The organism is Gorillibacterium sp. sgz306347, assembly GCF_059735245.1.
This window is the reverse complement of sequence record NZ_JCAPET010000004.1, coordinates 100,418-158,088: the sequence shown is the minus strand read 5'-3', so window position 1 is coordinate 158,088 and position 57,671 is coordinate 100,418. Positions and strand designations below refer to the sequence as shown.

General features: G+C 57.4%; 44 protein-coding genes and 2 pseudogenes (2 of these 46 running past the window's edge). 39 read left to right on the top strand and 7 right to left on the bottom strand.

The window, feature by feature from the left end; genetic code table 11:
* From AC6I6H_RS04340 to AC6I6H_RS04250, 19 genes are all read left to right on the top strand, one after another.
* A protein-coding gene (locus AC6I6H_RS04340; protein ID WP_497951834.1) for a M56 family metallopeptidase crosses the window boundary here: on the top strand, nucleotides 1-48 show its end. 2,013 nt of this gene lie to the left of the window's left edge; the window shows 48 of its 2,061 coding nt (coding positions 2,014-2,061); the start codon falls outside the window, past its left edge; its stop codon occupies nucleotides 46-48.
* A 63-nt stretch (nucleotides 49-111) separates the two neighbouring features.
* Nucleotides 112-582 carry a 2-thiouracil desulfurase family protein gene (locus AC6I6H_RS04335; protein WP_497951828.1) on the top strand — a complete coding sequence of 157 codons (471 nt, stop codon included), beginning with the start codon at nucleotides 112-114 and terminating at the stop codon, nucleotides 580-582.
* A gap of 118 nt (nucleotides 583-700) precedes the next feature.
* Complete coding sequence (locus tag AC6I6H_RS04330) at nucleotides 701-1,168, top strand: pyridoxamine 5'-phosphate oxidase family protein (RefSeq protein WP_497951822.1); 468 nt, start codon at nucleotides 701-703, stop codon at nucleotides 1,166-1,168.
* A gap of 622 nt (nucleotides 1,169-1,790) precedes the next feature.
* Nucleotides 1,791-2,288: a hypothetical protein gene (locus tag AC6I6H_RS04325; RefSeq protein ID WP_497951817.1), complete on the top strand. Its 498-nt coding sequence runs from the start codon at nucleotides 1,791-1,793 to the stop codon at nucleotides 2,286-2,288.
* 108 nt (nucleotides 2,289-2,396) lie between these two features.
* On the top strand, nucleotides 2,397-3,161 hold the full coding sequence (locus tag AC6I6H_RS04320; protein ID WP_497951812.1) for an NUDIX domain-containing protein: 765 nt from the start codon (nucleotides 2,397-2,399) through the stop codon (nucleotides 3,159-3,161).
* Between the two features lie 52 nt (nucleotides 3,162-3,213).
* Nucleotides 3,214-3,903: a nicotinamide riboside transporter PnuC gene (gene pnuC, locus AC6I6H_RS04315; RefSeq protein WP_497951807.1), complete on the top strand. Its 690-nt coding sequence runs from the start codon at nucleotides 3,214-3,216 to the stop codon at nucleotides 3,901-3,903.
* Nucleotides 3,900-4,916 carry an AAA family ATPase gene (locus AC6I6H_RS04310; protein ID WP_497951803.1) on the top strand — a complete coding sequence of 339 codons (1,017 nt, stop codon included), beginning with the start codon at nucleotides 3,900-3,902 and terminating at the stop codon, nucleotides 4,914-4,916. The genes pnuC and AC6I6H_RS04310 overlap by 4 nt, the downstream gene beginning before the upstream one ends.
* 102 nt (nucleotides 4,917-5,018) lie before the next feature.
* Complete coding sequence (locus AC6I6H_RS04305) at nucleotides 5,019-6,251, top strand: MFS transporter (protein WP_497951799.1); 1,233 nt, start codon at nucleotides 5,019-5,021, stop codon at nucleotides 6,249-6,251.
* A 137-nt stretch (nucleotides 6,252-6,388) separates the two neighbouring features.
* On the top strand, nucleotides 6,389-6,718 hold the full coding sequence (locus tag AC6I6H_RS04300) for a (2Fe-2S) ferredoxin domain-containing protein (protein WP_497951795.1): 330 nt from the start codon (nucleotides 6,389-6,391) through the stop codon (nucleotides 6,716-6,718).
* Between the two features lie 314 nt (nucleotides 6,719-7,032).
* The gene (gene rpsN, locus AC6I6H_RS04295) at nucleotides 7,033-7,302 is read left to right on the top strand and encodes a 30S ribosomal protein S14 (protein WP_497951791.1); all 270 of its coding nucleotides are present in this window, start codon (nucleotides 7,033-7,035) and stop codon (nucleotides 7,300-7,302) included.
* Nucleotides 7,303-7,391: 89 nt separating this feature from the next.
* Entirely contained in the window at nucleotides 7,392-7,541 is a 150-nt protein-coding gene (rpmG, locus tag AC6I6H_RS04290) for a 50S ribosomal protein L33 (RefSeq protein ID WP_497951788.1), read from the top strand.
* Nucleotides 7,542-7,787: 246 nt separating this feature from the next.
* Nucleotides 7,788-8,285, top strand: a complete 498-nt coding sequence (locus AC6I6H_RS04285; RefSeq protein WP_497951785.1) for an SRPBCC family protein — start codon at nucleotides 7,788-7,790, stop codon at nucleotides 8,283-8,285.
* A 271-nt stretch (nucleotides 8,286-8,556) separates the two neighbouring features.
* Nucleotides 8,557-9,282, top strand: a complete 726-nt coding sequence (locus AC6I6H_RS04280) for a hypothetical protein (RefSeq protein ID WP_497951781.1) — start codon at nucleotides 8,557-8,559, stop codon at nucleotides 9,280-9,282.
* A 255-nt stretch (nucleotides 9,283-9,537) separates the two neighbouring features.
* Complete coding sequence (locus tag AC6I6H_RS04275) at nucleotides 9,538-15,051, top strand: glycerophosphodiester phosphodiesterase family protein (RefSeq protein WP_497951778.1); 5,514 nt, start codon at nucleotides 9,538-9,540, stop codon at nucleotides 15,049-15,051.
* Nucleotides 15,052-15,232: 181 nt separating this feature from the next.
* Nucleotides 15,233-15,796, top strand: a complete 564-nt coding sequence (locus AC6I6H_RS04270; RefSeq protein WP_497951773.1) for a glycerol-3-phosphate responsive antiterminator — start codon at nucleotides 15,233-15,235, stop codon at nucleotides 15,794-15,796.
* 210 nt (nucleotides 15,797-16,006) lie between these two features.
* Entirely contained in the window at nucleotides 16,007-16,843 is an 837-nt protein-coding gene (locus AC6I6H_RS04265) for an HAD-IIA family hydrolase (protein ID WP_497951872.1), read from the top strand.
* Between the two features lie 229 nt (nucleotides 16,844-17,072).
* On the top strand, nucleotides 17,073-18,413 hold the full coding sequence (locus tag AC6I6H_RS04260; protein ID WP_497951770.1) for an ABC transporter substrate-binding protein: 1,341 nt from the start codon (nucleotides 17,073-17,075) through the stop codon (nucleotides 18,411-18,413).
* A gap of 93 nt (nucleotides 18,414-18,506) precedes the next feature.
* Complete coding sequence (locus tag AC6I6H_RS04255) at nucleotides 18,507-19,394, top strand: carbohydrate ABC transporter permease (protein ID WP_497951870.1); 888 nt, start codon at nucleotides 18,507-18,509, stop codon at nucleotides 19,392-19,394.
* A 21-nt stretch (nucleotides 19,395-19,415) separates the two neighbouring features.
* The gene (locus AC6I6H_RS04250; RefSeq protein ID WP_497951765.1) at nucleotides 19,416-20,228 is read left to right on the top strand and encodes a carbohydrate ABC transporter permease; all 813 of its coding nucleotides are present in this window, start codon (nucleotides 19,416-19,418) and stop codon (nucleotides 20,226-20,228) included.
* Nucleotides 20,229-20,414: 186 nt separating this feature from the next.
* On the opposite strand, the gene AC6I6H_RS04245 is transcribed toward AC6I6H_RS04250, so the two are convergent.
* Complete coding sequence (locus AC6I6H_RS04245; protein WP_497951759.1) at nucleotides 20,415-22,997, bottom strand: S-layer homology domain-containing protein; 2,583 nt, start codon at nucleotides 22,995-22,997, stop codon at nucleotides 20,415-20,417.
* A gap of 310 nt (nucleotides 22,998-23,307) precedes the next feature.
* On the opposite strand from AC6I6H_RS04245, the gene AC6I6H_RS04240 reads away from it, so the two are divergent.
* The gene (locus tag AC6I6H_RS04240) at nucleotides 23,308-28,155 is read left to right on the top strand and encodes a choice-of-anchor I family protein (protein WP_497951753.1); all 4,848 of its coding nucleotides are present in this window, start codon (nucleotides 23,308-23,310) and stop codon (nucleotides 28,153-28,155) included.
* A 959-nt stretch (nucleotides 28,156-29,114) separates the two neighbouring features.
* On the top strand, nucleotides 29,115-30,188 hold the full coding sequence (locus tag AC6I6H_RS04235) for a DUF3048 domain-containing protein (RefSeq protein WP_497951748.1): 1,074 nt from the start codon (nucleotides 29,115-29,117) through the stop codon (nucleotides 30,186-30,188).
* Nucleotides 30,189-30,538: 350 nt separating this feature from the next.
* On the opposite strand, the gene AC6I6H_RS04230 is transcribed toward AC6I6H_RS04235, so the two are convergent.
* A complete protein-coding gene (locus AC6I6H_RS04230) occupies nucleotides 30,539-31,096 on the bottom strand; it encodes a VanZ family protein (RefSeq protein ID WP_497951744.1) in 558 nt (185 codons plus the stop codon).
* Nucleotides 31,097-31,351: 255 nt separating this feature from the next.
* Between AC6I6H_RS04230 and AC6I6H_RS04225 the strand changes: the two genes are divergently transcribed.
* The gene (locus tag AC6I6H_RS04225) at nucleotides 31,352-32,215 is read left to right on the top strand and encodes a GyrI-like domain-containing protein (RefSeq protein ID WP_497951742.1); all 864 of its coding nucleotides are present in this window, start codon (nucleotides 31,352-31,354) and stop codon (nucleotides 32,213-32,215) included.
* Between the two features lie 15 nt (nucleotides 32,216-32,230).
* On the opposite strand, the gene AC6I6H_RS04220 is transcribed toward AC6I6H_RS04225, so the two are convergent.
* Nucleotides 32,231-32,512 carry a GNAT family N-acetyltransferase gene (locus tag AC6I6H_RS04220; protein WP_497951738.1) on the bottom strand — a complete coding sequence of 94 codons (282 nt, stop codon included), beginning with the start codon at nucleotides 32,510-32,512 and terminating at the stop codon, nucleotides 32,231-32,233.
* A gap of 409 nt (nucleotides 32,513-32,921) precedes the next feature.
* Between AC6I6H_RS04220 and AC6I6H_RS04215 the strand changes: the two genes are divergently transcribed.
* The 7 genes and pseudogenes from AC6I6H_RS04215 (at nucleotide 32,922) to AC6I6H_RS04185 (ending at nucleotide 37,929) form a co-directional block, all read left to right on the top strand.
* Nucleotides 32,922-33,551 (top strand): tetratricopeptide repeat protein, encoded by a 630-nt coding sequence (locus AC6I6H_RS04215; protein WP_497951734.1) that lies wholly within the window; start codon nucleotides 32,922-32,924, stop codon nucleotides 33,549-33,551.
* Between the two features lie 24 nt (nucleotides 33,552-33,575).
* On the top strand, nucleotides 33,576-34,439 hold the full coding sequence (locus AC6I6H_RS04210; RefSeq protein ID WP_497951730.1) for a tetratricopeptide repeat protein: 864 nt from the start codon (nucleotides 33,576-33,578) through the stop codon (nucleotides 34,437-34,439).
* A gap of 25 nt (nucleotides 34,440-34,464) precedes the next feature.
* Nucleotides 34,465-35,751: an ATP-binding protein gene (locus AC6I6H_RS04205; protein WP_497951728.1), complete on the top strand. Its 1,287-nt coding sequence runs from the start codon at nucleotides 34,465-34,467 to the stop codon at nucleotides 35,749-35,751.
* Between the two features lie 222 nt (nucleotides 35,752-35,973).
* Nucleotides 35,974-36,171: pseudogene (locus AC6I6H_RS04200) on the top strand (proline--tRNA ligase); the annotation flags it as partial.
* A 221-nt stretch (nucleotides 36,172-36,392) separates the two neighbouring features.
* Nucleotides 36,393-37,094 (top strand): hypothetical protein, encoded by a 702-nt coding sequence (locus AC6I6H_RS04195; RefSeq protein ID WP_497951725.1) that lies wholly within the window; start codon nucleotides 36,393-36,395, stop codon nucleotides 37,092-37,094.
* A 9-nt stretch (nucleotides 37,095-37,103) separates the two neighbouring features.
* Nucleotides 37,104-37,655, top strand: a complete 552-nt coding sequence (locus AC6I6H_RS04190) for an RNA polymerase sigma factor (protein WP_497951721.1) — start codon at nucleotides 37,104-37,106, stop codon at nucleotides 37,653-37,655.
* Nucleotides 37,645-37,929 (top strand): hypothetical protein, encoded by a 285-nt coding sequence (locus tag AC6I6H_RS04185; RefSeq protein ID WP_497951716.1) that lies wholly within the window; start codon nucleotides 37,645-37,647, stop codon nucleotides 37,927-37,929. The genes AC6I6H_RS04190 and AC6I6H_RS04185 overlap by 11 nt, the downstream gene beginning before the upstream one ends.
* 86 nt (nucleotides 37,930-38,015) lie before the next feature.
* Here AC6I6H_RS04185 and AC6I6H_RS04180 read toward each other — a convergent pair whose 3' ends face one another.
* Nucleotides 38,016-40,358 carry a transglutaminase domain-containing protein gene (locus AC6I6H_RS04180; protein WP_497951710.1) on the bottom strand — a complete coding sequence of 781 codons (2,343 nt, stop codon included), beginning with the start codon at nucleotides 40,356-40,358 and terminating at the stop codon, nucleotides 38,016-38,018.
* A gap of 704 nt (nucleotides 40,359-41,062) precedes the next feature.
* Between AC6I6H_RS04180 and AC6I6H_RS04175 the strand changes: the two genes are divergently transcribed.
* The 7 genes and pseudogenes from AC6I6H_RS04175 to thrC all read left to right on the top strand — a co-directional run bounded on the left by AC6I6H_RS04175 (nucleotide 41,063) and on the right by thrC (nucleotide 47,772).
* The gene (locus AC6I6H_RS04175) at nucleotides 41,063-42,166 is read left to right on the top strand and encodes a suppressor of fused domain protein (RefSeq protein WP_497951706.1); all 1,104 of its coding nucleotides are present in this window, start codon (nucleotides 41,063-41,065) and stop codon (nucleotides 42,164-42,166) included.
* Nucleotides 42,167-42,368: 202 nt separating this feature from the next.
* Entirely contained in the window at nucleotides 42,369-42,944 is a 576-nt protein-coding gene (locus AC6I6H_RS04170; protein WP_497951702.1) for a PadR family transcriptional regulator, read from the top strand.
* A complete protein-coding gene (locus AC6I6H_RS04165; RefSeq protein ID WP_497951698.1) occupies nucleotides 42,941-43,723 on the top strand; it encodes an alpha/beta fold hydrolase in 783 nt (260 codons plus the stop codon). The genes AC6I6H_RS04170 and AC6I6H_RS04165 overlap by 4 nt, the downstream gene beginning before the upstream one ends.
* Nucleotides 43,724-43,831: 108 nt before the next feature.
* Complete coding sequence (locus tag AC6I6H_RS04160; protein WP_497951693.1) at nucleotides 43,832-44,659, top strand: MerR family transcriptional regulator; 828 nt, start codon at nucleotides 43,832-43,834, stop codon at nucleotides 44,657-44,659.
* A gap of 127 nt (nucleotides 44,660-44,786) precedes the next feature.
* Nucleotides 44,787-45,542, top strand: a pseudogene (locus AC6I6H_RS04155) (exodeoxyribonuclease III); the annotation flags it as partial.
* Nucleotides 45,528-46,214, top strand: a complete 687-nt coding sequence (locus tag AC6I6H_RS04150) for a GNAT family N-acetyltransferase (RefSeq protein WP_497951867.1) — start codon at nucleotides 45,528-45,530, stop codon at nucleotides 46,212-46,214. The pseudogene AC6I6H_RS04155 and the gene AC6I6H_RS04150, both read left to right, overlap by 15 nt.
* 148 nt (nucleotides 46,215-46,362) lie before the next feature.
* Nucleotides 46,363-47,772, top strand: coding sequence for a threonine synthase (gene thrC / locus AC6I6H_RS04145; protein ID WP_497951691.1), 1,410 nt, complete (start codon nucleotides 46,363-46,365; stop codon nucleotides 47,770-47,772).
* Between the two features lie 1,117 nt (nucleotides 47,773-48,889).
* Here thrC and AC6I6H_RS04140 read toward each other — a convergent pair.
* The gene (locus AC6I6H_RS04140; protein WP_497951688.1) at nucleotides 48,890-50,629 is read right to left on the bottom strand and encodes an ABC transporter ATP-binding protein; all 1,740 of its coding nucleotides are present in this window, start codon (nucleotides 50,627-50,629) and stop codon (nucleotides 48,890-48,892) included.
* A complete protein-coding gene (locus AC6I6H_RS04135; RefSeq protein WP_497951684.1) occupies nucleotides 50,626-52,449 on the bottom strand; it encodes an ABC transporter ATP-binding protein in 1,824 nt (607 codons plus the stop codon). The genes AC6I6H_RS04140 and AC6I6H_RS04135 overlap by 4 nt, the downstream gene beginning before the upstream one ends.
* Before the next feature lie 155 nt (nucleotides 52,450-52,604).
* Between AC6I6H_RS04135 and AC6I6H_RS04130 the strand changes: the two genes are divergently transcribed.
* The 3 genes from AC6I6H_RS04130 (at nucleotide 52,605) to AC6I6H_RS04120 (ending at nucleotide 56,924) form a co-directional block, all read left to right on the top strand.
* Complete coding sequence (locus AC6I6H_RS04130) at nucleotides 52,605-53,465, top strand: LysR family transcriptional regulator (protein ID WP_497951681.1); 861 nt, start codon at nucleotides 52,605-52,607, stop codon at nucleotides 53,463-53,465.
* Between the two features lie 93 nt (nucleotides 53,466-53,558).
* Entirely contained in the window at nucleotides 53,559-54,875 is a 1,317-nt protein-coding gene (locus AC6I6H_RS04125) for a radical SAM protein (RefSeq protein ID WP_497951677.1), read from the top strand.
* 363 nt (nucleotides 54,876-55,238) lie between these two features.
* Nucleotides 55,239-56,924 carry an ATP-binding cassette domain-containing protein gene (locus AC6I6H_RS04120; RefSeq protein WP_497951671.1) on the top strand — a complete coding sequence of 562 codons (1,686 nt, stop codon included), beginning with the start codon at nucleotides 55,239-55,241 and terminating at the stop codon, nucleotides 56,922-56,924.
* A gap of 99 nt (nucleotides 56,925-57,023) precedes the next feature.
* Here the strand turns inward: AC6I6H_RS04120 and AC6I6H_RS04115 are convergent, their stop codons facing one another.
* On the bottom strand, nucleotides 57,024-57,671 hold the 3' portion of the coding sequence (locus tag AC6I6H_RS04115; RefSeq protein WP_497951668.1) for an AraC family transcriptional regulator. It continues 273 nt past the right edge of the window; only the last 648 of its 921 coding nucleotides appear in the window; its start codon lies beyond the right edge, outside the window — the gene reads right to left on this strand; its stop codon occupies nucleotides 57,024-57,026.

Sequence of the window (57,671 nt, the reverse complement as noted above, 5' to 3'; positions counted from 1 at the left end):
TTCGGTGTTTCCCCCGAAACCTTTTTGGTCGAGATCAGCAAAAGGTAAGGAAACGAGTGAAGCCGACCGGGAAAGACTGGCCGGGAGGTAAGGGATGAGGAGGCGCTGCGCATGATTTTGGTAAGCTCCTGTCTGGCGGGACTGGAATGCCGGTATGACGCCAGGCATAACCGGGTTCCGGCGCTACAGGAGATGGTCGAAGCCGGGGAGGCCGCGATGCTTTGCCCCGAGGTGCTGGCCGGTCTCCCGACGCCGCGTGAGCCCGCCGAAATTGTCGGCGGTACGGGGGAAGATGTGCTGGCGGGCAGAGCCCGCGTGATCGACAAATCGGGCAAAGATGTGACAGAGGCTTTTGTCGAGGGCGCGCGCCGGGCGCTGGAAACGGTGCGGGGGATGAACGGAACGGCCGTCGTGCTGAAGGAAAACAGCCCCTCCTGCGGCAGTGCCATGATTTACGACGGCACCTTCACCGGGCGGAAAATCCCGGGTGAAGGGGTGACGGCGGCTCTTTTTCGCCGCGAAGGCATCCGGGTGATGTCGGAAAAGGACTTTTTCGGTCAACTGCGCAGCCTGTGCGATTGAACAGGCGGGGCATCGGGTGGCCGTCGGAAAAGCCGGACCGGCTTCCCGGGCCGTTCCGCCAACAGCCGGTGCGCGCTGTTTCTGACTGGCTAAAAGAAACCGCAAAGGAGAGGAAGCCATGTTTCGGGAAATGCGCCGAAAAGACAGGCAGCTGCCGCCGGAGGAAAGCCGGCAACTTCTCGCCGACGGCGAGTACGGTTACTTATCCACGTACGGTACGGACGGATATCCTTACATAACGCCGGTCAACTACGTTCTCGACGGAGACCGGCTGTATTTTCATTCCGCGCCCGAGGGGCATAAGCTGGACAATATTGAAGCCTGCGCCAAGGTTTCGTTCTGCGTCACAAGCGGCGTCGAGCTTCAGCCGGAATCGTTCAGCACCAACTACCGCAGCGTGATCGTCTTCGGGATCGCTTCCGAGGCGTCGGGGGAGGACAAGCAGAAGGCGCTGCTTGCGTTCATCTCCAAATTTTCTCCCGCCTTCCGGGAGAAAGGCGAGCAGTACGTCCGCCGCGCCGGGCATGCCGCCAAGGTAATGAAAATCCGGATCGAGCATATGACGGGAAAAGCGCGGATGCAGTAAACGGGCTGTCCGGGCCGTAAAGAACAGAGGACAAATCAAAAGGGCATGGACCGATTGGCGGTCCATCTCTCAGGCTGTCGAGAAAGGCACGGCAGTCATTTATTGTGCAAAAGGGCAGCGGGCGCGAATTTCCCATTAACCGGAGGGTTTCTTGCTTGCAGCGTGAAAGACAGGAAGTACAAAAAAGCAACTAATCTGAGCATTTCCGACTATTATCGACCGATTAGATGCAAAAAAGCAATTATTTCTCCGTTTTTCTTCGAATACCGTTTGTTTAGTCGGGTTTAAGTGCGTGTAGGGAATTATTTCGCGATCGGAGCAGGACACCATCGAAAATAAGTGTCGCTGTGCACCTATTTGCCTTTTTTCCTGGCTTCGTTGGCATGGCCCGCCATAAGCAGAGAGAAAGGAAGGGAGAACGAGGCAAACAGGCAGGCGCTGACGGTAGCCGGACAGAACAGGAAGAAGATGGCGGCCCGACAGGATCGCTGAGATAGACGGAGTAAGTAACCCCTGTGCGGAGCCGGTGTTTGCGGGCGAGTAACAATCCGGGGCCGACGCCGTCATCCTTTCCTCGCGCTATGGCAGGAGCAAGCTAATCGCGGCCAAGCTGAAAGCCTCCATGTTGTTTACGAGCGGCGTTTACCTGCTTGCGGTTCTATCCTACAGCCTGATCATGCTTGCGGTGGTCGGCTTCCGCGGGGGGCAAACGAGCTTGCAGATCCTGAGCTTGCTTTCCCCTTATCCGCTGACGATTTTGCAGGTGTACCTGGTTAGCGTTTTGCTCGGGTACCTGGCCTGTATCATGATAACGGCCATCTCTTTGTTCCTTTCGTCCCGGTTGAAATCTTCTTTTCTGGTCATCGTCTGTGCCAGCGCGCTCTTGTTTGCGCCGCTATTCCTTCCGACAAGCAAGGGCAGCCGGCTTTTCAACAACCTGGTTCATTTGCTCCCCGGCCATTTGCTGGACGGCTACTCCGCCCTCTCGCGTTACGAGCTGTATCGCCCCTTCGGTTTGCCCGTGCCGGAGCCGCTGATGATGACGGCCGTGATGCTGGTGGCAACGCTGGCCGCCCTGCCTCTCGCTTACCGCAGCTTTAAAAACCATCAGGTGCTCTGATTTGGCGGCCGCGCTTTCCGCAGAAGGCGCGGCCGTTTTTTTACAGCGGTATCTTGACAAACGCCACCCATAATATCATAATGACATTATAAATGAGGGGGGTCGCACATGAGCGCAAAAGAAGGCTATTCCGCCGCCAATTACCGCACGCCGGACGGCGCGCCGGCCGATATCGTGGTGTTCACCATTACATCGGAGCCGCGGCCGACCGCAAACAAATCCCTGCCCAAGCGGGAACTGTGCGTGCTGCTTATCCGCCGCAAAGGCTGGCCCTTCGAAGGCGCCTGGGCGCTGCCGGGCGGTTTCTCCAAAGAGACGGAATCGATGTATGAAACGGCGCGGCGGGAGCTTCAGGAGGAAACCGGGCTGGACGGAATCCGCATGGACTATCTGAATGTATACAGCGCTCCCGGACGCGATCCGCGGGGCTGGATCATTTCGCATGCCTTTTGCTCGCTCGTCAACGAGAAATACCTGCAAAACCGCAAAGCGGCGACGGACGCCTCGGACGTGGGTTTGTTCCCCGTGGAGGAAGCGCTGACCTGCATGGAGCTTGCGTTCGACCACAAAGAGATCATTGCGGACGCCTTGGCTTCGATCCGGGAGCGGATGCTGAGCACAACCATTGCCAAGGAATTTTTGCCGGAGGAATTTACTCTGGGACAGCTTCGCCAGGTGATCCGCACGGTGGTGCCTGACTTTGAGGAAGACAATTTCATTCGCAAAATGAAAAAGACGCAGCGCCGGCAGGACATCCTGGAGGAGGTGCGCGACGGGAAAGGCGAGCTGAAGCTCTCCGACGAGTTTTCCCAACGCGCCGCCCAGCTGTACCGGTTTACCGGCCATGAGCCGAAGCTGTCGATTTACGGCTGATTCTTTTTTTAAAGCTTGATAATGTCGATATGATAGTGTAGGAGGGATTCACTTGAACGCCAAAACAGTCACATCCATCGGCGCGGTCCTTGCGTTTTGCGCTGTCGCCTATTTCACCTCCAGCACCTGGCTGGAGATTGTCGCTTCGGCCACGGGTCTGATCAGCGTCTGGCTGGCTGCGAAGGAAAGCATCTGGACTTATCTGATCGGCTTTGTGAATATCGCCGCCTTTGCCTGGATTTTTTACGAAGTCCGGCTGTATGCGGATCTGACGCTGCAAATCGTCTTTTTCGCGCTCAGCGTGTACGGCTTGGCTGTCTGGCTGACCAAACGGGAGGGTCGGAAGGTCCGGCCCACTTCAAGGCTTGGAAAGCCTGGCTGGCTTGGGATGCTGGCGGCTGTCCCTCTCTTCTCGCTTGCTTGGGGGTATGGCCTCGGCGTCTACACCGATGCTTCTATTCCCTACCTGGACGCTTTTGTAGCCACGCTCAGTATGGCCGCCCAGTTTCTTCTCTCCCGCAAGGTTATGGAGAACTGGTATCTTTGGATAACGGTTGACGTTCTTTCCGTCGGCATGTACTGGTACAAGGATCTGCATATGATGTCGCTGACCTACTTTGTCTTCCTGCTCATCTGTCTGTCGGGCTGGTGGAACTGGCGCAAAAATCTGCAGGCGGCGGAGCGAGCGCCGCAGGGCCCGGCGCTCCGTACGGCTGAGGCGGAAGGGAGGGGCCGCGTATGACGGCAAAAGGAACCGTCGGGCTGACGCTCGGCAAATTCGCCCCGTTTCATAAGGGCCACGAGCTGATGATTCGGCAGGCGCTGACCGAGACGGAGCATGTGATCGCGGTTATTTACGACTGCCCGGCTACAACCCCGATTCCCTTGTCGGTCCGCGCGGGCTGGATTCGCGCCCTGTACCCGGAGGTGGAAGTGATCGAAGCGTGGGACGGTCCGGAGGAGATGGGCGACACGCCGGAAATCAAACGGGTACAGGAAAAGTACATCCTGGGGCTCCTTGGCGGACGCCGGGTCACGCATTTTTACTCCAGCGAGTTTTACGGGGAGCACATGAGTGCCGCGCTTGGGGCGGTCAACCGCCAGGTCGATCCGAAACGGGCGCTGGTGCCGGTTTCCGGCACGGCGGTGCGCGCCGAGCCGTGGAAGCACCGGGCCTTTGTCGACCCGCTCGTGTATCGCGATCTGGTCGTGAAGGCGGTTTTCCTCGGCGCCCCGTCTACCGGAAAATCGACCATAGCAGAAGCTTTGGCCAAGGCATACGGCACCGCGGCCATGCCGGAGTACGGGCGGGAATATTGGGAAGCCCATCAGATCGACCGCAGGCTGACCCTGGAGGAGCTGGTCGAAATCGCCGAAGGGCATCTGGAACGGGAGGACGCCCTCACCCTGGAAGCAAGCGGGGTGCTGTTTGTGGATACCAATGCGATTACGACGTACATGTTTTCCCGGTCCTATCACGGGAAAGCCCACCCCCGGCTGGGGGAATTGGCCCGCCGGGCGGAGACCCGCTACGATCTTGTGTTTGTTTGCGGGGACGACATCCCGTACGACGATACGTGGGACCGGTCGGGCGAAGCGAACCGGACCGTATTCCAAAAGCAGATTCTGGCCGATTTGCGCGAGCGCCGCGTGCCGTTTATTCCTTTAACGGGAACGCTTGCGGAGCGGATGGAGAAAGTGCAGGCGATTCTTTCGCGGTACCGGAAATTCGGAAGTCCCGGCGAATTGCTCTAACGTTCAGGCGGGCGGATAAGCATAGCGGGATAGTATGGTTTTTGCCGGAACAAGGCAAGCTAACGGCATCGGTTTCTGCAAGCTTCAGGAAGGCGGTGTTCCATGGCAATTAAGAAGAAGCGCGACCTGGCGGCGCTGGCCTCCATTCCGCTCATCATGACGCTGGCGAACTCCATGCTCATCCCCGTGCTTCCGTTGATGGAAAAACGGCTCGGCATCAGCCCGGTGCAATCGAGTCTGATCATTACGGTATACGCCGCGGTTTCGATTGTCTGCATTCCGGTGGCGGGGTACCTCTCCGACCGGCTGGGCCGCAAAAAGATCATTTTGGTCGGCCTTGCGCTTGTCGCCGCAGGGGGGGTAGTTTCCGGGCTTTCCGCCTGGCTCCTCCGGCAATTCACCGCTTACGCGTGCATTCTGGCCGGCCGGTTCATTCAAGGCATCGGCGCGGCGGGGGCGTTTCCGATCGTGCTGCCGCTTGTCGGAGACATGTTTAAACGCGAAGAAGAGGTCAGCAGCGGGCTTGGCATGATTGAAACCTCCAACACGTTCGGCAAGGTGGTCAGTCCGATTCTCGGCTCCGCGCTTGCGGCGGCCCTCTGGTTTTTGCCGCTCGCCATCATCCCGGCCCTTGCGGCGGTTTCGATAATCGGGGTGGCTGCATGGGTAAAAGCGCCAAAGCAGGAAAAGAAAGACCGGTCCTTCAAGACGTTCATGAGCGGCATTCAGGAGATTCTCCGGGAAAAGGGCCGGTGGCTGTACGCCATCTTTGCGATCGGCGGCATCGTGATGTATGTAATGTTCGGGGTTTTGTATTACCTGTCGTCCGTGTTGGAAACGCGCTACCAAACCGACGGCATTCGCAAGGGGCTGCTGCTGGCCATCCCGCTCGGCGCGATCTGCCTGAGTTCTTTTCTGACGGGCAAGTTTGTGGGCGAGAACAAGATGAAGATGAAATGGTGCACGGTGACCGGAATGACGCTTTTAACCGCCGCCATGGGAGTAATAACGTTTGCGGGCCTGCGCGGCCTGACGGCCCTGCTAACCCTGACGTCCGCCGGCGGGGCGGGCATCGGCCTTGCGCTGCCCAGCCTGGACTCGCTGATTACAAGCGGCATCGGCAAAAAGCACCGGGGCACGATCACCTCCCTGTACAGCAGCATGCGGTTTATCGGCGTCGCCGCCGGTCCGCTGCTTACCTCGTTCATGCTGGGCCGGGAAAAGCTGCTGTTCGGCGTTTTTTCGGGCGTCGGACTCCTCTGCCTCGGGCTTGCCTGGCTGGCAATCTACCCGAAACGAATCCGGGCCAAGCAGCCCCGGCCGAAATTTACGTGACGGCGGCTGCCGCTCGAAACGGGCGTTCTTTCCGGATATCGGGTACAATAAAAAGGGTTCGCCATCTGGTGGCGGGCCCTTGTTTGCGTCGGATCTGGAAGGAAACCGGCGGAAAAGAACGGCGGGAGGGGACAGCGATGGGGAGCATAAAACTGGACCGGGTGGAGCGGCATATCCTGATCTGCAACGGCGGAAGCTGCCTCAAAAACCGGGGCGAAGAGGTGGCGAAGGCCATCCGTGAGGAAATCAAGGAGCAGGATGCAAAAGCAGAGCTTCACACCACGAGGACGCTGTGCAACGGACGCTGCAAGGACGCCTGCGTCGTGATTGTTTATCCGGACGGCGACTGGTACGGCGGCATGACGCCGAAAGCGGGGCGCAAGCTGGTTCGCCGCCTTGTCAAAGGCGAGGTTCTGGAGGACCGCTTGCTTTACCGGATTCCCGGAGGGAGAAGCAAAAAGCGGTAGAGCGGAGGCGCTGCGGCATAAGCGGGGGATCGGGGGCCGTACGGACCGGTGAGCAGAAGGTTTCCGGCATAAGCGGGAAATCTGGCCCTGTGGCGACCGGTGCGCAGAAGGTTTCCGGCAGGCGCCGGAAGGAGCGCCTGCTTGTGATTATAGAGCGTTCCGGCATTGGCGGGGCGTTTCGAAAAAGCTTTTTGGCGAAGGGGGTTCTGTTCTTCTGCCGGAAGGCTTTTTGCCGTTTTTATCCCGGTTGACAGAAGCGCGGAAGCAGCGTATTCTTATCAAATAGTAAAAATTACGATATAGGAGGTTTGGAAATGGCCAAAAAATCAAAAGTGGTCCGGCAGCGGCAGCGAGAGGAAATGGTGCGGAAATACGCGGAGATTCGCCGGGAACTGAAGGAAAAGGGCGATTACGAGGCGCTCGGCAGGCTGCCCCGCGATTCGTCTCCGACCCGGCTCGTCAACCGCTGCCAAATGACCGGAAGGCCGAGGGGATACTTGCGGAAATTTCAAGTATCCCGCATCAAATTCCGGGAACTGGCGCACAAAGGGCAAATTCCCGGCGTGAAAAAAGCGAGCTGGTAAACAGCGGCGCCCTGCCTGCGTCGTGAAAATATAGAGCTGCCTAAACGGATCGGCACATTGATTCCTTCTCATAGAAAGGAGGTCCGGCTATGCGCGTAATCGTAACCTTGGCCTGCACCGAGTGCGGGGACCGGAATTACACCACGACCAAGAACAAACGAAATCATCCGGAACGGATGGAGCTCCGCAAATACTGCCCGCGGCTCAAAAAGCACACCCTGCACCGCGAAACCCGCTGATCCTTCCGTTTGGGCAGAGAAGTGCGGGACGGAATAAGAGAATTACGTGGGCCTGTTAAAGCCACCCGGCATGCCGTTCACTCCTCGATCCGCTTCACGTTCGGACTTCCCTTTTTCTTGGTCAAATAGGCTCTGTCATAACCGTTAAATAAAAAGGGCGCCTTTTTGGCCAAATAAGCTCTTCTGCAATCGTTAGCCCCCTCCGGAACGGGTATAGATAGCTATCAAACCCGGAGGAGCTGACGAATGAGACGGTACCGATTTGAAACGGTGTGGCTGTTTGAAGCGGAGCCGGAGCGTCTGTGGGAGCTGCTGGGCCAGGTGGAGCGGCTGGACGGCTGGAAGGGCGTTACGCTGGTCAAAATCAAAGAATGCCGGCCGGACGGAGCCGGGGACGAATATGATGCGATTTTTCGCACCAAGCTGTTTTACCGGCTGCGCTTTACCTCCCGGGTCGTCCGCAGGCAGAGGCCGTCGGTTATCGAATTTACCGCCTCAGGCGAACTGGAGGGCTCGGGCACATGCCGCCTGAGCCGGAAAGGAGCGCACACGCTGCTGACGTGCCGGTGGGAGGTGCGGACGAACAAGCGCTGGATGAACGCGCTCGCTCCGCTGCTGCGGCCTGCCTACGCGTGGAACCACAACCGGATGATGGCGGAAGGCGCGAAGGCGGTTTCCAGGATGCTGGGGGGAGAACGGCCGTCCGGAGCGCCGCAGAGCGGCCCGGCGCCTGCCCGGGAGTAAGTTGGCAAAGCTGGCGGCAAGAAAGGCCCCCCCGGAGAGGGGGAAAGTGGCCGACGCACGGAAGAAGGCGCAGGAATAACGCGAGAGGCAGGACGGCGGCGGGCAATCAATCCGAGGCATCCGGTTTTCCGAAGGAAGGGGCTGCGGGCCCTGTGCGCAAGGCTCCAACTTTTTCCGCCGCCGCGCCGTCTGTTTCATGGGGGCATTTGGCAGAGGAGTGAAAGTCTTCTGCTCCCGGTCCATCCATTTTTCGAGACAAGGAGCGAACCTCATGAAAAAAAGACGTCTGCTCGCCGCCGCAATCCTGATCGGCTTATCCCTAACCGCGGCAGATCCGGGAACTCCCGCGGCGCAAGCCGCCGCCGCCAAAGAGCATTTGACCCTTTCGGCTAACGTGACCTATTACGGTCAGGTGCAGGACGGCAAGCCGCACGGAAAAGGCACCATGAGCTGGTACGGCAAAAAAACCTACTCCGGCGATTGGACGAACGGCGTACGGAACGGGTTTGGCAAATACGTCAGCCGGGACACCCGGGGGGGCGAGACCGTCACCATCGTCTATACGGGAACCTGGAAGGATGACGCCAAAGCGGAAGGCGTGATGACCCAACAAACGGTGGCGGAGGACGGAACGCTGGTCGCGAACGCCATCCGGACCGGCATGTTTGCGGGCGACCGGCTGTCGGCGGGCTATACCGTGGTGCACGCGGTGTCCGATCCGCCGTTCCGTTTTTCCTACGTGGACCGGAGTACGTTCCTGGAGCTGTATGATACGAACGGCGGCTTGACCGAGCGGTGGAAAAAAGCCCAGATCCCGATTCTGGAGTACCGCAAAGGGAAGACGGCTATCCGGTATTCCTTTCTTGAATTCGACGGGACCGAAGGGCAGAAGCTCCGCAAAAAAACAGTGGAGCAGCTCGCGCGGGCACAGGCCGAGACGGCCTCGCATCTCCAAACGTTCGAGCGGCTCGCCAGGCAAGTCCCGCTGAACGAATAACCCGCCGGTTTACAAAACCTTCACCCTGCGATGACGGCCGGATAACAAAGCGCTGCTAGAGTTAGAGACAGCGTTTGACAACCGGGCATCAGGGTACGAGACTGGGAGAATACCCTTTTATTCAGCTTACGAGTCGCCAGCTTTGGCGATTGCTTGTAGGCGGAATAAAGGGTATTTTTTGTTTTTTTACAAGGTCTCGAGGTTCGCACCCGCTGCCGCCGTTGTCACTCGATCCTGAAAGGAGTGAAGAGACGAATGAAACGGTTTACCCGATTTTTGCCGGCATTCCTGCTGCTTGTCCTGTTGAGCGGCCTGCTGCCTCCCGGAGCTTTGCAGCCCAGGGCCCACGCAGCCGAGGACGGCCGGGCGGCCATGACGGGCGTCCGCACCGCGACGCCTCCCGTAATTGACGGCGAGCTGGAGGAAACATTCTGGAGCATTGACCGGCCGCTGAAAGCCGCCGGCGGAGCGGAAGCCGGGGAGCCCTCCGCTTTCGGCTTGCTCTGGGACGATACGTACCTGTATGTCGGCGTGAAGGTAACGGACACGACCCCGGTCGCGGGCGCGGGCGGGTACTGGTTTGACCAGGACAGCGTCAACCTGTTCTTCGACCCGACGCTCCATCAATCCGCGCCGTTCCGCGCCGGGGACATGCAGGCGGGCTTCGTGTTCCGTCCCGATTCGGCCACGCCGGAATTTCATTTCGGTGCGGCGCTTAACAACCACACCGGCAAGGACGAGACGGCGATTCTCCGGGCAATCGCCAAAACCGGCGACGGATGGGCGCTGGAAGCGGCCATTCCGTGGGAAGCGCTCGGCTTCGACCCGAGGCTGGCGAAGGAGTTCGGGCTGGAGGTCGGCGTGACCGACCGGTACGGCGCGGGGACGTCCGAGCAGCGTACCGCTTACTGGAGCGCCTATAACAGCTCGTCCTTCTGGAACGATACGACAGGCTACGGCAAAGTAACGTTAAGCGGCGAGAATCCCGTGAGCGGCGCAGTGAATCCCGTGCTTTTCGAGGAGGATTTTGAAGCCGCCGCGCCCGGCAGCCTGCCGTACGGATGGCTGTCCGACGTGAACGCGGGAAGCGAAGCGTTTACCGTAACGGAAAATACATACGGCAACCGTGCGCTGACCTTTACCGGAAAAGCCGCCGGCAAGCAGGGCCGGGTGACGGCGCCCGTCCAGTGGGACGATTACATCGTGGAGGCGGACCTGACGTTTCACGAGGTGCTGAACGCCGCGCGCTGGGCTTCCCTGATGTTCCATGTCCCTTCCGAGGGCAAAGCGCCGTACAACCAGATGGCGATTCGTCAGAACGGAACCTATGAAGCGGCTTACCGCAAGCCGGACGGTTCCTGGCTGGTGCCGGTAACCGGGACCTGGGGGAAAACTCTAGAGCTGAATAAGCCTTATACATTAAGAGCTCGTGTAGTCGGAACCAACATCAAAGAGTACATCAAAGGACCGGATGACGGCGGATTCACGCTGCTAGCGGATGCGGAGCTTCCGGCCGGGGCGTTCCTGCCGCGCGGCAAGGTCGGCTTCCAGGCCGATCAAAGCACCGTCTCCTTCGATAACCTGAAGGTTACGCGCGTTACGGCGGATCGCCTGGACCTTTCCGCTCCGGCGTCTGTGCAGGCCCTGAGCGGCCCGGTCAGCGTGACCGCCAGCGTGTATTATTCGGACGGAATGACCGAGCCGGCCGCTGCGAGCCGCTTGAAGCTGTATTCGTCCGACGAAAACGTGCTGCGGGTGGCGGATGGCCGCGTCCACCCGATCCGCGAAGGAAACGCCGAGCTTACCGCCGTCTATGCCAATGCGCGGACGACCGTTTCCGTGAGCGTTACGCCGTCCGCCGAGGGAGCCAAGGCCATCGGGCTGAAGCATGAGCCGGGGTATGTGCTGGCTGTGGCCGGCGCACCGCTTCCGCTTTCGGACATCGGGCTGACGGCCGATTGGAGCGATTTTACCAGCGGTCCGCTAGCCGGAGACCAAGCTGCATGGACCGCGGACAGCAGCGGGATTTCCGTTCAGGACGGTGCGATTCTCGCCGCAGCGCGGGGTGTCTATAAGCTGAAGGCGCAAAAGGATGACGCCGAAGCAGCCGTTCTCCTTGTTGTGAAAGCACCGGGAGACGACCGCTATGTGCTGTACGAGGAAAACTTCGACGCGGTTCCGGAAGGAACGCTGCCGGAGGGCTGGAAGCGGGCGGAAGGCTCCACTGCGGCAGCGGCCGCCGTCACAAACGGCGCCTTCGAGCTGAACGCTTCGGCTTCGCCGGACAACCCGTCCCGCGTTTTGCTGCCCGATTATCTGAGCCTGTTCGGCGATTACTCCATCGAAGCGGATGTCACCCATCTGTCCGCGAACGACGGCGCAAGATGGAATTCGATCATGTACCGGATTCAAAACGGCAATTATCCCTATTATCAAATGGCGGTGCGCCAAAACGCCACGGCCGTGAACGGCGTCGAATTCGCCGAACGGACGCCGGCCAATGCGTGGAAGGTGATGGAAACCGCTTCTTATGACGAGGCCATTGATCCGGGCAAGCTGTACCATTACACCGTGCACGCGGTCGGAAGCCGGGTGCAGCAGTGGATCGGCGGCAAGCTGCTCACGGATACCGATTCGGCGGGCGGCTACCTGAAGGGCGGCATCGGGCTTCAGGCGAACGGCAGCCGGATGAAGGTCGACAACCTGCGGGTAACGCTGAGGGAAGAACCGCTTCCGCCGATGCCAGCAGACCGCTTCGTCAAGACGGTCAAGCCTGAAACCGGCATCGCGCTCGCCCCGGCGGTCATCACCGAATGGACGGGCGCCGGCGCTTATGCGGCTTTGAAGGAAACGGAACGGCCGTCCACGATTATTTTGCGGCTCGGCCGCGGATTGCAGGTGCACGGTCCGGCCGGAACGGAGCCGGTCGCGCTGGCCGACGCGCTCGCCGCTTTGCAGAACGGCAGCATGCCCGCTTTTTATGTAACGGACGAGGAAACCGCCGATCAGCTGACCGGCTTTCTGCAAAGCGAAGGGCTGGAGGACGTGTTCGTGGCCTCCGACAACGGCGAATTGGTCAAGCGGATGCGCACGGCTTTTCCGATGGCGCGGGGCATCGTCGACTTCTCCTCGGCCGGCGAGCTGACGGAGGAGGCGCTGCTCGACATCCGCCGGAAAACAACCGCCAGTCTGGCCAAAATCGCCATCCTGCCGGCTTCCGCGGCGACCCGCGAAAAGACGGCCTACCTGCAGCAGCGTATGATCGTGGTCTGGACCCGGGAAAGCGCCCCGGCGGCGGGCGACTCCGCTGCCATGCACCGGATGATCGCTACCGGCACGAACGGGATTATCACCGGTGCGCCGGCCGCCGCTTTTGAAGCGTATCGCGTGTATTCGCACGGCATCACGCTGATCCGCAAGCCCTACATCATCGCCCACCGCGGCATACCGACGCAGGCGCCGGAGAACACGCTGGAGGGCAACCGGCTGGCGCTCGATTACGGAGCGGACTTTATTGAAAACGACATGTACCTGACCAAAGACGGGTATCTGGTTATCATTCACGATTCGGTGCTGGAGAACACAACAAACGGCTTCGGGAAAGTAGAGGATTTTACGCTGGAGGAACTGAAGCAGTTGAACGCCAACAAACCGTATCCCGAGGGCTACCCGGATGTACGGATTCCGACGTTCAATGAGCAGATCGAGCTGGCGCAGGAGCGCAACGCCATGCTGATGGCGGAGATCAAAACCGGCACGGCCGCGGCGGTGGACGCGTATGCCGCCGTGCTCAAGAGCATGGGCGCGGATGCGATCGTGGACACGATGTCGTTTATTCCCGACCAGCTCAAACGCTTTTCGGGCCTGATGCCCGAAAGTCCGGTCGGGCTTTTGGTCAACAGCATCACGTCCAGCGAGGACAACCCGAACAAGTCCGTTCGGGACGCGCTGCGGCAAATTCAAGGCCTGAACGCGACGTTTAACGTCGGGTATTACGGCATCGGCGAGAACTTCCTGGAGGCGGCCCACCAGCGGGGCATCATTGTCTCGCCGTGGACGATCAACAACAAAGCCGATTTTATGAAGCTGTACGGCATGGGCGTCTATGCGCTGACCACCGACTATGCGAACTGGCCGGCCGAATGGACGGCTTCGCTTGCCGCAGCGAAAGACCGCTATACGCTTGCTCCGGGCGAAAGCGCCGAGCTGACGGCGGTGGCGGCAACGCACAAAGGCGAGGAAACCGTTGTCCAGCCCGAGCTGGTCTGGCTGACGGGGCAGGAGCTGGTCACGACGGACGGCGCCAAAATCACCGCTGTTTCCGGCAAGACGGGCACGGCCCAGGTTCTGCTGCGCTATACGGCTTCAATGGATGAAGCGGGCAAGTACGACCTTTACACCGCGCCGGTGACCATTAAAGTCAAAGCGGCGTCCGGCGGGGAGACTCCTGGCGGAGAAAACCCTGGCGGGGAGACCCCGGGCGGTGGCGGCGGAGGTGGAACGCCGGGCGGAAGCGACGGCGGCGGAACGCCGGGCGGAGGGTCCGGCAATCCCGGCGTTACGCCCGGCCCGACCGCCCCGCCTGCACCAGCCGGCAGCCTGACCGCCGAGAACGGCACGGTTGATGCGGCTGCGCTGAAGCAATCCCTTGCGGCGCATTCCGAGGTGCAAATCGTCTTCACCGGCAGCAGCCTCGCGATTCCGGTCTCTGCTCTGCTGGAGGCGGCCGGAAAGCCGGATGCCGCAATTGCGGCTTCGGGCGAAGCCGGGACCTACCGGCTTGCCCTGGCCGGCCTCCGGCCGGACGCTTTGGCCGCCCGGCTGAACGTCTCTGCGCAAGACTTGACGCTTCGCATTACCATCCGCGAAGCCAGCGCGGAGGAAACGGCGCGCGTTTCCTCCGCCGTCCGCGCCGAGGGTGCGCAAGCCGTGGGCAAACCGGTTGCTTTTGAAGCGGTCGCGGCAGCCGCGGATGGCCGGACGGTCTCCGTATCGTCCGGGCTGTCGGCCTACCAAGACGGCAAATGGACCGTCGGCGGCGCCGTCGCCCCGAGGAATGCAACCGTTGTTCGCATTGACCCGGTAACGGGGGAGCTGCGCTTCGTTCCCGCCGTCTTCCGGAGCGAAAACGGAACGACGACGGTGACGGCGAAGCACCGCGAAACAGGCCTGTTCGCCGTCTTGACCCGGAGCGTCCAATTTGACGACATGCGCAACCATTGGGCAGCCGATTACGCCGGCCTGCTGGCCAACAAAGGCGTGCTTTCCGGCGCAGGCCGGAACCGCTTTGAAGGCGGACGCCCCGTGACCCGCGCGGAATTTGCCGCGATGCTGGCAAACGCGCTCGATCTGCCCGCGTCACCCGCCGCAAGCGGCGCTGGACGTTTCTCCGACATCGCCTCCGCCGCCTGGTACTCCGGCGCTGTTGCGGCTGCGGCAGACGCCGGGCTGGTCAGCGGCTATGAGGACGGCCGCTTCCGCCCGGGCAAGGAAATCAGCCGCGCGGAAATGACCGTCATGCTGATGAAGGCGCTCGCCTATGCCGGCTTCGAGCCGGCGGCCGGCGGTCCCGCGCCGGATGCGGCCGCCAAGTTCCGCGATGCGGCGGCGATTCCCGCCTGGGCCAAAGAGGCCTTTTCATCCGCGCTTGGCCTCGGGCTTCTGTCCGGCATGTCGGCCGATGTGCTGGGACCGGAGCAAATCGCCACCCGCGCCCAATCGGCCGTCATTCTCACCAAGCTGCTGCGGACGGCCGAATTGATCGACTGATCTCCGCGCGCCAAAAGCCCGCAGGGGACCTCTGCAAATGCCGGCTCTTCCGGGTTTTCCGGGAGAGCCGGTTTTCCAGGGGAGCGTTAACACTCTTCTAATGATTCTCTGCTAGGGTAAAAGGGAAATGTTTCCGCGATGGGCCATGCCCGCTACTTGCACCGACAACGGAGGGATAACAGTGAAACGCGATCTGCAAACCGGCTTGACCTTAAGCAAACGGATTCCGGCGGTCCGCAAGGAAGAGGACCTGGAGGCGGCCTGCCGCAGCGGCTGGCCGGTCATTTTTCTTCTGATCGGGGATTTGCTCACGGTGGAAGGGTATGTCGAACGGGCCCTCAAGGCTGGAAAGAAAGTTTTTCTGCACGTGGACTTCATCATGGGACTCGGCGGCGATCCCATCGTGATGAAATACATCGCGGAGAAGGTCCGCCCGACCGGCATCATCTCCACCAAAAGCCACTTCGTGAAGCACGCCAAAAAGAACGGCCTGCTGGCGATCCAGCGGCTGTTTCTGATCGACACGTCGGCGCTGGAGCACGGCATCCAGAACATCCGGCAGAGCGGGGCGGACGCGGTCGAGATCATGCCGGGGCTGATTCCCCGCGTCATCCGGGAGCTGGACGCCAGCCTTTCCCTGCCGATTATCGCCGGCGGCCTGATCCGGGACGAGAGCGAAATCGAGCTGGCCCTGGAGGCGGGGGCAAGCGCGGTGTCCATGGGCAACCGCCAGCTCTGGTCCTGAAGCAAGCGCGGCTTTACACATTCTTCATGTCCCGATGACAGAGCGATGACACTGGGCGGTTAGACTGAACGTGATGATACTCGCAAAAGAATAACAAAGGGTACGAGACGAGGAGAAAACCCTTTTATGCAGCAGGCGGACGCGCCGTTTTTCGGCGCGCCGGCGGAGCGCGCATAAAAGGGTTTTTCGTTTGGAAAGGAGTGGGTAAGGATTCTGCCGGAAGCGTGGGACTACGACGGATATTTTTTTGATTTGGATGGGACGGTTTACCTCGGGAACCGGCTGCTTCCGGGTGTGCCGGAAACGCTTGCGGAGCTGCGCCGGGCCGGCAAAACCTTGATGTTTCTCAGCAACACCACGACCCGGACCCGGGAGGAATGCCGGCAGCGGCTTGCGTCCCTCGGTCTGGAGGCGGAGCGGGACGAAGTGGTGACCGCCGCTTACGCATCCGCCGTCTACCTGAAGGAGCGTGCCGCCGCTCCCCGGGTGCTGGCGGTGGGCGAGCCGGCGCTGATCCGCGAGCTGGAGGAGCAGGAGATCGCCACGACGCCGGACCCGCTTGCCGCCACGCATGTGCTGGTCGGCATGGACATGCGCTTCGATTACCTGAAGCTGCATTTGGCCATGACGGCGGTGCGGCACGGAGCGGCGCTCATCGCCGCCAATCCGGACCCGAACTGTCCGATCGAGGACGATCTGATTCCCGACACCGGGGCGCTTTTGAAGGCGATCGAAGCCGCCAGCGAAAAGGCCGCCGAAGCCGTTATCGGCAAACCGAACCGGTATTTCGGCGACAAGGCGCTGGAATGGTCCGGGTTGTCCGCCGGCCGCTGCCTGATGATCGGCGACCGGCTGGAAACCGACATCCGCTTCGGAGCGCGGTGCGGCTTCAAAACCGCCCTCGTGCTGACCGGCATCGCGACGCCGGAGGAGCTGAACCGTTCGCCGCTCCGGCCGGATTACGTCTGGGATTCCATGGAGAGCTTCCTCCGGCTGTCTCCACGCAACCGGTCATTTTACACCGGTTTCACACAGATCGAATACTAGGTTAATGCTGCCTCGCTACTGTTAAAACAGGCAGGACGGGATGATGAACTTGCTTGGCGACCGATGCGCACCGCGAAAAGAAGGTTTGGAGCCGAAGGAGCGTCAGCGCCCGAAGGCCCAAACATTCTCGCAGCGTTATTTTCCGGCACGTGGGACTTGCCTCTTGCGTCTCTCGCAGGCCATGCAACGTTCATTCCTCTAAATAGGAAGAAGAAAAGGAGAGAAATCCATGCGCCCCAAATTTGCCAAAGCCGCCAGCCTAGCTCTGTGCTTCTCGCTTCTGGCCGCCTGCTCCAACTCGAACACCAACGCGTCCACCGCCTCCACTTCGCCGGCCGCGGAGACCGCTTCGTCCGCTTCTCCCGCAAGCGGGGAAAAGATGGAGCTTACCTTTTACTACCCGATCGCGGTAGGCGGTCCCTTGACGGCCACCATCGAACAGATGGCGAAGGACTTCACGGCGGAGAACCCCAACATCACCGTCAAACCGGTCTACACCGGCAGCTACGCCGATACGGCCGTCAAAACCCAGGCGGGCGTGCAGGGCAACAACCCGCCGGACGTTGCCGTGCTCCAGTCGACCGAGCTGTACAGCCTGCTCGACATGGATGCCATCCTGCCGCTTGACGATTACATCGCTTCCGAAGAGAGCGGCTACCTGGACGATTTCTACCCGGCGTTTATGGCCAACTCGCAAACCGGAGGGCATACGTACAGCATTCCGTTCCAGCGCAGCACCATCGTGCTTTACTACAACAAGGATGCGTTCAAAGAAGCCGGCCTTGACCCGGAAAAACCGCCGGCCACCTGGGAGGAAATGCGCGACTACGCCGTCAAGCTGAACAAGCCCGGCCGCTGGGGCCTGGAAATCCCGGTAACGGGTTACGGCTACTGGATGCTGCAAACCTTCGCCCTGCAAAACGGCAAAAACCTGATGAGCGAAGACGGCAAATCCGTTCAGTTCAACACCCCGGAGAACGTCGAAGGCTTGCAGTTCTGGGCCGACCTGTCGCAAAAGGATAAAGTCATGCCGGAAGGCGCGACGGAGTGGGGCACGGTGCCTTCGGACTTCCTGGAAGGCAAAACGGCCATGATGTACCACACCACCGGCAACCTGACCAACGTCAAGAACAACGCCAAGTTCGACTTCGGCGTCACCTTCCTGCCGAAGAAGAAATCGTACGGCAGCCCGACCGGCGGCGGCAACTTCTATATTTTCAAAGGCATCGACAAAGCCAAGCAGGACGCGGCCTGGAAATTCGTCAAGTTCATGACGGAAACCGAACGCGCCGCCCAGTGGAGCATCGACACCGGGTATGTCGCGGTGAAAAAGTCGGCCTATGAAACCGATTTGATGAAGCAGTATGCGGCCGATTTCCCGGCGGCACTCGTCGCCCGCGATCAGCTGGAGTATGCGGATGCCGAGCTTTCGACCCACAACAACGGCAAAGTCATGAAGGCGCTGAGCGATCAGGTGCAGGCTGTGCTGACCGGCAGCTCAACTGCGGCGGATGCGCTGAAAAAGGCGCAGGAAGAAGCGGACAAGGCGCTCGCTCCTTTTAACAAGTAACGCTTGAATAACAAGGCTGCGGACAGCGTGCCGGACGGTCCGCTCCCGCGGCCTTGCTTTATACCGGAAGTGCGGGGAGGTACTGCATTGCGCATACATACGAGAAAACGCGGTTGGAAAACAAACGGATTTGCCTGGCTGCTTTTGCTGCCTTCGCTCGCGTTTTTGTTTCTGTTCACCTTCTATCCGATCGCCGGGACGATCCGGCTCAGCTTGTTCCAGGCGGATCTGGCGACGCCCGAACCGTTTTTCATCGGACTCGACAATTACCGGACGCTTATGCAGGACGAAATTTTTCAGAAGGTAATGCTCAACAACCTCTGGTTTGCGCTCGGGACGGTTCCGACCTCGCTCGGGCTGGCGATCCTGATGGCGGTTTTTGCCAACAAGGCGCTGCGCGGAACGGGCTTTTTGCGGGTGGCCTTTTTCTACCCGACCTTGATGCCGATGATTGCGGCCGCAAACGTGTGGCTGTTCATTTATACACCGGAATACGGCCTGATGAGCCGCTTGATGGATCTGGCGAACGCCGGCGGAGTTCCGTTTCTCGGCTCGGAAAAGCTCGTCATGGGCGCACTGATCGTGATGGTGATCTGGAAAGAGGCGGGGTACTTCATGATTTTCTATCTGGCCGGCCTGCAAAACATCTCGCCGGAGCTGTACGAATCGGCGCAGGTGGACGGCGTGGGGCGCTGGCGGGTGTTCCGCAAAATCACGTTCCCCCTGCTCATGCCCACTACGCTGTTTGTGCTGATCGTGGCGATGACCAACGCCTACAAGCTGGTCGATCACCTGATGATCATGACCAAGGGCGGGCCGAACAACGCCAGCAACCTGCTTTTGTATTACATTTACGAAACGGCCTTCAGCTTCTGGGATCAGGGTATGGCTTCGGCGCTGACCGTCATCATGGTGGCGATTCTGCTGCTCTTTGCCGCGCTGAACTTTTTCGGAATGGACCGGAAAATTCATTATCGCTAACAGGAAAGGAGGCAGTGTGACATGCAAAAAACCTGGAAATCCGCGGGACGTGTGCCGATTATGCTCTTTGCCGTCCTGTGGCTGGTGCCGCTTCTCTGGATGGCGGTAACGGCGTTTCGTCCCCGGCAGGTGGCGCTGTCGCCGTCGTTTTCGCTGGAATTTACGCTCGGGAATTTTGCGCGGGTTTGGGAAGCCGCGCCCTTCGGGCAGTATTACTTGAATACGGTTCTGATCGTGGCTGGCGTGTTTGCGGTGCAGGCGGTAACGGCGACGATGGCCGCTTTTGCGTTCGCCCGTCTGGAGTTCGTGGGGAAAAACGCCGTGTTTCTGCTCTTCCTGGTGCAGATCATGGTTCCGGCGGACGTGCTGATTTTTCCCAACTACAACGTGCTGAAGGAATTGGGGCTGCTGGACACGAAGCTGGGGCTGATGCTGCCGTATTTTGCGTCGGCGTTCGGGATCTTCCTGCTGCGCCAGACGTTCAAGTCGATTCCGGCGGAGCTGGACGACGCGGCGGTGGTGGAGGGCTGCTCGAAATGGCGGATCATGTGGCAAATCTACGTCCCGCTGGCCCGTCCCGCTTACGTCGCCTTCGGCCTGGTGTCCGTCAGCTACCAATGGAACAATTTCCTGTGGCCGCTGATCGTAACCAACTCGGTGGAAAACCGTCCGCTGACGGTCGGCCTCGCCATCTTCGCCCAATCGTTTGAGATCGGGGCCCAATGGACCGAGGTGAGCGCCGCCACGCTGCTTGTGATTGCGCCGCTCCTCGCCGCGTTCCTGCTGTTTCAGCGGCAGTTTATCAACAGCTTCATTCACTCGGGGATCAAATAGGCGGCTAGCGGTACTGCCGCACTTTGAGGGACTCCATGACAGGCAGTGTTACCATCGAGAGGAGAAGGAGCGAAAACAGAAAGACATAGTTTTTACAGGTTAGAAAAAAGAAAACCGACGGATTTCCGGCTCGCGCCGGTGGTCCGTCGGTTTTTTGGTGTTTCGCGCTTTTGCAGCGGATGAAGGTTAGTTGCTTGTCGGCTGCCATTCTCCTGCCGCTGTGTAGCCGTTCGCGACATGCTCCTGGTCAAAATGAACGGGCACGATCACTTGGCCAAGGAGGTTGAAATTTTCGTCGTAGATGCCGATGAAGATCAATTCGTCGTGGACGATTTTGTCGGCCTCATCAGCGCTTTGGTAATAAGTTTGTTGTCTCAAGTATTGGTCTTGGAAATCGGGCTCAATTAAATAACCAATGGAAGGTGCGAAATGAGAAAGATTAATTTTGTATTCTTCCACCGTGAGTCCAATCGGGAGAACATTCAGCGGACCGTTAAGTCTGGAATTTTTATAGCTGACGTATTGCGCTTCCGGAAAATCCGCCAGCAGGAGCGGACTGTTCAACCTTAATGTATAGCCGTTCTTATAGGGAAAATCCTTAATGTATGCCATGTTGTACAAGTCGATAAGCTGCTGCTTTGTTAATACTTCCAGCGTGAGCATTCCCGTGTTCGAATAAACAGGCGGCGTGCTGAAATCGTAGTGGTACTCGCCCTCCGCCAATACTTCTGTTTCCCGCATGATTCGGGCGTACCAGACGCCTTTTTCTTGGTGAAAGACGTCATCGGGAATTATTTCACCGCGGTTTCCGGTAAAAAAGGGCTCTTCGTTAGCAGAGTGCGATAAGGCGATGGTATCGGAATAATGAATATACTTACCGTTTACGCTCCCCGCAAGGATACGATAAACGTTTTCGGCCACCGAGCCGTCGGAGTTATACGTCCGCTCGATATCTACCGCAAGCGCTTCTTGAAGCGTCCGGGGGTATACGATGTCAATCGTATACGATTCCAAAGCTTCTTTATCCGCACTTTCGACCATAATATTCAGAACCTCATCCGTTTTGGGCTTGATTACAAGTTCGAAGGTATGCTGGTCTTTCTCCAAAGAAACCGGAAGGCCGTAGTTGGTGTGATGGCGATAAATCGCATAACTGGTTTCTGCATACGTTGCTGCGCTTACGGTAACCGTTACGGATGCAGGCTGTGTCATGCCGTCGGGCGTAACAATCCGGTAATAACGATGCTCGGCGTTAAAACCGGTACCTAATATCTCGTTGGCACCATTGATTTGCTCCAGCACATAACCTTCAATCCCGATATTGTTTACACTTGCATCCCCGCACTCTTCCGGTGTTCTCTTGCAAGGCTCCTCGCCGCCCGGATTCCCGCCGTTGCCGGGCGGAACCGAACCGCCGCCAACAATGGGAGGCGTTGTTGTTCCGGCGCCGCCGCCTTCGACTTTGCCTGGAGTAGTAGCGAAAGTAGAGCCTGCCGCCCCGTCGTTGACGGTCGCTTTTTCCACTGTGCCTTTGCCGAGCGTTTTGGTGACCGCGTTCAGCACAAGATCGAGAATTTTTGCTCCGGCGTCAATAGTGAGCTCATTGTTGGCCGCTTTATCGCCAACCGTCAGCTTTTCCACCGATCCGCCGGGGATGGCGATTTTAATGTTTGCCGCAAGAACTTGAACGTCTTCAAATACGCCTTTCAATTGCACATTCGAACCGGCAGGCAAGTTGGCCGCCAGCTCCACATTGCCAAAGCCGCTATCCTTAACAGCCGATTCCTCCAGCTTGGTAGGCGTATGAATGACAGCGTGATTAACGGAGGATTTGCCGATTACCAAAATCCGGACCGTTCCGGAAGCCTTATCTACGGCGATGCGAGTCAGAACAGAATCCTCGAAATGGATTGAGTTTTCCCCGCCGCCGCGGACCGTCGTCGTTCCTTCCACCTTCACGTTTTTGAAGAAGACATCGCCTTCGCCAACGCCTTCCGTCAACGTCAGATCGCCTTTGATCACCAGGTTTTGCAGCGTCACCCCGGGTGCGCTGACAATCACATCCCCATAAATCGTTTCCGTTACGGTTGCAGAGATGGGTCCATATGTACCGGCTTTGTCGTAGGTGACGGACTTGTTATAGAAGCCGCTGGCTTTTTCCAGCAGAGTGACCGCTTCGGCGCGGGTCAACGGCCCTTTTGCCAACAACTCGCCTTTCGGGTTGCCTTTGAGAATTCCTTCCCGAACAAGCACGGCGATGGAGGATTTGCTCCAGGCGGCAATGGTTTTGGTGTCCCGGAATACGGCCAGCTCGGCATCCGCATCCGCTGAGGGTTGCAGATTAAGCAGACCGGCGATCATAACGGCCGCTTCCTGCCGGGTGACCTTGGCGTTCGCCCGAATGGTGCGGTCGTCATATCCTTTTACGTAACCGGCCTTCACCGCGGCCGCAATGTCGTTGTAAGCCCAGTGCCCGGACGTTAGATCGGCAAAAGCCAACGTTTCTTTTTCGGTAAAATGAAACACTTTGTTCGTCAATGCAATGAATTCGGCCCGCGTAATGGGGCGGTTTGGTGCATAAACGCCGTTTCCGTAGCCGGACAGCAAGCCCTCTTGAACCCAAGCGCGCATGTCGGCTTCCGCCCAATGCCCGGTCAGGTCGTCTTTGGCAGCCGCTGCGGCCGCTCCTGCCGGCGCAGCCAGAGACAGTGTCATAGCGAAAATCAACAGCAAGCTTGCGATTTTGCGAAAACGTTTCAGCCGATGCATTCCTTTTCCTCCCGATGAGATAGTGGTCTGCGTGAATGTGGACGGTTTGCCGTCAACCGGGTTTACCACATTCTCTCTTTTTCCGGCGCAGATTCTTCCATTATAGGCCATAAGATGGGGGTTTCAAAGAAGAATATGGAACAAATGACTTATTTTTTTGAAGCAAATCGTTTCCTTAGCCGGCAGGATGATTTTTTACACTCCGTTAACCTTGTCCTGACCTTCCGCATGACATTTGCCCGGTATACTCTTACTCGAATCCGGCGCAAGCCGACAATTCAGGCGATTCCACTTTCGAGGAGGGTACACGTTGAAAACTGCGGGAAAACGCTTTATGGCGATCGCGCTGGCCGGGGGACTGATTGCCGGATCGGCGGGCAACACCGGCACCGGCTACGCCGAAACGGCGGATCGGGCGGACACGAATCGGTTGAACGCGGCAGAGCTTTTGCCTTATGCCGGAACTGCCGACTCTTTGTCCGTATCGCATCTTGATTCCTACCGGGTCGGCGTCACCAACGAAGACGGCGGCGTCGCGGAGATCGTCCGCTACAACAAGGACAATCAATCGTTTTACCTGGTGAACGGCGCGACGAATCCGGCGACACTGGACATTGTAAAGCTGCAGGCCGACGGCAAAGCCGTGAGGGCAAAGTCGGTGGACGTGCAGGCGCTGGCGGCTGCCGCGTCTTCGGGATTTGCATTCGGCGACCTTACCAGCGTGGACATCAATACAAAAACGGATCGCGTGGTTCTGGCCGTGCAGGAAGCGGAGACAGCCAAAAACGGTCTTATTCTTGTTTTGGATTACGACGGGAATCTTCTGAGTTCGTATGAAGCGGGCGTACAGCCCGATATGATCAAAATGACCCGGGACGGCCGGTACATCCTGACGGCGGACGAAGGGGAATCGCGCGAAGGCGCTGCCGGGACCGATCCCGAAGGAAGCGTCACCATCGTGGATACGGCGAACGGCTCGGTCAAGCATGCGAAGTTTGACAACCCCGCCGTCATTGACGACAGCGTACATATCCGGGGCGCGGCCAATCCCGCAACCGGGGTGATTGAAGGGGCGGGAAGCAAGGCGGACGCCCTGTCCGACTTTGAGCCGGAATACATCGCTTTGTCGGCGGACGAGCAAACCGCGTACGTTTCCCTGCAGGAAAACAACGCGATTGCCGTGCTGGATATCAACGCCGGCGCCTTCACCTCCGTGAAGAGCCTCGGCTACAAGGATTTCAGCCTGCCCGGCAATGAGCTGGATCTCATTAAGGACGGCGAAATAAATTTTGAGAACTCGCCTTTCTTCGGCGTTTATATGCCGGACGGCATTGCGTCTTATACAGTGGGCGAGGCCACTTATTTGTTCACCGCCAACGAAGGCGACGCGACCGGCTGGGACGGCCGGGAAAATGAATCGACGATCGGCAAACTGAAGGGCCAGCTGAATCCCGCTTCCCCGGCGGCCGCGTTCGTTTCGGGAAAAACCGACTACGACAAGGTCGAAGTCATGACCGATCTCGGCCGCAATTCGGAAGGGCTGTACGAAAACCTGTATCTGTTCGGCGGCCGCTCGTTCTCGGTATGGGACGCCTCCACTATGGAGCAGGTGTACGACAGCGGCAGCGATTTTGAACGGATTACGGCCGAGCGGCTGCCGCTGCATTTTAACGCCAGCAACGACAAGACCGAGCTTGACAGCCGCAGCGCCAAAAAAGGACCGGAGCCGGAATACGTAACGGTCGGCAAGGTGGGCGAGAAGGCTTTCGCCTTTATCGGGCTGGAGCGGGTCGGCGGCGTGATGATGTACGACGTGACGAATCCCGCTGCGCCGAAGTTCGTGAACTACACGAATACGCGCATTTTTGAGCCCCAAAACAATCTGGAAACGGACACCGGACCGGAAGGGCTTGAGTTTATTCCGGCCCCCGACAGCCCGACCGGCCAGCCGCTGCTTCTGGTGGCGAACGAAGTCGGCGGAACGGTAACGGTGCTCCAGCTGAACGTCACTAAGGTGGACCTGAACAGAACTACGGTCACGTTGACCGAGGGCGGCGAGCCCTTTGCGCTGCAAGCTGCGGTTATGCCGATCGGCGGGGGCGAAGAAGCGGTAACCTGGTCGTCCTCCGACACGGGGGTGGCGTCGGTTGATGCAAACGGGCTCGTCACCCCCGGGCAAAAAGGAGAAGCGGTCATCACGGCCTTAAGCGCCGACGGCTATGGCATCGCCGAAGCCAAGGTCCGGGTCTTTGCGCCCGACGCCGGAGAGAATTGGACGCTGACGGTCATGCACACCAACGATACGCACGCCCATCTGGCTGACATCGCCAAGCGGGCGACACTGGTGGAGCAGGTCCGCAGCGAAGGCGGAGACAGCGTGCTGCTGGACGCGGGCGACGTGTTCTCCGGCGACCTGTATTTTACCAAGTGGGCCGGGCAAGCCGATCTTGTCTTCATGAACGAGCTCGGCTACGACGCGATGACCTTCGGGAATCACGAGTTTGACAGCGGAACGAAAGTGCTGGCGGATTTTATCAAGGGCGCGAAATTTCCGCTTTTGACGGCAAACGTTGACTTCACGAAAGACGCGAACGTCGGTCCGCTGCTGGAGGAAGGCAAAACGATCGACTCCTGGGCCGATAAAACAACGGCAAATGCGGGCGTTTACCCGTACGTTGTGCTGGATGTAAACGGCCATAAGGTCGGAGTGTTCGGATTGACTACGGAGGATACCAAAGAGACGTCCAGTCCCGGCAAGGACGTCGCATTCCGCGAAGCGGCCGGAGCCGCGCGCGAAACGGTGGAAGCGCTGGAGGAGAAGGGCGTCAACCGCATTATCGCCCTGTCGCACCTGGGCTACAACCGTGACAAAACGCTAGCCGAAGCCGTCGAAGGCATTGACCTGATCGTCGGCGGGCATACCCATACGAAGCTGGATCAGCCCGAATTTGTGACAGACGCGGCATTCGGAACGGCGACAGCGATTGTGCAAGCCAACGAGTGGGGCAAGTATCTCGGCCGCGTTGACGTTGTTTTTGACCGGGACGGGAATGTGGTAACCGGTGAAAATGGTACAGCCGGCGGTCTCCTGCCGGTGGACGCTTCCGTTGCAGCTGATCCGAAGGTTGGGGAAATGCTGGCGCCTTACAATGCGGAATTGGAAGAAATGAAAAAAGAGGTCGTCGGACAGGCAGGTGTACTGCTCGACGGCGAGCGGACAAATGTGCGTGCCAAAGAAACCAACCTCGGCAACCTGATCGCCGACGGCATGCTGGCGCGGGCCAAGGAACTGAAAAACGCGGATGTGGCGATCATGAACGGCGGCGGCATCCGGGCCTCGATCCCGGCCGGCGATATTACGATGGGGCAGCTCCGCACGGTGATGCCGTACGGCAATACCCTGACGGTGCTGGATGTTACCGGCACGCAGCTGAAGGCAGGCCTGGAAAACGGGGTGTCCGGCGCGAAGCTTGCCGACCTGCCGGGCAAGTTCCCGCAGGTGGCGGGCATGCGCTTCAAGTGGGACCCTGCGCAGCCGGCCGGCGACAAAGTATTTGACGTAGAAATCCTTAAGGACGGCGCTTACCTTCCGCTCGACCCGCAGGCCACGTACCGCCTGACTACAAACAGCTTTGTGGCCAAGGGAGGCGACGGCTACGTTTCGTTTGCCGAAGCGCTGGAAGGCGGCGCTTACTATGAGGATTTGGGTTATCCCGATTACGAGATTTTCATCGGGCATGTAAAAGCTTTGGGCGGCACCGCCAGACCTGCCGTAGAAGGAAGAATCGTCGAGCAGGAAAAGCCTTCGGGCAACCCGGGCCCTTGGTACCCCGGGCCCCCGGCAGCGACGCCGACCCAAAGTCCTTCGCCGAGTCCGAGCCCTGCGCCGTCTCCGGCGGACGGCAATGTGCTGAGCGGAGACGCACTGAAAACGACGGAGGAAACGGACGCGGCGGGACGGACGGTGCATCGGGTGACCGTGGAAGCGGCCGACCTGACTGCGGCCGTGACGGAGGCCTGGAATAACACGTCCGCCGGCCAGACGGCGCTGATCGTAGAGGCGTCCGGACTGACCGGCCCGGTGGCCGTAGCGCTTCCGGCCGCGCCTCTGCTTGCGGCGGCTCCAGCGGGCAAAACCGGGGAGCTGATCGTTGCGGTGAATACGCAAACCGCCAGCTATCATCTGCCGGTATCCGTGCTGACGCAGCAGGGCGGCGGGCAAGGGCTCGACGCGGACAGCGTGCTTACCGTCCGCATCGCGCCAGTCGACAGCGCCGTCCAGAACGAGATTGCCGGCGTTGCAACGGATATGGGCGCACGCGTGATCGGAGGACAGGCGGTGGAATTCGCTGTTCAGCTGACGGCAAACGGACAGACGCGCGAGCTGGACAGCTTCGGTTCCACTTATGTCACCCGCTATGTTTATCTGCCGCAAGGCGTTAACGCGGCGGCGGCGGTTCCGGTTCTTTATGATCCGGCGAATGGTTCCTTCCGCTTCGTACCCGGTCAGCCGGCGATCGTAAACGGCAAACCGGCGTATGCCATGACGCGTCCGGGCAACAGCACGTACGCGGTGCTGGAATATTCGAAGGCGTTTGCCGATCTCGCAGGGCACTGGGCCCAAGGCGATATTGAAACGCTGGCTTCGAAGCTGATCGTGTCCGGCCAGTCGGAAACGGCCTTTGCGCCGAAGAAAACCGTCACCCGCGCCGAGTTTGCTTCCATGCTGGTTCAGGCGCTCGGCCTTGATCCGGCGGATGGCGCGAAGACGAACGCCTTCGCGGACGTCTCCGCTTCGGCCTGGTATGCGGACGCCGTGGAAACGGCGTACCGGAACGGGCTGATCAGCGGCCGCAGCGCCGAAACGTTCGCCCCGCAGGCGACCGTCACCCGCGCCGAGATGGCCGTGATGATCGGCAACGCGATGCGCTTCGCCGCGCCGGAAGCGGGCGGAACCGCCGACGCGGCGGTGCTGGACCGCTTCGCGGACCGCGCCTCGATTCCGCAATGGGCGCGGGAGCATGCGGCCCGTCTTGTAGCGGACGGCATCGTGAGCGGCAAAACGCCGCAAACCTTTGCCGCGAAGGACACCGCTACCCGCGCGGAGGCCGCGGTCATGCTGCTGAAATCGCTCCGGGAGCTGGACTTCCTGCCTTAATCGTGAATTGATTGTCAGCACATCAAATAAGATCTTTACAGCCCCCTCGCCGGCCTTTCGGCGAGGGGCTTTTGTTCCAAGCGTGCGTGAGATGCGGAATGGAAGGCAAGAAGGTGAGATGAGGGAGCGGAAGGAATGAAGGGTTGACTGAACCCTAGGGGCGCAGTAGATAGCAGGCGGGAACGTACGAGGGGCATGTTGGTGAGAGTGTGATAGCCGGCGGGCCGGAAACCCACCCTGAAAGTAACGTAAAACCCCAATTCTCATAGTTAGGTGCGACTAGCGGGCTGTGCGGCTAAACGATGGCATGAACGGGGGGGCAGAAAGGAGATTAGAAAAACTCTAACGGTTGCCAGCGAGCTTATTTTGCCGAAAACGGGGCTTTTGAAAATGTAACGGTTGCCACAGAGCTTATTTGGTGATAGGAGGGGGTTTTTGCGTCATTTTAAGGCAAATAAGCTCGCTCACAACCGTTAGAAAATGAAACAGGGGTTTTTTTGCCAATTAAGCCCTGTCACAACCGTTAGCCACCCATGCCCTGGCGGGCACCACAGACTATGAAGTTTGCGTTATTTTCAGGGTAGAAAGGAAGCGTGCCGGACTGCGGGAGCCGATGACGATTTTGCCGTGTAAATGCTCAGGTTCCAGCAAAGTTTAGTCGCGAATCCCGCGGGAACGGGCGCGGGCGCGGGGCAAATGAGAAAGGTTGCGATTGCATAATTTGATGAAAACCGAGCGAGCTTATCCCCTGCTTTGCCAGGTCTGGGAGACTGGGGTGAACTAGCGAGTGCGCAAAAAGGGAATCTCCGGGCAGCAAACAAGCAGCATGTTAGAGAGGAGCGCCGAGCGGTATAGGAACAGGCGTCTTCGTCCTTTTGTTTCGTTTTCGGGCCCGGTCGGCCTCTGCCTGTGTTATGATGGGAGAAAAGCTTGATCGCAAGTGTCAAAGGAGACCTGAAATGACGCAACAAACCAAACGCCCGTCCGCGAGCGGCGCTGCCAGACGGGGCTTTTGCTGCTCGGCCGTTCTGCTGCTGGTTTTGGCAGGCTGCGGGGGCAAAGGCGAAACAGCCGTTTCCGTGGCTCCTACGGAGACGCCGATGGTACTTCCAACCGTAACGACGGCGCCCAGTCCGACGCCGGAGCCGGTGCTGCCTTTTGTTTTCCCGCTGACCGGTCTGCCGACGGAAGTCGAAGCCCTGCAGCGGCCTTTTATGATCATGGTGGAGAATTCCCCGGCCGCCCGGCCCCAATCCGGACTGGATCAGGCCGATATCGTTTATGAGGTGCTCGCGGAAGGCGAGATCACCCGTTTTTTGAGCGTCTTCCAAAGTGAAAAACCGGCCGTCATCGGCCCGGTTCGCAGCATTCGGCCCTATTTCGTCGAGCTGGGCTTTGGCCTCGACGCCGTACTCGTTCACGCCGGCTGGAGCCAGGACGCGATGAACAAGATGGTCGAGCTGGGCGCCGCCCACCTGGACGAGCTGTACGGAGACGGCGCGTCCTATTGGCGCTCCAAAGAACGCAAGAAGCCGCATAACTTGTATACCTCTTTCGAAAAAGCGACCGAAGGAGCCGAACGCCGAAGCTTCCGGACCGAATGGCGCGATCCTTTTCTGACATTTGCTCCGGACGGTCAGACGGTTAAGGGCGACCCGGCGGAAGCTGTGGAAATTCCGTACCTGCTAGGCTACAAGGTAGCTTACGCGTTCGATGCGGCGTCTCATACGTACCTGAGAACGATGGCAGGCGAGCCGCATCTCGACAAGGAGTCGGGCAAGCAGCTGAGCGCAACCAACCTGCTTGTTATCGAAGCGGAGCATCGGGTGCTGGACAGCGCGGGACGGCGGGATGTCGACGTGCACGGGCCGGGCAGCGGCGTTCTTTTCCAGCAGGGGCTCATGCGCGAGATCACGTGGGAGCAGCGGGACGGCGCCATCCGGGCGTATGCGGACGGGGTGGAGGTTCCTCTGCTGCCGGGTAAAACCTGGGTTCAAATAGTGCCGGTCGGCACGGAGCTTACCATCCAGTAATCGCGGGAAGCCGCGCAAAAAGGCGCATTGACCCCGGCAGCGTTTGGCGGGCGGCATGATGGAACGTTTTCCCGTTCCTGCGTGCCGCTTTTTTGCGGCTGGACGCGCGCCGGGTAACGCCTGCGGCTGGACGCGCGCNGGCGCATTGACCCCGGCAGCGTTTGGCGGGCGGCATGATGGAACGTTTTCCCGTTCCTGCGTGCCGCTTTTTTGCGGCTGGACGCGCGCCGGGTAACGCCTGCGGCTGGACGCGCGCCGGGTAACGCCTGCGGCTGGACGCGCGCTGCGTAGCGCCCGCGGCTGGACGCGCGCTGCGTAGCGCCCGCGGCTGGACGCCCGCCGCCCGCCGCTTATCGGCGGAACAAACGAAACAGCTCGCTTTCCGTCGCGAGCAGAATAGCGATGCCGAGCAGCCCGAGGGCGCCGAGGAGAAGCGCGGCCGCGTTTTGGAGGCGGCGGGGGTCCCCAAGGCGCTTCTTCAGGGCGGCGTAAACGGCTGCTCCGATGAGCGTTCCGCCGGTGTTCAGCAGCACGTCGTCAACGTCGGCCGCCCCGATCGCCAAAAGAAATTGCGCCGCCTCGAACCCGAGGCTGAGGCAGAGGCCTGCCACAACGGTTTGCCGCAGGGGTTTGGCCCATAAAAGCGGAAGAAAGAGGCCGAGCGGAACAAACAGGGCGACGTTGCCGGCGATGTTTTTTACCGCAAAAGCGGCGCCGAGCGGGCTGGTGATCATGTCCAGCGTGGACTTCAACGGGATGAAGCTGATGTCTCTTTCGTACCACCCGAAAAGGCCGAACAGGTTGTACAGCGGAGCGTCCTTGAACAAAATGATCCGCACCAGCACGAGCAAATAGACCGCAAAAAGAGCAAGCAGCCCGTAATGAATTCCATTCTTTGTGCGTTTCACCAACGCGATCCCTCCACGGAAAAAATGGCAGCCGGCTCGACCGGATCGAGCCTGTTCCGATCGTATCAGAACCGGACGGCGGATTTGGCGGGGAAAAGCGAAAGAAAAGCTTAACTTTTTCTTAAAGTTCAGACCAAAAGGACAAAGCCGGAACCGAATTCGGAAAAACCGGCGCGGCCTGTCCGTTTCGGTACGAAAACGGCAAGGCGTGCGTCCGTTTTGGCAGGTAAAGTAAAGGGCGAAAGGGAGAACCGTATGGATTGGTCGGAAAGAATGAACCGGATGATCGGCTATATCGAGGCTCATCTGACGGAGGATGTGGACTATGCCGAAGCGGCGAAAATTCTGGGCTGCACCGCGCAGCATCTGCAAAGGATGTTTCCGTTCGTAACAGAAATGTCCCTGTCGGAATATATTCGCAGACGGCGGCTGACTCTAGCAGCAGCCGAGCTTCGGGCCAGCGGAGCGAAGGTGATAGACGTAGCTCTGAAATACGGCTACGAGTCTCCGGAGGCGTTCGCCCGCGCTTTTCAGCAGGTGCATGGAACGACGCCGACGGCCGCCCGGAGCGCCGGGACCGTTCTCAAATCCTATCCGCGTCTCTCCTTTCAATTGACCGTCAAAGGAGCGGAGGAAATGAAATACCGGATCGAGGAGTTGGACGCGTTCGCCGTCCTGGGTTATGCGGAAACGGTGAGCACGGAAGAAGCCTACGCCGTTGTCCCGGAGTTATGGGCCAAGGCAGGCCGCGAGGGGGTGTTTGAGAAGCTGTGGGAGGTGCGCTCGGAAAGCGCGCGCCCGCGCGGAATTCTCGGCGTATGCGCGGATGGGGATTGGGGCAAAAGCGAAACCTTCCGCTACTTGATGTCCATCGCCTCCGAACGTGCGGAAGCCGAAGGAATGGAGAAGAGGACCTTTCCGGCAGCGACATGGGTCGTTTTTGAAACGGAAGGTCCTCGGGAAACCGTCGCCGATCTGTGGCGGCGCTACTATGCGGAATGGCTGCCAACGGCCGATTACGGGCTTGCGCCGCTTCCCGCCATCGAATGCTACCTGCCGCCGGAGGAAAACAAAAACGAGCTCTGGATTCCGGTCGTGTCGAACGGCCCGTCCCGCTAGAAGCGAAACGGTAAATCAAAGCGCCCAGACGTCGGCATACTCTTTATGCCGGCGGAACTGGGCTTCCGCGTACCAGCAGGACGGAACGATTTTTTGGTTGTTCTCGCGGGCCATTTCGACGACGCGTTTGATCAGCTGCTCCGCAAGCCCCGTCCCCCGCCGTTTCGGATCGACGAACGTATGATCCACAATGATCGTTTCTTCGCTTTGGGGCACCCAAGTTACTTCCGCAATTTGCTCTCCGTTTTCTAATACGACAAACCGGTTTTCCTGCCGGATCCATTCCTGTTCGTTCATGCGAATGCACTCCTTTAGTGGCGCCTGCCCTTCGGCCGGCGCTTTTTGTATGTACTTACACGGGGAAGGGGCGGATGACTCCGCCCCGAGGCCCGTCCTGAATTCGGAAGGTTTGAGCTTGGAGCCAAGCAATGGGAGAAACCACAAACGTTCCATTAAAAAAGTGAACGCTTTCCCCCAGGGATGCCTTTAAAATTATTGACGGATGCTTATTCCTTTATGACCGATAATCAAATTGTCATGCGGATTGGCAAGCGTTTGGTGCTGAAGCGGCGGATTCGTCACCTTCTTCTATTGCAGTTTGAAAGATCTTTTGCGGAAAAATGGCAGCTGTGACGAATATTATATATTCTTGTCGCCTTGTGGATTACTTTTGATAATTATTACCTAAAAATCGGAGGAACAGAGGATGACGAAAAAGGCAATCGGTCTTGTTTTGTTGGCAATCGGTCTAGTTGCGGGTTATTCCTTCTACAAAGGCAATCTGGTGCTCGGGATTGTTTGCCTGGTTGGCGCCATGCTGGCTGGCCTGATCTTATACGGCATGTCCGGAAGGAAAAAGGAATCAGGCAAGAACGTCGTGAAGATGGAAGGGCGAACGGTACAGGTCTTCAGCCGTTTGGACGGGGAGTCCGACTTTGAAGAAGCCAAGCGGGTGCGCGATGAAATGATAAAGGGCTTGAAGCTTGATGATTTCAGATTGGAGACCCACAAAGCCACGGATTTGTTCCTGAACAAAGACTTTGAAGGAAGCATCCGCGCTTATGAAGAGATCATGGTGAAGTATCCCGAAAAGAAAGGCGAATGCTACGGGCATATCGGGGTCTCCGAATTTTTTCTGGGCCATTATGAAACCGCTCTGGAACGGTATATCCAGGCCAAGGAAAACGGCGAAGATCATGACACGACCGAATATAATATCTGGGAAGTGTGCGAGCTGCTTTACAAAAGGGACGGCTCCAAGCATTGGGTCGAACAATATGTGACCCTCTATCCGGAGGGCGAGTATATAAAAAATGCAAACAAGCTTATTTCCTGATCTTGTTGCGGAAAAGGTGCCGGCATGAGTTCAATGGAGCAGCAGAGAGAACTCTTGATCATCCAAAACTATATTGACATGGAGCGGTATTCGCATGCTCTGGAGCTTCTGGCGAGAGCGTTGGAGAAGACACCCTCCGACGCCTATCTGATCTACCTGACGGCCCTCTGCCACAGTGAATTGGATCAGGGCCAGGAGGCGCTTGAAGCATGCAAGACTGCCTTGTCAGGCGGCTTCCGCCCCGGCAAATGCTATTACCTGCTCGGGCAAATCCATTTGCAGATGGATCGCTTTGAGGAATCGGAGGCCAGCCTGCTTGCGGCTTTGGATATCGATCCGCAGAATGCGGATTACCTGGCCTTTTACGGTTACCATCAGATGCTTCTCGGGAACAACTGCCGCGCGCTTGAACTCATCAATCAGGCATTGGAATTCGATCCGGAGAACCTCAACGCCTTGCACTATAAGTTTTATTACTACCTGGGAATGGACGATTCGGAAGGGTTTCGTTCCAAGGTGGCGGATACGTATTTTTCCTTAACCACAGACGAGACCGACCGTTTTCTCATGGCCGGGATGCTGGATTATTACAAGTACGATTACAAGAGCGCGGAGGAGAATCTCCGGCAGGCTTTCCAGCTCGATCCGACCAACAAGTATATCTTGAAGCAGCTGGACAAAATCACTCGAAAGCCGCGTTTCTACTATCGTACGAAAAGGATCATCCGGCGCCGAATCCAGCCGAAGCTGTTCAAGATGCAAGCTTTCTTTAGGCTGAAGCTGGTTTTGTTTAAAACGTCGGGGCTTACCAGGGAAACGAGTATCCTTTTTACGGTGCCGCTGGCCTTGGTGGTGCTTCTTGCCGCCGTTCTGATTCTAATTCTCTGACTCTAATCTTGGATGGAGTGCCGTTATGGACAAAATAGAAGTGATGCAAGTGATGCTCGAAAAGGAACCCGAAAATGGGCTTGCCTGGTACCTGCTCGGAGTGGAGTACGTGGAGGCGGGCCGCGACAGCGAGGCGCTGTATGCTTTTTCCAACGCCCTTACATACTGCGGCAGTGAGTTCAAGGAGAAGGTGTTCGAACAGCTTTCCCGGCTAACCAGGGGGGCGGCGAGTCTGCCGGACGAGGCATTGGCCGATGAGGGAGAGGATATGACGGACAGCAACGGGGCGGATGAGCAATGGACGGAGGATGCGGAAGAGGACGAGGAGCCGGCGGATAAAGAGGAGGCGAACGAGGAGCCGGCAGACGAAGAGGAGAAGCTCGTCCGGCTTCGCGTTGTGCAAGGGGGCAAAGGAGGAGCCGACGTTCTGTCGGAGACCCGCGAGCAGCAGACGGTTACCTTTGAGCAGGTGGGCGGCTATGAAGACTTGAAGGATGTCATCCGAATGAAGATCATCAAGCCCTTCAGCAGCCAAAGCTTGTTCAGCAAGTTTAAGAAGAAGACGGGCGGCGGCATCCTCATGTACGGTCCGCCGGGATGCGGCAAAACCTTCATGGCCAAGGCTACGGCAGGCGAGTGCAGGGCGAGGTTTCAGGCGGTTCATATCACCGATATTCTGGACCCCTATCTCGGCGTCAGCTCCCAAAACATCAAGGACATTTTTCTGAATGCCCGGGCGAAAAGCCCCTGCGTGCTGTTTTTTGATGAGATTGATACCATCGGCTTTAACCGGGCCAAGCTCGCATCCGAGCATATGCGCCCCATCATCGACCAGTTTCTGACGGAGCTTGAAGGCATCGACACCAATACGCAAAACATGCTCATCATCGGGGCGACCAACATGCCGTGGGATGTGGACCCGGCTTTCAAGCGTCCGGGGAGATTTGACAAGGTGCTCTTTGTTCCTCCTCCGGACAAGAACGCCCGCATGGCTATTTTGCAGTTGAAAATGGCGGGCCGGCCGCAGGAGGCCATCGATTATGACGCCATTGCCGAGAAAACCGAACTGTATTCGGGCGCCGACCTGGAGAATCTGATCGAAACCGCTACAGAATACGTGATCACCGAAATCATGAAGACGGAGATCGAGCGGCCGATCCGCACAAAGGATCTGCTGCGCGCCATCGAAGCCACCCGACCGTCTACGATTGAGTGGTTGAAGACGATCAAGAACTATGTGAAATATTCCAACCAAACCGGTCTCTATGATGACGTAGAGCGGTATCTCTCGAAGAGAAGCCGGTATCTCTAGCGATTCGGATGTTCGAGAGCGTTTTTTTGGTTTGCGGTGATGGGGCGAACCTTAGTGGAATGGAAGAATGTTGAAAAGCTATGGTTTTAAGTTCCCTTTGACTAGAGAACAGACCACTATGTCCCAGTTGAGAGTATGATGGAATTAGTAAATAGTTTCATATACAAGGCCATAGTAGTGGTATTCAAGTCCATGATGAAAGAAACAATGAAGGAGTCACAGGTGCGTCAATCTCAACTATTTGCCAACACATTGCAGGAAGCTCCGGCGGAGGCCGAGGTCGCAAGTCACCAATTGCTGCTTCGGGCGGGCTTTATTCGCCAACTTGCGGCGGGAATCTACACCTACCTGCCGCTGGGCTGGCGTGTTCTGCACAACGTCCAGCGCATCCTTAGCGAAAAGCTGGAGTGCGCAGGATCGGACTTCCGGTTATCGTTATTGGCAAAGATGCGGTCCATGGCAAGGTGGAATACGTTGACCGCTGTACCAACGTCAAGCAGCTCGTTTCAATTGACGAAGCCCTTTCTCGAATATGCGGCATCTCCTAGCCATTCATCTACATCTAGCAAGCGGTTAACTCCCAACACTGCGCGCCGGGTTGCGTCTTATAGAATGAATCGAATTCGGGAGGGGGAAGCGCAGTGAATGAAGTTCAGGCTGAAGAAATGATCCGGCAGCGGAAAATCACGCATCTGGGGTTATTGGATCTCCGCCATGTCCGGTCAGTCGCCGAGCTGGGGGGGGTAACGGAAATTGCTTATGTCGGGACGGTTTTGGTTTCGGATCAGCTTGAGGGGAGCATCCATTCGATTCCGATGCACCATGTGGGAAGTGTGGTCGCCATCCCGCCGGAAAGGAAAGTGAAGCTGGCAGCGGGAGATTTAAAGCTTCGGGGAGAATTTTTGGAGAATGCGGACGGAGACCCGGAGGAGACGCTTCTTGTCTCAGGAGGGCTAACGATCACAACCCCTTTTCAGAAGGTCGGGTACAAATCCGTGATGCTCACCGGCGAGATTTTTGCGCCAAAAGAGTGTGAGCCCGTGCTCGTTTCCGCCATCTCTCAATTATCCGGCGAGCTGTACTTTTACGAACAAGAACCGAGAATTTTCTCCGGGCAGGACCGGTTCGATCATGACTTTTTCGCTTATTTGAAAAATCCGGTCACCCTGTTTTTAAGGGGGGAATTCGGCATTGAGGCTGACGTTGCGCCGGAGCTGCTGCAGGAAAAAGTGTCCGAGGTCTATCTCTGGGGGAATGTTCAAACGGCAACCCGCAAGCAGGCTTCGCTGTTGCTTGCGCTTGCCGTCCAGAAGTATGGCGATATTCGCACGGTGCAGGCCTAGGAGGCGTCCATGAATGATCCTCAGCAAGAGGCATTCTTCAATCAGTTGTATCGTCAGTACCACCGCGTAATCTTTGCCTATCTCCTGGCGCATGTCAGTCATCACGAAACAGCCAAAGACCTGCTTCAGGAAGTGTTTCTGCGGGTCTGGAATCAGAATCATGTCAGCCTTGAGCTCGGGCTTAACGGTTCCCGGAACTGGATCTATCGGATAACCAAAAACCTGGTTATTGATTACTATCGGAGACGCTCGACACAGAACCGGACAAAGGAAAAAGTAATGGCGGAGGCGGCCGCCTACACGGCTGCATCGCGCTCGGCGGAGGACATTTTTGAAGCAAAGGGCCGTATTTTTGATGCAGAGCAAGCGATCCGCCGGCTTCCAGAGGAGCTTTACCGGGTATTTATTCTCCAGGTCATTGGACAAATGAAAAGCTCGGAGATCGGAGAAATGCTCGATTTGCCGGCAGGGACCGTTCGTTATCGGCTTAGCATGGCGCGCAGGCAGCTGCGGCTGGAGCTGGCGCAAGGACAAGGGGAGGGAGCCAGCCATGATGGATGAAATCCGCGAGCAATGGGAAGGGCTTGAGGATGATATGCGCGAGCTCGGCGCGTGGGTTCGCAGCGTTCAGTTGACGGAGCAGGAGGCCGAGTCGATCCGGCGCTCGATCCTCGGGAATGCCTCCGGCTATCGGGATGGTTGGCTGGCGCTGATGACGGCGCGAATTGACCGGGCCATCGCGCGATCCCAACGCAGAATGGAGCAGACGGCGGCAACTCGGTTGCAGATGCAGACGGATCGGATTAACCGCCGGCTGCTCCGGTCAGGACGATAAGCTGAAAAATTTGAATTCGGTAACGAAAAGAGGGTTCCCCGTCATTTACGATGACTTCCGGGGAACCCTCTTTGATTCACTCCATGTTATTTGCTTTTTGCGGTGACGGTATAGAGGTTGCTTTTGGCATCATACGATAGCTTGACCGTTACATAGTAATCCCGCATATAGGGGATGACCGGCTTGATGTTCTTATCAGCCATGCGGAAGGACAGCTTGAATCCGTCCGTCCAGTAGAAGTTTTCCAGCAAATAGGCCCTTAGCTCATCCTGCGATTTCAATTTCATCGGGTCGAGATTCTTGAACAGCTTGGGGTCCGGAACGCCCATAATGGGGGTATGGCCGCTCATAAAGCTAAACCGGTCCTTCAGAAAATACGTATATTTGATTTTGCTGCTGTCGTCATCATCCCAGGTCGCGTCGACGAACAACCATTGCCCGTTGACAAATACGGCATTCCAAGCATGCTGAAGCTCAAAACTGGCTTCATACACACAAGGGATGGATGCGCGCCGGCACAAGTACATGAACAATAACGCGTAATCGCCGCAGACCCCTTTTCCCTTGTCAATGGAGACCAGAATGCTCTCCACCGTCTGCTCGTCCCGCAAATCAATGTCATAAGTAACATGCTTCACCACGTAATCATGAATGGCTTTCACCTTTTGCTGCTCCGTCATATTCGGCTTGATGATCTTGGCCAGGATGGCGTCCAGCTTGGGATTCAGCTTTTTGTTAATGGAATCGGGCTGCATCGTCATCTCGACTTTGTCGCTGGCTTTGACGACCTTCGGTTCTATCACATACTGCAGGCCCGGACCGTAGACGCCTTCTTCGAGATCAAAGAAGGTTACGCCCGTTTTCATCGTAAATTTCACGCCGTTCTCCGGTGTGAACAGCTCAATCACCGCGCCGCCGGTATCCACCTTCATGTATTTTCCGTTTTGTTTGATTTTGTTCAGGGCCGTCCCGTCCAAATAGTTGTCAAGGTATTCGGCAACCGCAGTTTGGTCTTCAAACACCAGATGAATGGTGTTCTTCCCGAGGATGATTTGCGAGGTATTTTCTGCGCTAAAGGGAATATTGTAGCCCCGCAAGCTTCGAAACGGAAAGCGTTCATTGTCCTGGATCGCTTCTTCTTTGGTGTAGCCGGCTTGCGGTTCAAATTTGTCGCTGCGGGTGACCATGCCGCCCGTCAAACTGATGGATACAATGTTCTGGTCGGCAATCGGAATCTTATTGGCATCGGTGATCTTTAACCAATTGTTAAAGCCGGTATCGTAGATCGTACCGTCGACCAAACGCCTTGCCGCCTCCAGCCGGGTCAGCGGTTTGGTCAGGTTCTTGGAGTCATCCAGCATGCCGTGGATATAGGCCAGCTTAACGTAATCGGGACTGTCCGCGGCGACAGCGGGATCTTCAATGACGAAATTCGCGTTTAGCTCCCGCGCCCCAAAGTACAGCTTCGCCAGTTCATCCGAGGTGATCGCGTTCTTAAAGCCGGATGTAAAAGGCTCCGCCAACTCTTCGTAGACGATCTGCTTGGTGATATAATTTTTGAAATCAAGGGAGGGTTCATCGGCAGGATAGTCGAAAAATTCGATTTGCTTTTCCTCTTCCCTGTCTTCGACCGCCCACTTTGCCCAAATGTCGATGCTTTCCAAAAGCTCCTCTACCGATTCCGATCCGTCATACAGAACGCCTTCCGGGTTGAAAATGCTATCATGGACGACAGCCAGCACCCGGGAGGCAACAAGCTTTGACAACTGCCGCTCCACGAATAGCTTTTCCACTTCACCGGGCAGCCGGTTCAGAATATCCGGACCGACCTTGTTCCCCTTCTGAATCGACTGATTCAGGTACCGGTTGATCTTGTTCTTGACCAGCAAATCGGCCGGGCTGACCTGGTCCTTCTCCTTGCCCATCCGGGCGAAGTTGCCGACCAACCCTTTGAAATAATAAAATCCGTCCTCATTCACGTCCAAATAAAAGCTGACCTTCTTGCCTTCCGTGTCCCAGCCATAGCTGCTGCCTTTGGCAAGGAGCATTTGTTGGGCCAGGTGATCCGCTATGCTTTTATATTCCTGCGCGGAAAGGCCCCCCAACTCCTCTTCCTTGATTTCAATCTCCGCCCGGATCTCATTCAGCTTCCGTTCCGCAGCCGCTTTTTTCTGCTGGTCGGTTATTTTCTTCACCGTTCGGGCGACCGGGACTCCCTCATCCTCTCCTTCTTCAATAAGTTCATAGGATTCCAATGGCACAACTTCATCTTTAGGGAACTGCAAAAATTGCTTCTCCATTTGCTGAAAGCTGCTGTTAAGCGCCGGGTTGTGCGAAAAAAAAGACGCAGCCGCAAAAGCGGGACTGCTTGGCAGCACAGTCATCAGGGTCAACAGTATGGCCATGATCAGAACCGAGAGTTTCTTCATGCTGCTTTCGCCTCCTCTTGTTCGTTTTAGGTATGTATTTTCCCAGCATAGGGCGAAAATTCGGAAAATTCTATGATATACTGCCTAAACCCGGTCAAAAGTATGGCGATTTTTGTAAGCTTGCGGACGAGTACGCGAGACGTTGAAACGCAATTTAACAAGCTTGGCTAGTGCCCCATCCAGGGAAGGTTGTTCTCTTTTGGACATTCCGGTTGGTAGGCTCGACATTCCCTTAGCGTCCGCTTTCTTGGCCGAAAAGACGACGGCGGAATGAGCAAGGGAACGAGGATCAGGGAGGGACCGATGATCAGGAAGGACGGATGATCAGGGAGGGACCGATGCAAATAGGTGCGCAACGATTCTTATTTCCAATGACTTTTGCTTTCTAGCGCGAAATAGCGCCGTAGACGCACTTATTCCATACTAAAATGCGATAACCGGAGAAAATGAAAGAATTAATTGATTCTATGCAGCTATTTAGCTAAATTTAACGGAAAACGACGGGATTTGTTGCTTTTTTGCACTTGTTCATCCCTGCAAGCCCGATGCTACCATAGGATGGAAGTTGGGCCGAGACAATGGATCGAGGATTAATCGCGGACCAAGTAAAAGGAAATAGGCTCGGAACCGTCTCCCCCCAATTTGAACCGTCCCTCCCCGTTTAGTAGAATAGAGGTCAAACGGCAACTGGGGGAGGAATGGAAATGAGCGAGGGAGAAAAGCCGCTTAACGAGGAAGCTATAGACGAGACGGAGACGGATGAAGCGCCCGGCTGGGACGCGATCGACGAAGCTGTCGGCAAGCTGTACGGAGATCAGCAGCCCAAGCATTACGGAACGGTTCTTCCTTATATGCTCGGCGGTCAGGACCCGCTGAACGGCATCAGCGCCTACGAGCGTAAAGAGCCGGTGCCGCATTGGCATTTTGTGACCTATGGCTTCTCCGAGCTCTATCAGAAGGAGTCGGACGATCCCGAGGTCAGCGGCTACGGCTTTGAGCTGACCTTCCGGCTGGTGAAGGAGGATGGAGAAGAGGAGCCTCCCGCCTGGGCGATTAATTTGCTGCAAAACATGGGCCGGTATGTCTTCCGCAGCGGCAATGTGTTTCATAACCGGGATTACATGGACGCCAACGGTCCGATTTGCCTGGGCTCGGATACGCGTCTGACCGCACTTGCCTTTCTGACCGACCCGGAGCTTGGCGAAATGGACACCCCCAACGGAAAAGTGGAATTTATTCAAATGATCGGCATCACGGGCGATGAACTGGAAGCGATGCAGACCTGGAACACGTTCGGCGTTTTGGCCGCAGGCGAAGCGCATATGCCGCTTTACATGACGGACCTGAATAGAGACTCCCTTCTCAGCATTCCCGCTGTCGCGGCGGCCGTGGAAGAGGGAAGCGAACGGGAAGGCTCCAACACCGGGTTCCTTTACGTGGACCAGCTTGGCTGGGAGCCCGCCCAAAAGAAGCTGTTCCGCAGCGCACCCGCCATTTTGCGGCTTGGTGCAAAGCAGGCGGGCGTGATCGGCAAGCTCCTGCGCGGACGCATCCTGAAAGACAAACCGCTGTACCTTGTCGGCCCCGAGGTTCGCGTTGTGCTGGAGCCGGGTGAACAGCCCGGTATTACCGAAGGCGAGGAAGACATTCGGCTGTCGCTTAACGAAACGGCCGGCAGCGAGCTGAGCCGCCAGCTTCGGCCGGTCGCGGGCGAGTTTGCACTGGCGTCTTTTCCGGGTGTTCTTTTTCAGATTGTCAAAACGGACATCAAGGACGCTGCGGGCGCGGTGGTCGAAACCATCGGTTGAGCCGGGTACCAATAGCAGGCAAGAGAGAACAGGACCTTTGCTTCCGCACACAAGCGGAGGCAGAGGTCTTTTTGCGTGATTAGGGTTGCCTTTGTATCTGTTAGATATATAATGTATCTGAAAGATATATGGTGATCCGTAGCGGCTGGAAGCCCAAGGCTTCCCGAGGTCGTGACGGATTCATCAAGCAAAGGAGACCGCCATGCCGAAAAGCAGCAGCACCTTGTATGCCGTGTTGGGCGTTTTGTCCAAAGGCCCGTCGTCGGGATACGGCGTTCGCAAGCATTTTTCCGAATCGCTGGGTCATTTTTGGAGTGAAAGCTTTGGACAGATTTATCCGGCCCTCAAAGAGCTGGTCGAACGGGGGTATGCGGAAGAGGAGGCGGATTCCGCCGCGTCTCGGGGAAAGAAGAGCTACCGGATTACCGCCGAAGGAAAAAGCCATCTTCGGGAGTGGCTGGCCGCGCCGGTTCATCCGATCCATTACCGGGATGAGCTGCTGATCAAGGTCTTTTTTGCGGAGCGGGAAGACGGTTCTGCGATTAGCGCCTTGCTGGAACAGGAGCGCGGACACCTGAAACAGTCTTTGACGGACTATCTCGCGCAGGAGCAGTCGGCGTTAAAGCATTTCGGAGCCCGCGAGGAACTGCCCTTGTGGGGCATAACCCTTCGTTACGGCATCTTATCCACGGAGGCGCGGCTCCGCTGGTGCGAGGAATCCATTGCATTGCTGAAGCGGACAGACAAACATGCGGACACAGAGGGGGGAGCGGAATGATGCTCGCCGTTAACGGAACCCGGCTGCATGTTTCCGTGGAAGGAGAGGGAGAACCGATTGTGCTGGTGCATGGCGGATACTCCAATCTGGCCGTTTGGGACGGCCTCGCGCAGTATCTGTCGGCCGGCCGTCGCGTGATCCGTTACGATCAGAGAGGGTATGGCAAAAGCAGCGGAGCGTCGGAGCCTTTTTCGTATTATTTGGATCTGAAAGCCGTTTTGGACGAGTTGGATGTCGCGGCGGCGGACATTGTCGCCTCTTCCTTTGGGGGAAGCGCGGCGCTGGATTTGGCATTGGGTTGCCCGGAACGTGTAAAGCGGCTGATCCTGATTGCGCCATCCGTGAACGGAGCCAAATACCCGTTCAAACTGAAATGGGAAGGGTTCAAGGATTTTATGCGGGTTCGCCGGCTCGGAATCGACGCCGCAGCGAAGCATTTTCTCGACAATCCGTTTTGGCGGTATGTCGTTCCCGAAGAAGAAGAAGCCCGCGCCAAGTTCAAAAGCCAGTACATAGAAAACGCAGGATTTTACGAAAACAAGCCGTCCCTGCACCGGCCGCTCGCCCCCCTTGCCTACGGCCGGCTGGAGGAAGTGCGCGTTCCGGTTCTGGTGATCGAGGCGGAGAACGACCTGCCGTTTAACCGCGACATTTGCGCCGCTGTCCTTAAGCAGATTGCGGGAGCGGAAAGAACCGTCATCCCGAACAGCGGCCACTATCCGCATTTGGAGCGTCCGGCGGAATGCCTGGCGGCGATTGAACGTTTCCTTGCCCGCTAACCGGATCAACCGCCGCAAAATGCGGGCTGCGGCGTAAAAAAGGTTACCGACGCTTGACTCTTCCGTAACGTATGATTGTAAAGTGGGGTCAAGAAAAGGGGGATGCGCATGAAAATGAAGGACGTGTGCCGGTGGACGGGACTGACCGAGCGGACGATCCGGTTTTACACGGAGGAAAAGCTGATCGAGCCTGCGGTTACGGAACGGGCCGGCAGAAAGTACGTGGAATTTTCCGAGCGGGACGTGGCCGAGCTGAAGACGGTGGCGGACCTGCGGAAAGCGTTTTTTAGCCTGGAGGAGATCAAAACGCTGAAGGCGTCGCCGGACCGGATGGCCGAGGTGCTGGAGGTGTACAAAAAGCGGATCGCCGGAGATGCGCTGGCCAAAACGGCCATCCTTCACGCGCTGGAAACCGTGCGGACGGATACGCTGGAGGACATGCACGCGCTCGCCGCCCGTTTGGGAACGGCCGCCGCCGGGCTGCCGCTGCCGCAGAGGGACGTCGAGCCGGATTTCGGGCGGTTCGATCCGGAGTCTCCCGAGGAAAAGGAACGGCTGGTGCAGGAATACCGGGAGCGCCGGGAGCGGATGTACCGGCTGGGAAAAACGGCGGTGTACGCGATCGCCGTCGTAAACGTCGGCTTTGCTCTTTTGAATGCGATTTTTGATTTTGGGCTGCTTCGGCTGATCCTGCAAATCGCGCTTTCCGTGGCACTGGTACTGGGCGTGTCCTGGGTGCGGTATTGGTTTGCAGCTGCCGCTGCGATAGAACTTCTGCTTATTTTCAGGCTTGTTACCAGCGGGCTTTTGTTCGAAGCGCCACCGTTACTCATCGTCTGGGTGATCGGCGTATCCGTATTTTCCGCTGCATCTGCCGTTTTGTTGTTCAAAAGCGAGGCCGTAAGCGAGTTTCTCTACGGTCAGAAGCACGGCTGATCCGGTCTTTCCGTCCCCGCGCACAGCCTTCCCGTACACCGCTGCCCCCGTCCAGGAGGCATACCCCGCTCCGGTTTGCTATGGTACACTGGAGGAAACGGACAAAACTGCCGGGGAGGAACCGATGATCAAGCTGGTGTCGTGGAACGTAAACGGGCTTCGGGCCTGTATGAACAAAGGGTTTGCCGATTATTTCAAGGCGTCGGGCGCGGATATTTTCTGCCTTCAGGAGACGAAGCTGCAGGAGGGCCAATTGGAATTGGCGCTGGAGGAAAACTACCGGCTGTACTGGAACTATGCCGTTAAAAAAGGCTATTCCGGCACGGCCGTTTTTACCCGGATCGAGCCGCTTTCGGTTCGCTACGGCTGGAGCGACGAGACGTGGACGGAGGACGAGGGGCGGCTTATTACGCTGGAATTCGAGTCGTTTTACCTCGTCAACGTTTATACGCCAAACGCGCGGCGGGATCTTTCGCGCCTTGCGCTGCGGATGGAATGGGAGGACCGGTTCCGGGCTTATTTGCAGGAGCTGGATGCCGTCAAGCCGGTTGTCGTTTGCGGCGACCTGAACGTGGCGCACAAGGAAATCGACCTGAAAAATCCGAAGCCGAATATCGGGAACGCCGGGTTTACCCAGGAGGAGCGGGACAAAATGACGGCGCTTCTGGAAGCCGGGTTTGTCGATACGTTCCGCCATTTTTATCCGGACCGGACGGATGTGTACAGCTGGTGGTCTTACATGCCGAAGGTGCGGGAGCGAAATGTGGGCTGGCGGATCGACTATTTCCTGGCCTCGGAAAGGCTGCGTCCGCACCTGGCCGGCGCCGGCATCGAGTGCGGCATTTTGGGCAGCGATCACTGTCCGGTCGTGCTGGAGCTGGACTTTGACCAAGCCGCGGGCGATGACTCCGCCGGTGCGGGGACGACGGGCGCTGCCGGACAGGAGGCGGCTGAGCAAGAGGCGGCTCCGTCCGCAGAGCAAGGGTCGTCGGTCGAGCGAGAAGTGGCCCCGTCCGCGGAGCAGGCGTCGGCGGGAGCGGCTGCCGGGGGGCCGGGGATTACCCTGCGCCGGCTTGATGCGCTTGCGGCGGAGCAGGCCGCCGCGCTGTCGCATCTGCTGGCGGAGGTGGTGGCGGACGGCGCGTCGGTCGGCTTTTTGCCGCCGCTTTCGCTTGCCGAAGCCGCCGCCTATTGGGAAGGCGCGTCGGGCGACGGCGTCGTGTTTTGGCTGGCGGAGCGGGACGGCCGCCCGGTCGGCACGGTGCAGCTTCAGCCGGCCGCCAAGGCGAATGGTAGCCATCGCGCGGAGATCGCCAAGCTGATGGTTCACCCCGACGCGCGCCGGCTCGGCATCGGCCGGATGCTGATGCTTGCGGCGGAGGAAGAGGCGCGCCGGCTCGAGCGGACCTTGCTGGTGCTCGATACGAGAGAGGGCGACCCTTCCAATGTGCTGTACCGCTCGCTGGGCTATACGGAAGCGGGACGCATTCCCGGCTATGCCCGTTCCGCCGACGGAAAGCTGGACGGCACGGTCTTTTACTATAAAAACCTTTGAAAATAGAGGCCGCAAGGCGAGGAGAATCGTATCGCTCACCCGCGGTTGAAAATATGCCGGATTCCTCACCACTTTGCCGCGCTTATGCTATAATAAGAAAAATTCACGGACGGCCGGATTGCGCCGGCGCAGGTATGGGGGTCGAAGCATGAAGTTTATCAGCACTAGAGGACAGGTGGAAGCAAAAGGGTTTTTGGACACGTTTCTGATGGGACTCGCGGACGACGGAGGCCTGCTCGTCCCGGCGGAAATTCCGGCCGTGCCGGAAGCGACGCTGGAAGAATGGAAGAAGCTCAGCTACAAGGAGCTGTTTTTAAACATCTTTTCGCTGTATACGAACGGCGAGATTCCGGACGAGGATCTGAAGGCGATGGTCGACCGGAGCTATGCGAGCTTCCGCCATCCCGAGGTGGCGCCAGTCCGCAAGCTTGGCGGCGATCTCTATGTTCTGGAGCTGTTCCACGGGCCGACGTTTGCGTTCAAAGATGTGGCGCTGCAATTTATGGGCGAGCTGTATTCCTACGTTTCGGTCAAGCACGGGAAGACCATTCACATTTTGGGCGCCACCTCCGGGGATACCGGCGCGGCGGCGATTCAAGGCGTACGCGGCAAAGAAGGCATCCGCATCTGTATCCTTCACCCGCACGGGATGGTCAGCAAAGTGCAGGAGCTGCAAATGACGACGGTCGACGACGCCAATGTGCTGAACCTGTCGGTCAAAGGCAACTTCGACGACTGCCAGAAGATCATCAAGGACTTGTTCGGCGATCTGGCCTTCAAGGAAGCCCATCACCTGCGGGCGATCAACTCGATCAACTTTGTGCGCATTCTGGCCCAGGCGGTCTATTATTTCTATTCGGTTCTGCGCGTGCTGGATGAAAATCCGGGCGGAAAAATCAACGTCAGCGTGCCCTCCGGGAATTTCGGGAACATTTTCTCGGGCTATCTGGCCAAACGGATGGGGCTCCCCATTCACAAGCTGATCATCGCCACCAACGAAAACAATATTCTCGAGCGGTTCGTCGAGACCGGAGAGTACAAGCCGGGCGGGTTCCGCAACACGCACAGCCCTTCGATGGACATCCAGGTGGCGAGCAACTTCGAGCGGTACCTGTACTACCTCGTCGGAGAAGACGCGGCGAAGGTATCCGCCATCATGGCGCAGTTTGCGGCGGAAGGCCGGATCACGGTAAGCGCCGAAGAGCTGCGCAGGGTGCAGGAGGATTTCAAAGCGTACGGAGTCAAAAACGGCGAATGCCTGGAGCAAATCCGGCAGACGGCGGTCGAGAACGGATATTTGGCCGATCCGCATTCCGCCTGCGGGTTGGTCGCGGGTCGGGTTCATGCCGCGCCGGACGAGATTACCCTGTCCTTCGCCACGGCTCATCCGGCCAAATTTGACGAAGCCATCCGCCTGCTGGACATCAAGCAGGAATTTCCGGCGGAGATCGAGCGGCTGTTCGCGCTCCCCCAGCACCAAACCATCATCGAGCATGACAAGGATGAAGTGGTGCGGCAGCTCGAAGGGTTTTACAAGCTGGCCCGCTCGAATGGCTGAGCCGCCACTAAACTCGCAGCCCGCTTGTGCAATTGAATAAAGGTAGAGCAGCAGAAGAGGCTGTCCCGAAAGTCAGAACAAAAGCTGACCAGGGGCAGCCTCGCTGCATCTCATTATCCGTTACAGGCGAATGATACGGACGTCCCCCGCCCCGATCTTTCGATAGAGACGGATATTTCTGCATAAATGCAGTATTCTCGGAAGCAAAAGCGCCTTTTTCTGAAAATGCTGCTATTGTGCAGGATATTTTCGACTCTAAAGCCGAATCGCCTCCAAAGGGCAGATGAATGCTGCATAAACGCAGCATAGCCCCCAAATTCGTCCTTTGCGCCCTTGAAATAATGTATATTTGCAGCATTTCACCCGTTAGGGTCAGCAACGGGGGGCTATCGCCTCCGGCAAGTTGAGAGAGGCAGGTGAACACCAGCATCGGACGCCAAACCGGTGCGGGAAGCGACGCGCGTTGCCGGAAGCCGCTCCGGCGTTACGCGCGGTGCGGGAAGCGACGCGCGTTGCCGGAAGCCGCTCCGGCGTTGCGCGCGGTGCGGGAAGCTGAGCGCGTTGCCGGAAGCCGCTCCGGCGTTGCGCGCAGTGCTGGAAGCCACGCGTGTTGCCGGAAGCCGCTCCGGCGTTGCGCGCAGTGCTGGAAGCGACGCGTGTTACCGGAAGCCGCTCCGGCGTTGTGCGCGGTGCGGGAAGCTGAGCGCGTTGCCGGAAGCCGCTCCGGCGTTGCGCGCAGTGCTGGAAGCCACGCGTGTTGCCGGAAGCCGCTCCGGCGTTGCGCGCAGTGCTGGAAGCGACGCGTGTTACCGGAAGCTGCGTCCGGCACTTTTTAGTCGGCTGGTTGAGTAGTCCGTTTTTTTGGCGGCGGAAACGGAAACGGAACCTTCTCCAATGCCAGGCGCTTGAGCAAGCGAGTCCGAAGGTTGGAGAGCCGGGCAGCTTTTGCACGCCATACCGTGCTGAAAAAGCATAAAGGAGATAAACAAAAACCGGAGCAGGAAAAGGAGAACTTCCTTACCCGGTCCGGTTTTTGATCTTCCTGGCGCAGCGCTTTTGGGACATCCCCTTTTCGTTCAATAACAAGGGAAGTCCGCCGGCATGCGCCACATTGAACTCAGCTTTCGGCGAACTGGCTGTTGTACAGCTTGGCGTAATGGCCGCCGTTTGCGAGCAGCTCGTCGTGGCTGCCGCTTTCCACGACGTCCCCGTCCTTCATGTACAGGATGAGGTCCGATTCCCGGATGGTGGACAGGCGGTGCGCGATGACAAAGCTGGTCCGGCCGGCAATCATCTTCAGAAACGCTTTCTGGATGCGGAGCTCGGTCAAGGTGTCGATGCTGCTCGTCGCTTCGTCGAGGATCAGCATCGGCGGATCGGCCAGCATGACCCGGGCGATGGTCAGCAGCTGGCGCTGGCCTTGCGAAAGATTGTCGCCCGTCCCGCTGATCCGCGTCCCGTAGCCGTCCGGCAGCCGCTTGATAAAGCTGTGCGCGTGCGCCGCTTTGGCGGCCGCCACGATTTCCTCCTCGGTGGCGTCGGGCTTGCCGTAGGCGATATTCTCGCGGATCGTGCCGGCGAAGAGCCAGGTGTCCTGCAGCACCATGCCGAAGCCGCGCCGCAGGCTGTCCCGCGTCAAATGCCGGATGTCGACGCCGCCGATGGAGATCGAGCCGCCGTCGAGCTCATAAAACCGCATCAGCAGGTTCACCAGCGTGGTTTTGCCGGCGCCGGTCTGGCCGACGATGGCGATCCGCGTGCCCGGCTCTACCGTCAGGCTGAAGTTGGTGATCAGCGGGCGCTCGGGCGTGTAAGCGAAGCGGACCCGGTCAAACACGATGGTTCCACCCTTTTGGCCGAGAGTGACGGCGTCCGGATCGTCGGGTTGTTCCGGGGGCAAATCCAGCAGGCTGAAAATCCGCTGCGCCGAAGCCGTCGCCGACTGAAGCTGCGTCAGGACACCGGTGATTTCATTAAACGGCTTGGCAAACAGATTGGAATAGATCAAAAAGCTGGACAGGTCGCCCACCGTAAGCCCGCGCAAAATAATCGCAACCCCGCCGATCATGGCGATGGCGGAAAAGGTGATGTTGTTGACCAGCCGTGTGGTCGGGTTTGCGAGCGAGCCGTAAAACTGTGATTTGACCCCCGCCTCATACAGCTCCTGATTGACCGCCTCGAATTTGGCATAAGACCGGTCTTCATAATGAAAAGCCTGAACGATTTTTTGCCCGCCGATCATTTCCTCCACGTAGCCGTTTAAACCGCCCAGGATTTTCGCCTGCTCGCGGAAAAGCTTTTGCGACCGGGTGGTGATAAACCGGGCCACGTAATAGGTAATTGGCGCGGATACGAGAACGACCAGCGTCATCATCGGGCTGATGGTCAGCATAAATCCGATGGCGCCGCCGATGGTCACGATGCCGGTCAGCAGCGTGGCGTAACCCTGGAGCAGCCCGTCGGCTACCATATCCATGTCGTTGACAAAGCGGCTGATTGTGTCCCCGTGCGGACGGGTGTCGTAAAACTGTAGCGGCTGGCGGTTCAGATGATCAAACAAGTCCCGCCGCATTCCGTTGACCGTCCGGTAAGCGATCCGGTTCGTCAAATGCGTGAGCAGCCAGGTGAACAGGCTGCCGGCGGCATAAACGGCGCCGAGCAAAAGCAAAAGCTCGGCGATGCCGGCAAAGTCGACGGAATCCGGCCCGAGCATGCGGTCGACGGCGCGCCCGATCAGAAGAGGGCCGACGAGGCTTGCGACGACGCTCAAAACGGCGAACAGAACGGCCAGCAGGGCGCTGCCCCGGTAAGGGCGCATATAAGCGAAGATTCGCTTCCAGGTGGTTCGGGTGTTCATCGCTCCGCCTCCTCGCCGGTTTGCTGGGACTCGTTGATTTCCCGGTATACGCTGCTCTTTTGAAGCAGCTCTTCATGCGTGCCGATTCCGTCGATTTTGCCCTCGTCAAAGACGAGGATGCGGTCCGCCTGGCGGACGGTGCTGACGCGCTGGGAAACCACCAGCACGGTCATGCCCCGGCTGGATTTCCGGAGCGCCTTGCGAAGGGCGGCGTCCGTGGCAAAATCGAGCGCGCTGGACGCATCGTCGAGAATCAGAATGTCCGGCTTGGCCGCGACGGCGCGGGCGATGGTCAGACGCTGCTTCTGTCCGCCGGACAGGTTTTGGCCGCCGCGTGCGACCTGCGTCCCGTAGCCGCCGGGAAGCGCGGAGATGAATTCATGCGCCTGTGCGATCCGCGCCGCCCGCTCCACCTCTTCATCGGAGGCTGCAATGTTGCCATACCGGATGTTTTCCGCGACCGTTCCGCTGAAGAGCACCGCTTTTTGCGGCACGACGGCAATTTTCTCCCGAAGCTCGCGGAGCGGGTAATCCTTCACGCGGATGCCGTTCACCAGGACTTCGCCCTCCGTCGCATCGTAAAAACGGGGAATCAGGTTGACAAAGGTGGACTTGCCCGAGCCGGTGCCCCCGATAATGCCCACCGTTTCACCGGAGCCGATGGAAACGGAAATGTCCGTGAGGGCCCGGTCCCCTGTCTCGCTGTAGCCAAAGAAGACGCGTTGGAACGAGATGGCCGGCGCAGCGGCCCCCGGTTGGCCCGCCGCCGGCCGGCCGGGCGTTGGCGCAGCTGCGTGAGGCGCGGCGGCCGGAACGCCGGCTTCCCGGAGCGCGCCGGCGTCCGAACCCTGCGGATGGCCGGCCGCATCCGGCACGGAGCTGACGGCTGCCAGCACCTCGTTGACCCGGCCTGCGGAAGAGGAGGCGCGCGTAAAGATAATGACCAGATTAGACACCACGATCAGGGCCAGAAGAATTTGCGTGATGTAGTTGATGAACGCGATAATCTCCCCTTGCGTAAGCGAGCCGTTGTCAATGTGAATGCCGCCGACCCACAAAATCACGATGATCGCGGCGTTCACAAAAAAGGACGTCAGCGGGTTCAGCAGCGCGGATATCCGGCCGACGCGGACTGCGGTGCCCGCAATGTCGTCGGAGGTTTCGCGGAACCGGCGCTGTTCTTCGCGGCTTTTGGCAAACGCGCGGATGACCCGGACGCCGGACAAATTCTCGCCGAGCACCTGTGCCAGCCGGTCCAGCTTGCGCTGGTAGCTGCGGTAGAGCGGCGCGGAGCGGGAAATGATGAAATAAAGAATAATGCCGAAGATCGGTGTAGCCGCAAGCAAAATCAGCGACAGCCGGAAATCCAGCAGCATGGCCATCACAATCGCCCCGATGCAGATGAACGGCGCCCGGATAACCAGCCGGATCAGCATGGCGACCGCCAGCTGAAGCTGATTCACGTCGTTCGTAATGCGGTTGATCAGGGACGGTGTCCCGAACTTGTCTAGTTCGGCGTAAGACAGCGAAGAAATATGACGGAACAGATGATTGCGGAGCGTAGTGCCGAACCCTTGCGAAGCCCGGGCCGCGTAATACTGGCAGACCATCGAGCAGGCGAAGCCGAGCACGGACATAGCGAGCATAAGGCCGCCCATCCGCAGGACGTAGCCGGTATCTTCTTTTCCGACGCCGTTATTGATAATAAGAGCTACGATCGTAGGCAGAAGAAGCTCCAGAATCGCTTCGAACAGCTTAAACAGCGGGCCGACTAGGCTTTCCTTCCGGTAAGCCCGCAAAAAGGACGCCAATTTAAACAAAACCATCACCAACTTTTTACTGAATTCAAGGGAAAAACACTCGTTTGACTTCCCGGATGTACCGGTTATGATTATGGCATACTCTTTCCCATATTAAAAATATTGGATTCGTCTGCTTGCCATAGCAAAAACCTATCGCATACAGGGAGGATTAGATGGACATACGTCAATTGAAGTATTTTCTCGCCATCGCAGAGGAAGGACAAATTACCTCCGCCGCCAAAAAGCTGCAGATGGCGCAGCCCCCTCTCAGCCAGCAGCTCAAGCTGCTGGAGGAGGAGCTCGGCGTCCAGCTCGTCGAGCGCGGCCCCCGCAGCGTCCGCTTGACCGAAGCGGGGCAACTTCTGGTGAACCGGGCCCGGCAGATTCTGGAGCTGGCCGATTCAACCGCCCGGGAAGTGGCGGACACCGGAAGAGGGCTGAACGGAACGCTCTCCATCGGCACGGTATCCTCGTCCGGCGGCGTTCTGGTCAAACAAAGGCTTTCCAGCTTTCACCGGGCTTATTCCGGCGTCCGGTTTGAAATTCACGAGGGCAACACGTTCCGGATCATCGACCTGCTCGCCAAAGGGATCGTCGAGGTCGGCATTGTCCGCACCCCGTTTTCCGCGCCGGACCTCGGCCACAAATACCTGGAGGCGGAACCGATGACGGTTGTCATGACAGCCGATAACGATTGGAAGCCGGAGGCCGATTCGGTGGACGTAACCGAACTCCGCGACAAGCCGCTTGTGCTGTACCGCCGGTTTGAACAGCTGGTTCGCGACGAATGCCTGCGCGCTGGGTTTGAGCCGACGATTCTATGCAAAAACGACGATGCCCGCACCACCTTGCAGTGGGCCGATTCGGGCCTCGGCATCGGCATAGTGCCGCAATCCGCCACTGAGCTCTTGACCATGAAAAACCTTATCCGCAAACCGATCAACAGCGAAGCCTTGCGAACCAGACTGGCGGCCATCTGGATGAAGGACCGGTATCTGTCGTCGCTGGCAAGGAAGTTTATTGACTGGTTTTAAGAAAAATTAATGATTGCTCTATGGGAAGAACTATAGTAAACTACCAAATAATAGTATAAACGCTAAGAATATCATTTTTTAAGGAGGGGTTAGATGAAGCCGTCGCGCTACAACTTCTTTTTCCCATACGAGCATGATGAGGCAAAGATGATTGCTTACAATGCCTTTACCAATTCGTTGGCTCTTCTCGAAGTAGAGAAGTACCAAATCTTCATGGATTTCTGCAAAACGGGAAAACCAATCGAAGATGGAGAGTTTCTGCAAGCGCTCCGCGCGCAGGCTTTTCTAGTGGACGACCGGGTGGATGAGCTGCAGCAGCTTCGTTTTGAAATGTTGGCCCACCGTTATCTGTCGAATACGCTGAGTCTAACCATAGCGCCCACCTCGGATTGCAACTTCCGTTGTGTATACTGCTATGAAAAAGACAGCATCCGGACCACCTATATGAGCGAAGAGGTGCAGGATCAATTAATCGCGTTTGTTCGCAGACATGCTCCCGGGATCCAAAGCCTCAATATTGCCTGGTATGGCGGAGAACCGTTAATGGCATTGGAGATTGTTGAACGGTTAACCCGTTCCTTTATGGAAATATGTGAAGAAAATCACGTGTCCTATTACTCCAATATGGTTACCAACGGCTATCTGTTGTCACGCGAAAATCTGGATAAAGTCAGAGAGCTTCAAATTTCTCAGCTTCAGGTGACGGTTGACGGGATGAAAGAAGCACATGATGTGAGAAGGCCGCTCGTCGGGAATCAACCAACATTCGACCAAATCATGCAAAATTTGCAGGCAGGTAAAGATCTTCTGCCGCCTACAGCGCTCCGGATTAACGTCGACAAGGAAAACATGGATTCCGCTAACCAATTAAACGTTCATTTGAAGGAGTTGGGATTGGACGAGCATGTGTTTCCGTATATGGGGAAGGTGGAGAACAGCAACGAAACCTATACCAATCAGGCATGTTTGGATTCACATGATTTTTATCGGCTAGAATACTCGTATGTTCGCTCGCTGCAAAATGAACGCATTATAAATCGGTTTCCCCGGCGGATAGCGAATTTTTGCGGCGCCGACTTTTTAAATTCTTACGTGGTGGACGCAGATGGCGGCTTGTACAAATGCTGGTCCGATATAGGGATTCAGGAACGCTGTGTGGGCAACGTAGGTGCTGGCATGAATACGACGAGTCCTCTTTATATGGATTATATGTTGTTTGATCCCACTACGGAGGAAGGCTGTTCTACTTGCAAGGTTTTACCCTTATGTATGGGCGGTTGCCCGTTTAAAAGACTGAACCGTTCGGCCGACAATTGTTCGGAATACAAATATGTTTTGAAGGATTACCTTTCCTCTATTACTCAACACATCAAGCAGCAGCAAAATGAGCGAACAGAAGTGAGCGTTTAAAGCACTAAGCTTATCGTGCATTTCCGCACAAGTGCATGTATCATATCCATCCAAATGGAGGTGTGTCGTTATGGAACTGATGCTTAGCAAGCCTTTGCCCCTGGCAGGTTGTTCTCAGAGCTGTACGTGTAACAATAGCGCTACGTATACCGTAGAGTGTCACCCTAATTTCCCTATTTGCGTGGCCCAATGCTCCACGCAATCGATTTGCGCTCCGGGTAAACCCGGAATAAGCCCGCTTTGATAAAGAGCATTTAAAAAGTGAGTTTTTTTAATTGATGTACTTGTGCGGGTATGCTTTTCTGATAAGACTGGTTGGGCGGGATTTTCCCGCCCATCTCTCCATTTAAGGGTGGTGAAACCGTGGACATTCTTCGTTTTTGCAAACCCTACCTCATGAAATATAAATGGACGCTGTCCCTTTATGTTTCGGTGTCGCTTCTTTTGAGTGGGTTATCGATTCTGGGTCCTTATATAACCGGTAATTTTATCGACAATTTGGTTACCCGAAAAAGCTTATCTTATCTGTATACTTACTGCGCGATTTATGCAGGCATCGGTCTGAGCACGATTGTGCTTGGATACGTCAATCAGATGATCTATGTGAACGTCCAGAGCCGGTTGGGCTTTGCTCTTAACCGTAACATGATCCGCCATGTGCAAAACGCTCCTTTGTCTTATATTCAAGGAAATGATCCCGTATATTTGAGTCAAAGAGTAAACAATGATTCCAACATGGTGATTATCTTTAGTGTCACCTTGCTGCAGAATCTGCTCGTAAATGTTCTAACCTTGCTTGTTCCGACTGTTATCATGTTCCGGCTCAACGGCCCGCTAACGGGTATCCTTCTGGCGTTTTTGCTGCTTTATGTAGCCTTGTATCAGATTTTCAAGAAACCGATCTATCGCACTCGGATGAACTACATGGAACAGCAAAATCACTTTTTTTCCAGTCTCTATGAACAATTGCAGCACCTGAAGTTTATCCGGCTGCATGCAGTGGAACGCCAGTTTCAGAGGCGGCTCGACCAACGGTTTTCCGGTCTTCTGTCGAGCGTGATGACCAATCAGCGGGTTTCCTATTTATTTTCGGGGCTGGACTCAATCGTGATGACAATGGCTCAGATAGTTTTATTTATCATTGGCGGAATCTTTATCATCCGGGGACAATTTACGATCGGTATGTTTACCATGTTTTTCAGTTATTTCGGGATGCTTATCAATTCAGCCCGTTACTTTTTTAACTTGGGCAAATCGTTTCAGGACAACAAAGTTTCCCTTCATAGATTGGAAGAGGTTCTTCAGCTTCCCGTAGAGCCCAACGGATCGGAGACGGTAGAGGAAATCGACCGCATCCGCGTATCTTCGTTGTCTTTCGCCTACGGCGGCAAAACCGTTTTGCAGGAGTTGACATTTCATGTCGAAAAAGGGAAAATGTACGGCATAGTCGGGGCGAATGGATCGGGAAAAAGCACCTTGTACCAGGTTTTGACGGGCATGTTTATGACGCAGTATGGCGGAGAAGTGTTTTTCCAAGAACGGAACATCAAAACTCTGGACATGAAACAAACGCGGTCGCGATTGATCGGAGTGGCCGAGCAGGAACCGGCCTTACTGCAGGATACAATCCGGTTTAATTTATATTTGGAAGAAGATATGGATTCTGATTCAGAAAAACTTGACGAATTTCTCGATTTGCTAAACCTCAAAGGGTTGATCGAAGGACTTCCGGAAGGGCTGCAAACGCCGGTCCAAGAAGGCAGTTCCAACTTATCTGGGGGAGAAAAGCAAAAGCTGGCGATTATGCGCGTATTGTTGAAAAATCCGGAAGTTATGATTTTTGACGAGCCTACATCTGCACTGGATGCCCGGAGCACAGATCGATTTCTTGACTATTTGCGGACAATAAAAGAGGACAAGATCATCATCCTGATTACCCATGATAAAAATGCGCATGTCATTTGTGATGAAGTATACGAAGCGAGGCAAGGGATGCTTATCCCAGTCTCTTTAGCTGCAGGTCAAATAGAACCTGCCGCCATATTATGAAGCTGAATTCTTAAAAAAGTACATTAATGGTTCCAAACGCCGGCTTTTCACAACAAAGCGGGTGTTTTTTTGTATGCTTTACTGTTTTTCAGCTGCGTTCTATTTCGGCAAACCAGACCCACGTAGCCGGAAATCGGACGGCGCCGAGCCCATTCGTTTGGCAAACACCTTGGCAAAGTAGGAAGGGTCTTCGAAGCCGGTGGAGGCGGCGATGGTCTGCACGGGCTGATCAGTATGGACGAGCAGGCGCACGGCCTGCTCCATCCGGTAGTGGAGCAGGAACTCGTACGGCGATACGCCGGTATGCCGCCGGAAGCGTTTGGTAAAGTAAGCGCGCTCCAGACCGACATGGCGGGCCAGCATCGGGATGGTCAGCTTCCGTTGGTAATTGGCGCGGATGTACTCCAGCGCCTGCCGCACGGCCCAATCCTCGCCGGTTGCGCGGTGGTCCGGGGCAGCAGGACTGCTGCCCGTCGCCCTGGCCGCAGAGACGGCAGGCCCGCCGCGCCAGGCGTAGCGTTCGCCCGGCAAGGCGGCTTCCTCCAGGTAGCCGGCCAACAGGCGAAGCAGCAGCCCGGCGCCGTCCAGCTCGGAGGCGGCGGTGTTCGCCTCCGTGCTTTTTACGAGGCGGGCAAACAACCGCCGCCGCGTTTCGTTTGGTCCGGTGCCGGACCGGATCGGACTTTCGCGCGTAATGGAGGCGAGCCGCAGCGCGTTCGCGGCCCAGCCGCCTTCAAACCCCGCCCA

Excerpts from the sequence above, each read along its gene's own strand:
- AC6I6H_RS04125 (WP_497951677.1), top strand. The coding sequence starts at position 53,559 with ATGAAGCCGTCGCGCTACAACTTCTTTTTCCCATACGAGCATGATGAG.
- AC6I6H_RS04185 (WP_497951716.1), top strand. The coding sequence starts at position 37,645 with ATGATGGATGAAATCCGCGAGCAATGGGAAGGGCTTGAGGATGATATG.
- AC6I6H_RS04235 (WP_497951748.1), top strand. The coding sequence starts at position 29,115 with ATGACGCAACAAACCAAACGCCCGTCCGCGAGCGGCGCTGCCAGACGG.
- AC6I6H_RS04225 (WP_497951742.1), top strand. The coding sequence starts at position 31,352 with ATGGATTGGTCGGAAAGAATGAACCGGATGATCGGCTATATCGAGGCT.
- AC6I6H_RS04300 (WP_497951795.1), top strand. The coding sequence starts at position 6,389 with ATGGGGAGCATAAAACTGGACCGGGTGGAGCGGCATATCCTGATCTGC.
- AC6I6H_RS04330 (WP_497951822.1), top strand. The coding sequence starts at position 701 with ATGTTTCGGGAAATGCGCCGAAAAGACAGGCAGCTGCCGCCGGAGGAA.
- rpsN (WP_497951791.1), top strand. The coding sequence starts at position 7,033 with ATGGCCAAAAAATCAAAAGTGGTCCGGCAGCGGCAGCGAGAGGAAATG.
- AC6I6H_RS04175 (WP_497951706.1), top strand. The coding sequence starts at position 41,063 with ATGAGCGAGGGAGAAAAGCCGCTTAACGAGGAAGCTATAGACGAGACG.
- AC6I6H_RS04205 (WP_497951728.1), top strand. The coding sequence starts at position 34,465 with ATGGACAAAATAGAAGTGATGCAAGTGATGCTCGAAAAGGAACCCGAA.
- AC6I6H_RS04140 (WP_497951688.1), bottom strand. The coding sequence starts at position 50,629 with ATGAACACCCGAACCACCTGGAAGCGAATCTTCGCTTATATGCGCCCT.
- AC6I6H_RS04220 (WP_497951738.1), bottom strand. The coding sequence starts at position 32,512 with ATGAACGAACAGGAATGGATCCGGCAGGAAAACCGGTTTGTCGTATTA.
- AC6I6H_RS04190 (WP_497951721.1), top strand. The coding sequence starts at position 37,104 with ATGAATGATCCTCAGCAAGAGGCATTCTTCAATCAGTTGTATCGTCAG.
- AC6I6H_RS04275 (WP_497951778.1), top strand. The coding sequence starts at position 9,538 with ATGAAACGGTTTACCCGATTTTTGCCGGCATTCCTGCTGCTTGTCCTG.
- thrC (WP_497951691.1), top strand. The coding sequence starts at position 46,363 with ATGAAGTTTATCAGCACTAGAGGACAGGTGGAAGCAAAAGGGTTTTTG.
- AC6I6H_RS04320 (WP_497951812.1), top strand. The coding sequence starts at position 2,397 with ATGAGCGCAAAAGAAGGCTATTCCGCCGCCAATTACCGCACGCCGGAC.
- AC6I6H_RS04260 (WP_497951770.1), top strand. The coding sequence starts at position 17,073 with ATGCGCCCCAAATTTGCCAAAGCCGCCAGCCTAGCTCTGTGCTTCTCG.
- AC6I6H_RS04210 (WP_497951730.1), top strand. The coding sequence starts at position 33,576 with ATGAGTTCAATGGAGCAGCAGAGAGAACTCTTGATCATCCAAAACTAT.
- AC6I6H_RS04335 (WP_497951828.1), top strand. The coding sequence starts at position 112 with ATGATTTTGGTAAGCTCCTGTCTGGCGGGACTGGAATGCCGGTATGAC.
- AC6I6H_RS04305 (WP_497951799.1), top strand. The coding sequence starts at position 5,019 with ATGGCAATTAAGAAGAAGCGCGACCTGGCGGCGCTGGCCTCCATTCCG.
- AC6I6H_RS04325 (WP_497951817.1), top strand. The coding sequence starts at position 1,791 with ATGTTGTTTACGAGCGGCGTTTACCTGCTTGCGGTTCTATCCTACAGC.
- AC6I6H_RS04215 (WP_497951734.1), top strand. The coding sequence starts at position 32,922 with ATGACGAAAAAGGCAATCGGTCTTGTTTTGTTGGCAATCGGTCTAGTT.
- AC6I6H_RS04245 (WP_497951759.1), bottom strand. The coding sequence starts at position 22,997 with ATGCATCGGCTGAAACGTTTTCGCAAAATCGCAAGCTTGCTGTTGATT.
- AC6I6H_RS04170 (WP_497951702.1), top strand. The coding sequence starts at position 42,369 with ATGCCGAAAAGCAGCAGCACCTTGTATGCCGTGTTGGGCGTTTTGTCC.
- rpmG (WP_497951788.1), top strand. The coding sequence starts at position 7,392 with ATGCGCGTAATCGTAACCTTGGCCTGCACCGAGTGCGGGGACCGGAAT.
- AC6I6H_RS04160 (WP_497951693.1), top strand. The coding sequence starts at position 43,832 with ATGAAAATGAAGGACGTGTGCCGGTGGACGGGACTGACCGAGCGGACG.
- AC6I6H_RS04180 (WP_497951710.1), bottom strand. The coding sequence starts at position 40,358 with ATGAAGAAACTCTCGGTTCTGATCATGGCCATACTGTTGACCCTGATG.
- AC6I6H_RS04130 (WP_497951681.1), top strand. The coding sequence starts at position 52,605 with ATGGACATACGTCAATTGAAGTATTTTCTCGCCATCGCAGAGGAAGGA.
- AC6I6H_RS04165 (WP_497951698.1), top strand. The coding sequence starts at position 42,941 with ATGATGCTCGCCGTTAACGGAACCCGGCTGCATGTTTCCGTGGAAGGA.
- AC6I6H_RS04285 (WP_497951785.1), top strand. The coding sequence starts at position 7,788 with ATGAGACGGTACCGATTTGAAACGGTGTGGCTGTTTGAAGCGGAGCCG.
- AC6I6H_RS04310 (WP_497951803.1), top strand. The coding sequence starts at position 3,900 with ATGACGGCAAAAGGAACCGTCGGGCTGACGCTCGGCAAATTCGCCCCG.
- AC6I6H_RS04280 (WP_497951781.1), top strand. The coding sequence starts at position 8,557 with ATGAAAAAAAGACGTCTGCTCGCCGCCGCAATCCTGATCGGCTTATCC.
- AC6I6H_RS04250 (WP_497951765.1), top strand. The coding sequence starts at position 19,416 with ATGCAAAAAACCTGGAAATCCGCGGGACGTGTGCCGATTATGCTCTTT.